The organism is Mucilaginibacter sp. UR6-11, from assembly GCF_020880695.1.
Taxonomy (GTDB): Bacteria; Bacteroidota; Bacteroidia; order Sphingobacteriales; family Sphingobacteriaceae; genus Mucilaginibacter.
The window spans coordinates 1-57,671 of record NZ_JAJIWO010000010.1 but is presented as its reverse complement, the minus strand read 5'-3'; the positions used below and the strand labels follow the sequence as shown (position 1 = coordinate 57,671).

Sequence of the window (57,671 nt, the reverse complement as noted above, 5' to 3'; positions counted from 1 at the left end):
TTTGATATCGCGCAAAACAATCTTCGCCGCGATTCGCGCAAGATGGACGACCTGCTGCAGGAAACCTTAAAAGAAATTGAAGCGCTAAAAGATAAAAAAGACGGCCTTACCGGTGTAGCGTCTGGGTTTACAGATCTGGACCGGATGACCTCGGGCTGGCAAAAATCAGACCTGGTAATTATAGCGGCCCGCCCCGCCATGGGTAAAACAGCGTTTGTATTGACCTGCGCCCGCAACGCCGCCGTTGATTTTGCGAAGCCGGTTGTGGTATTTTCGCTCGAGATGTCGTCTGTTCAGCTGGTTAATCGTCTGATATCCGGCGAGACCGAGATCGAACAGGAAAAAATACGTAAAGGGACGCTGGAAGAATGGGAATGGCAACAGATCCACTCAAAAATAGGCAGGCTTGAACAGGCCCCGTTGATTATTGATGATACCCCGGCATTAAATATATTTGAGTTCCGCGCCAAATGCCGCCGTTTAAAATCTCAGTATGATATCCAGTTAATCATTATTGATTACCTGCAATTAATGCAGGGTAAATCAGCCGATGGCAAAGGCGGCGGCAACCGCGAGCAGGAAATCGGCAGTATATCAAGGGCCTTAAAGTCGGTAGCCAAAGAATTAAACGTACCGGTAATAGCCCTGTCGCAGTTAAGCCGCGCGGTTGAAAGCCGGCCAGGCGCCGCAAAACGCCCGATGCTTTCGGATTTACGGGAGTCGGGCTCTATTGAGCAGGATGCCGATATGGTATTGTTCCTTTACCGCCCTGAATACTACGGACTGGATGTTGATGAAGACAACAACCCGACAAAAGGCGTCGGCGAGGTTATCATAGCCAAGCACCGTAATGGCGAAACAGGTATTGTCAGGCTGAAATTTGTAGGTAAATATGTGAAGTTTGTTGACCTGGATGCCGGCGATGGCTTCCCGGCACCGGGCGGCGCGTTTGCCGGCCTTAACCCGTCGCAGGATTTTGATAAGCCTAGCAATTTTATTATCCGCCCGTCAAGGATGGATGATATTGATGATGAGCCGCCGTTTTAATGTCGGATTTCGGAATATAAAAGTCTGACATAGAGGCCGAATTGTTTAGTTGAAAGAAATCAAATCCGAAATCGAAAATCCGACATTCGGAATCAAAATATCAACCCCAACACCACCCCGATAACGATAACTATCGGGGTTTTTATTTTGGTGAATTGCAGCAGTAAAAAAGTAGCTGCCATTAAACCGTATGCCATCCAGTTATCTGCAAACGGTTGCACCAATAAAATGAAGGCTGTCGCCATAAAACCCACTGCTACTGCATTGATCCCGCTTAACGAGTTTTTTATCCGGGCGATTTTTTTCAGATCGTCCCAAAACGGAACGATAAACAGGATCAGTATCATCCCCGGCAGATTTATACCGATTACTGCAATAACGCTGCCCAGTATCTGCCCTCCTATTCCGTAACCTTTATTGCCCAATGTAATCCCCCCTAAAAAGGAAGTAAAAGAAAAGGTGGGCCCGGGTAAGGCCTGTTGCAGGGCATAGCCCGAAAGAAATTCTGAGCTGCTTAAGTAATGCTTAACCTCCACAAACTCGGTGTACATTAAAGGCACCAGCACCTGCCCGCCGCCAAATATCAGGATGCCGTTACGGTAAAAATTCTCAAACAAACGGATAGGCAAACTAAACGGCGAAGTGCGGTTAATAAGCGCGCCCAGCGCCGCAAACGTTAACAATATCCCTATAAAATAAGCCACTTTATTGGGGTTAACATTGGCAAATAACTTTACGCGTAATTCGGTTTCCTGCGGCGGTGTTTCTAATGCTGATGACATAATACCGCCCAACAAAATAAGGATAGGAAAAGCATAAGGATTTTGCAGAATAAGCGTGGCAATCAATGAGCCTATAGCCAGCATGGTACTCACTTTTGTTTTTAAAAACTTATTGGCAAACGTATACGTAGCATAGGCAACAATACCCACGGCCATGGGTTGTATAAATCTCAGCACATCTGCGACCTTGCCACGGTCGGCAAACATTTTATAGCTGATGGCCGCCAGGCACATGATGGCCGCTGATGGCAGTATCCACAATAAAAACGTTATTATAGCCAGCCAAAGCCCGCCAACCTTCCAGGCTATGCCAATTAATGTTTGCGTTGATGACGGCCCGGGTAAAATCTGAGCCAGGGCATTTAGTTCCATCAGCTCTTCTTCGGTAATATAATTGCGTTTCTGCACAAACTCGCGCAGCATAACGGCAATATGGCCCTGCGGGCCGCCAAATGCGCTTAAGGTGTACAAAAGAGCGTCCGCCAAAAAAAGGAGCTGCCGTTTTCTCATACTATCAACAACTTTTGCGGCAACATCCACCCTGTCCCTGCTTTACCCGGCCGCCATTTCCGTTAGCGGCGGTTGGATGGGGTTTAATAATCATCGTCATCATCATAACCGATAGCCTCCCGGTAAACCGTCTGCAACTCAGAAAAAGCATGATTATCGCGCTTTGCTTTGGTTATTTCCATACCTTTTTCGTAGGTACCTATCGCGTCCTGCTTACGGTCAAGCGCCTCATATAGTTTGCCCAAGTGGTAATAGGTACCCACATATTGCGGGTGGTTATTAACCAGGTCTTCATAATATTCCAACGCCTTATCAACCTGATTTAAACGGAGATACTCTGTTGCCAGCGCATATTTTAAAAACTCATCATTTGGTTCATTTTTTATAAACTCCAGCAACTTATCTAATCTGTTGTTCTCCATTTTTAAACGCTATCTTTTTTAACTAAATTTGTAAAAAACCTATGTTATGAATATTTTGGTATGTATAAGTAATGTTCCGGATACCACCACAAAAATAACTTTTACTGATAACAACACGCAATTTAATACAAACGGGGTTCAATTCATTTTAAACCCTTATGACGAGATTGCTCTTGCGCGCGCCATTGAGTTAACTGATGGTGATAAAGGTACCGTAACCGTTATCAATGTTGGCGAAGCCGGTACTGAGCCGACCATACGCAAAGCCCTGGCTATTGGCGCCGCCGCCGCGGTACGCATAAATGCCAGGCCACATGATGCCTGGTTTGTGGCTTATCAGATAGCGCAATACGTTAAATCAAATCCTTTCGACCTGATATTAACCGGCCGCGAATCTATAGATTATAACGGCTCAAAAGTAGCCGGAATGCTGGGCGAACTGTTAGATCTGCCATCAGTATCTATCATCAAAAAGCTGGAAGTTGAGGGCGATAATGCAACTGTCGAACGTGAGATTGAAGGCGGTAAAGAAATATTGACCATCCCTTTCCCATTCGTGGCCGGTACTGCCGAGGGAGTTGCCGAACCCAAAATACCAAATATGCGCGGCATCATGTCTGCACGTACCAAACCTTTAACGGTAGTTGAAGCGGTTGAAGTGAAAACAAATTCAGAGATCATCAGTTATGAAACACCGGCACCACGCGGACAGGTAAAACTGGTTGCCGCCGATGATGCAGCTAAATTAATTGAGTTATTGCATACCGAGGCCAGGGTTATATAATTATTAATAAGATACTAAACTATGTCAGTTTTAATATATGCGGAAAATGCTGATGGCAAATTCAAAAAGTCGACTTTTGAAGCCGTAAGCTATGCCCGCGCAATTGCAGACCAGCATAACACCACGCTTACCGCTATTTCCATAGGCGGGGTAAGCAGCGACGAATTAAACTCACTGGCTAAATACGGTGCCGAAAAGATATTGAATGTATCAAATGCCCAGCTCAAAAACTTCGTGAACCAGGCTTATGCCTCGGTTATTGCTGAGGCTGCGAAAAAAGAAGGTGCTGATATTGTGGTATTGTCAAACTCGTTTTCGGGCAGGGGGCTTGCACCAAGGCTTGGCGTTAAGCTGGATGCCGGTGTAGTTGATGGCGCAGTAGCGTTACCTGAGCAAAGCGGCGGAAAATTCACCGTTAAAAAAACAGCATTCTCGGGCAAGGCATTTGCAGTGGTTGAGTTAACATCGGCCAATAAAGTAATTGCGCTTACATCTAACGCTTATAAAATAGTTGAAGCTGCAAAACTGGCGCAGGTTGAAGATTTTGCCGCAGAAGCTAAAGCGTCAGATTTTAAAGCGATGCTAAAAGAGATCGTCCGCTCAACAGATAAAATTTCATTGCCTGACGCCGAGATCGTTGTATCAGCCGGCCGTGGTTTAAAAGGGCCTGAAAACTGGGGGATGATAGAAGAACTTGCTGATCTTTTAGGCGCGGCTACGGCCTGTTCAAAACCGGTATCAGATGCCGGCTGGCGGCCGCATAGTGAACATGTTGGACAAACAGGTATTGCTGTCAGTCCAAATTTGTATATTGCAATAGGAATTTCGGGGGCTATCCAGCATTTGGCCGGTATAAGCTCATCCAAAGTAATTGTGGTTATAAACAAGGATGCCGAGGCGCCCTTTTTTAAAGTAGCCGATTACGGCATAGTTGGTGATGCCTTTGAAGTAGTACCAAAATTGATAGCAGCTGTTAAAGAACATAAAATCTTGGCATAAAGAGGATCTGTTGTGATGGGTAATAACATGAAAAAAATAAAGCTTGATATAGTTGGCTTGTCTTACAGCCAAACACAATCGGGCGCGTATGCATTGGTGTTGGGCGAAGTTAGCGGCCGCCGCAGACTGCCTATTATTATAGGGAGTTTTGAAGCGCAGGCCATAGCTATCGAGATCGAGAAGATGACCCCCAGCAGGCCGCTTACACATGATTTGTTTAAAAGTTTTGCCGAAGCATACCATATTATGGTTCAGGAGGTAATTATTTACAACCTGGTTGATGGCATATTTTATTCAAAACTGATATGCAGCGATGGCAAAAAAGTAATGGAGATAGATGCCCGTACATCTGACGCGATCGCGATAGCAGTTAGATTTGATTGCCCTATTTTTACTTACGAGTTTATCCTTTCAAGCGCAGGCATTGTTATAGAAGGCAACGACTTTGTTTACCTGGAAAACATTACAGAAAATCCGGAAGAAATTACGCCGGTATCCCCTACCACTGCAACTGGTTTTAGCGCCTTAAGCATTGATGAGTTAAAAACCAAGCTGCAGGAGGCCCTTACCGAAGAATCCTACGAAAAAGCGGCCAAGATCCGCGATGAACTGAATCGCAGGAAAGAGTCGTAGTAGTGATTATAGGCTGGAGGTTAGAGATTAGAGATCGGGCTTATATTATCCATGCCTAATCTCTAACCTCCAACTAACTAATCTCTCTTTTCCATTTTCCCATAAATTTCATTACTTTCAGTTTTTTAATATTAACTGATCATAATTGATTAAACCCCGCTGTATGAATATTAAGTTCCGCTTGATACTGATGAATTTTATGCAATTTTTTATATGGGGAGCCTGGCTGCTTACCATTGGTGCATATTGGTTTCAAAACAAGCATTGGTCCGGCGCTCAGTTTGGTGTTATTTTCTCAACCATGGGTATCTCGGCGATATTTATGCCTGCCATCACCGGGATTATATCAGACCGGTTTATCAATGCAGAAAAACTTTATGGCACCATGCACATTTTAGGCGCATTGGTACTTTTCAGTTTGCCGCTGGTAACCAATCCCACAACATTTTTTTGGGTAATGTTGCTCAATATGATGTTTTATATGCCAACGCTCTCCTTATCTATCACAGTTGCCTACTCGGCCCTTAAAAATAGCAATATTGATATCGTAAAAGAGTATCCTCCTATCCGGATATGGGGCACCATTGGCTTTATTGTAGCTTTGTGGACCGTTAGTTTAACCCACAATGAAACCTCGGCTAACCAGTTTTATATCGCATCGGCCATTTCCCTGGCCCTAGGCATCTATTCATTCACGCTGCCTAAATGCCCACCGCTTTTAAATAAAGTTAACACCAAAACATTTGCCGGCTCATTGGGCCTTAACGCGTTCGCCTTATTTAAGACACCTAAATTTGCCATATTTTTTGCGTTCTCGCTGCTTTTAGGTGCGGCACTGCAGTTAACCAATGCTTACGGGGATACTTATATCCACGATTTTAAAAATATACCAGCCTACCGGGACACTATCGCGGTAAAATATCCGGCAATTATCATGTCGATATCGCAGATCTCAGAAACGCTTTTTATCCTGGCTATCCCCTTCTTCCTGCGCAAGTTCGGGATAAAGTATGTCATGCTATTCAGCATGCTGGCCTGGGTGCTGCGCTTTGGCCTGTTTGCTTTTGGCAACCCGGCCGACGGCCTGTGGATGATTATCCTGTCGTGCATTGTTTACGGTATGGCGTTCGATTTCTTTAATATATCGGGATCGTTATTTGTTGAAACCCAAACTACGCCCGAGATCCGGGGCAGTGCGCAGGGGTTATTTATGATGATGGTAAACGGCTTTGGTGCTTTACTTGGCAGCTTTGCCAGCGGTGTAATTATCGATAAGTTTTTTACGATGTCAGACCAAAGCAAAGACTGGCATGGCATCTGGCTTAGCTTTGCGGTTTACGCATTGGTTATAGCCACTATTTTTCCGTTTGTTTTTAGATATAAGCACAACGCAGCATTGGCTCATGCTATTAAACACGCTTAATTAATATTTTTTACCTATTACCTTGCTCTGGTAATTTACAGAGTTATTTTAACCGATGAAAAAACATTATCGCCACGAAAACGATTGTGCCAACTGCGGAACTGAGCTGCAGGGTAAATTTTGTCATGCCTGCGGTCAGGAAAATTTAGAGCTGAGAGAAAACTTCGGCCATATGATGAACCATGCCATCAGCGACTATTTTCATTTTGACCACCAGTTTTTTCATACTTTAAGGCCGTTATTATTTAAGCCCGGCAAACTCACCAACGAGTATATGGCCGGCAAAAGGGTACAATATCTTCACCCTGTTAAAATGTACATCTTTATTAGCCTGGTATACTTTTTATTACTTTTTAAAAGCGGATTTGAGCCTGTAAAAATTAATGAGACACATAATGGCAAACCAACTAAAAAAGAACTTGCAAAAAATGCTAAAGAGTTAGATAAAGTACTTAACGACCCTAATGTACCCGGGGTTGCAAAGAAGATGATTGCGAAGGAGAAGGCGAAGCTAGATACTTCCGGAAAAGGGGATATTAAAAATACTGATAAAGATGAAGATATTGACGTTGATGAGTTGGGCGTAAACGGTAAAATTACACGCCTGCCCGGCGCAAGCCGCGATTCTTCGTATAGTGTTTACCTGGCCAAGCAGCAAAAATTACCGGCTGCAGAACGCGACGGCTTTTTTGAAAGGCTCTACAATAAAAAGGCCTTTTATTACCAGGAGAAATACGGCGAGCGCGCCAAGGACGTTTATGTTGAGGAGATAAAACACAATATCCCCAAAATGATGTTTTTATTGCTGCCATTGTGCGCCCTGATTTTCAGAGTTGCTTTTTGGCGCAATAAGAAGTTTTATGTAGAGCATTTGATATTTACGTTTCACCTGCATTGCTTTATGTTCCTTTACCTGGCCATTATTATGATCCTGCAAATGGTAATACCTAAACCCTGGGGGTTGGAGGGCTGGTTAAGCTTTGCAGCCTTTATAGGGATCACCTGGTACATATACCGCGCCCTACGCGTGTTTTATAACCGTAGCCGCTGGCGCACAATAAGTAAAATGTTAGGCGCAAGTTTTATGTACCTGCTAATGTTTACAATCTGTATAACTATCGTTTCTATACTAACCGCACTTGCAATATAGCGCGTTAGCGTTTAAAATAATTTATAAGCTAACGACAGGTTAAACAGATTGATCCTGGTTGATCCGGCACCATAGTTTTGCTTGCTCAATCCGGCTTCATAACGCAGATCAACAGATAAGCTGCGGATATCTGCGCCAGCGCCAATTTGCCAGGCGTAATTTTGATCTTTATAATCCAGTGATGTTGCCTTGCTTGCTGCATCATTGTAATTTTGATCTTTATTAATTGCAAAGGATACTACGGGCCCGGTGTAGAACCGGCCGCCAAAGCCAAACGCGCCAATTTTACCACCAAATAGTAATGGAACATCAACACTGGTAAATTTTGCTTTTATACCATCAACAGTTACATTCTTGCTGGTTATATAAGCTTCGGGCTGGAAATTAAAACCCAATGCGCCAAATCTGGCCCAAACGCCGCCTAAATAGCCCGCCTGGTTACTGGTATTAAAAGTGCCTGATTTTGAAAGACTGGTTAGATTTATGCCTCCCTTCACTCCAAACTGAAAGCTGGGAAGAACCTGTGCGTTAGAAAATGATATAGCTGCCAGGCAGATTGTTAAGGTTAGTAGTAGTTTTTTCATGGTCGGATTGATAAAGGTTAATTTTTTCTATTAACGGGAAAGCGCCGACTATGTTTGTATTATCCCAACATTAAACTGTTTTTCGATAGGCGCATGGTTTGCCGCCTCAATCCCCATTGAGATAACCTTTCGGGTTTCAAGCGGGTCTATAATGCCGTCAACCCATAACCTTGCTGCGGCATAATACGGTGTGGTTTGTGCGTTATAACGATCAGTGGTTAGTTTTAACAACTCGGCTTCTTTTTGTTCATTAACATCTTCACCCCTTGCTTTCATGCCGGCAGCCTGCATTTGTACCAACGTTTTGGCAGCCTGAGACGCGCCCATAACTGCTATTTTAGCTGATGGCCAGGCATAGATCAACCGCGGATCATAAGCCTTGCCACACATGGCATAGTTGCCCGCACCATAAGAATTGCCGATGATAAACGTAAATTTCGGCACTACCGAATTGGCAACGGCATTCACCATTTTAGCGCCGTCTTTAATAATACCGCCCTGTTCAGACCTACTGCCTACCATGAAGCCAGTAACATCCTGCAAAAAAACCAACGGTATCTTTTTTTGATTACAATTCATAATAAACCGGGTGGCCTTATCGGCCGAGTCTGAGTAGATCACGCCGCCAAACTGCATCTCGCCTTTTTTGGATTTGATGACCTTGCGCTGGTTTGCTACAATACCTACCGCCCAGCCATCTACGCGTCCTAATCCGCAAATGATGGACTGCCCGTAACCTTCTTTATACTCCTCCAGTTCTGAATTATCCAGCAAACGTAAGATGATCTCGCGCATATCATAGGCTTTCTCCCGGTTATCGGGCAGGATGCCATATGTATCTTTCATATCCAGTTTTGGAGCTTGCGGTTTGATACGGTCAAACCCGGCCTTCGTAAAATCGCCGGTCATGCTCATTATCTTGCGGATAGAATCAAGCGCGGCCTTATCATCGGGTTGTTTATAATCAGTAACGCCCGATATTTCGCAATGCGTTGTTGCGCCACCCAAAGTTTCATTATCAATATCTTCGCCTATGGCAGATTTTACCAGGAATGATCCCGCCAGGAAAACAGAACCGGTGCCTTCAACAATCATAGCCTCATCACTCATAATGGGCAGATAAGCCCCGCCGGCAACGCACGAACCCATAATTGCAGAGATCTGGACGATCCCCATACTACTCATCAAAGCGTTGTTTCTGAATATACGTCCAAAATGTTCCTTATCCGGAAATATTTCATCCTGCAAGGGTAAATACACCCCGGCCGAATCTACCAGATAAATCACAGGCAGGCGATTTTCCATCGCGATCTCCTGCGCGCGCAGGTTTTTCTTAGCGGTTATCGGGAACCATGCTCCCGCTTTTACCGTAGCATCATTTGCAACAATAACACATTGCCGGCCTGATACATAACCAATGCCTGTAATTACCCCACCCGATGGGCAACCACCATGCTCGGCATACAGGCCATCGCCCACAAAAGCGCCAACTTCCAGCCATTGCGAATCCTTGTCAATCAGGTAAGCCACCCGCTCGCGGGCCAGCATTTTACCTTTTTCTTTTTGTTTGGCGGCGGCTTTTTCACCACCGCCCTGGTATATCTTTTTTAGCCGCGTGTTTACATCAAACACCAGCTGCTTGTTAATATCTTCGTTTTTATTAAAATCGATATCCATATTCGGGTTATAACAGAAAAATACAATTTAGCTAAAAAACCTCACCAAAAGCATTTTTTATGCTAACTCCAGCAAACAAAGCACGTTGTAACTTTTTCATTACAAAAAAGTTTGCTTACGCAACATTTATTCTTTTATTTCGTATAATCTGTAGTGATTAGTTGATTAAACCCTTGATAAATGATTATTTTAACAATAGCCTACTTATTTAAACGCTTCAATTTATTGCCCCGCGTTTACAGCATGGTTCTGGTTACTCAAATACCTCCGGTAACCCTGGCCGCTTATTTTGGGCACAACAGTCAGTCACTAAATTAATCTTATCAGGCTTTCTCAGGAAAGGTTTCTGTCCCTGAACCAAACCTCGTCGGGTTCGATCTTTACATTTTCCATCAGGTTCACTAATTCAACAGCATCTGCCGATGTTATCACTAACTGACGGTTCAGCGGTTTAAGAAAACGCTGCTCAACCATTACATCCATTTGTTTTAACAGGTTATCATAAAAGCCGTTAACGTTTAATACACCAACCGGGTGATGATGTAAACCCAGTTGCAACCACGTTAGTACCTCAAAAAACTCTTCAAGAGTGCCAAAACCACCGGGAAGCATTATAATGCCGTCGCAAAGGTCATTCATCATTTGCTTGCGCTGGTGCATGTTCTCAACGATATGCAGTTCTGTCAAGCCGGTGTGGCCAACTTCCTTATCCATCAAAAAACCGGGAATAACACCAATGGCTTTACCGTCGCGCTGCAAAACCGCGTCGGCCAGCAAGCCCATTACCCCTACTTTGCCTCCGCCAAATACCACGGTGATATTTTTACTCACCATTACCTGGGCCAGTAGTTCAACAGCTTCTTTTAACAGTGGATCGCCATTAAAGTTGGCTCCGCAGAATACGCAGATAGATTTCATGGTGATAAATATAGGATATCTTATGAATTACATATATCATTTGCTAATTATAAAGCTTGTTGGTATATTTAAATTAAACATTTAACCTTTCTCTATCACATGAAAAAAATCTTATTATCGGCTTTGATATCATTAGCCGGACTAACCTCATTTGCACAAACTATAACCAATCCGCTTGTAGGAAATAGCGATGACCCTTATACCACTGTTTCCAGTGTAGAAACCAATAAACAGTTTACAATTGTTACGCTTGAATACACTGCCGCGGGTGAAAATGCATGGGCGCAGCTAAATAAAGAAATTTACCTTCAAACCGACCTGGATAACAGGCATTACAATTACATTAAGTCTGAAGATATCCCCCTGGCACCTGCAAAACATATTTTTAGTAAAGAAGGTGATAAACTTACGTTCAGGATCTATTTTGAAAAGATACCGGCCACGGCAAAATCTATTAATATAATTGAACGAGCGGGTGGCAGCAACAACGGTTCAACCTTTTTCAATTTTTATAATGTAAGCCTTGAAAAATCCCGGGGAGACGTTATGACGGGAAGAGTTATCGTAGATAGTGTAATGGTGCCACCGGTACCAAACGGGGGCGGCAGGCTGAGTTTTTCTGACAACAACATGGCGGGTATGTTGGGCGCTATGGGGCCGGTATTTGGCAACATGGCCAGGTCAATCATGGATGCGCAATTGGATTATTACAAACAACCGGGAAAAATAACCGAAGTAGCCAAATTAACCAAACAGTATTTTGATGCTTTGGTAAAAGAAGGCTTTAGCTATGAGCAGGCAATAAAAATAATTACATCCGATGCTTTATTACCTAAAGCTATCATGGGGGGAAAATAGGTGAGTTTGATTGAGTGAATGACAATTTACTTTAATCATTCACTCAATCACTCATTACTATCGTGTATAATTCGGTGCTTCCTTAGTTATCGTAATGTCATGCGGGTGCGATTCACGGATGCCAGATGCCGTAATACGCACAAATTTAGCTTGCTGCAGGGCTTCAATATCTTTGGCACCGCAATAGCCCATACTGGCACGAAGCCCTCCTACAAACTGGTAGATCACTTCTGAAAGCGTTCCTTTATAAGGTACACGTCCGACAATACCTTCTGGAACCAGTTTTTTGATATCATCCTCCACGTCCTGGAAATATCGGTCCTTTGATCCCTGCTCCATCGCTTCGATAGAGCCCATACCGCGGTATGATTTAAAGCGGCGGCCCTCATAGATAATACTTTCACCCGGCGATTCTTCAACGCCGGCAAATAATGAACCGGCCATGATCGTACCGGCACCTGCTGCAATAGCCTTGGCAATGTCACCAGTGTGTTTAATACCACCATCGGCAATAACCGGAACGCCGGTACCTTTTAATGCCTTAGCGCACTCGTAAACGGCATACAGTTGCGGAACGCCCACACCGGCAATGATACGGGTGGTACAAATAGAACCCGGGCCGATACCAACCTTAACCCCATCAGCACCGGCATTTGCCAGAGCGATGGCTGCGTCGCCGGTTGCTACGTTTCCGGCAATAACCTGCAAGTCGGGATATTTTGCTTTTACTTCCTTTAATTTATCGATAACACCTTTTGAGTGGCCATGAGCTGTATCAATAGCAATAACGTCGACACCGGCTTTAACCAATGCGTCTACCCTATCCATGGTATCGGCAGTAACGCCTACGGCAGCGCCTACACGTAAACGGCCATGCTCATCTTTACAGGCATTGGGGAAGTTTTTAAATTTCTGGATGTCTTTAAAAGTGATCAGGCCGATCAATATGCCATTTGCATCCACAACCGGCAATTTTTCAATTTTATGCTGCTGTAACGTTTCTTCGGCTTGCGATAAGGTGGTACCTGCTGCGGCGGTGATCAGATCTGTTTTGGTCATTACTTCCTGCACCGGCTTGCTCATTTCTTTCTGAAAGCGGAGATCGCGATTGGTAAGAATGCCTTTTAGTTTGTTGTCTTTATCAACAATTGGGATGCCGCCTATTTTAAACTCGCGCATTATTTTAACTGCGTCGCCCACGGTTGATGCTTCGTGCAGGGTAACCGGGTCCTGGATCATACCGCTTTCTGAGCGTTTTACCTTACGTACCTCGTCTGCCTGGCGATCTATGCTCATATTTTTGTGAAGCATACCCAAACCGCCGGCCTGTGCCATGGCAATAGCCAACTGGGCCTCGGTAACGGTGTCCATCGCTGCGGAAACCAACGGAACATTTAGCCTGATCTTACGGGTTAAAAATGTACTTGTGTTAACATCGCGCGGTAAAACTTCTGAATAAGCCGGGAGTAGTAATACGTCATCGTAGGTTAAACCTTCGGCAACAAATTTTGATGGGTCTGACTGCATAGCAAATAATTATTTGGAGGTATTATTTGCCGGGCAAAGCTAATGAAATATTTCGGATTTCGGAAGTGGGATTTCGGAATTGTTTGTCTGAACCATGATTAAGAGGATTTAGCGATTAACTTGATTTAAAAATTACAAAATCGTGGCAATCATAAATCATGGTTCAGCTATTTTAATACTTCCCTACTATGACTTTATAAAACTGATCAAAATCCAAATAACGGTTAGCTAATTTCAATAGCTCATCGGCCGTAACAGTTTTTACGACCTGGGCATACCGGTCATAATACGCATAGTCCATCCCCGAGAAATACAGATTCTTAAATTTATCTGCGTGCGAAAAAACATTTTCTAAACTACCTAATAACGAACCCAGCATATAATTGCGCACTAATGACAGTTCTTCATCAGGTACCAGGTCAGTTTTTAACCGGTTAACTTCTTTCTCTATTTCAATAGTGGCGGCTTTGCAAACATCGGCGCCAACTTCGGTAGCAATAAATAAGGCCCCACCTTGTTTATGAGACGTTATGCCCGATCCTATCCCATAGGTATAGCCTTTATCCTCGCGGATGTTGTTCATCAGCCTCGATCCAAAATAACCGCCTAACACCGTATTTAGCACCTGCACCGCCGGGAAATCAGGATGCTCCCGGTTAATAAGTGGTAGCCCCATGCGTATGGCCGACTGCAGCGCCTCCGGCTTTTCAATAAAATAAAAGTGTTCGGCTGCACGATCTATTACGGGTTGTGTTGTATCAGCGGCGGTGGCCGCGTTTCCCCAGCCACTGCCAAACTCGTCAGCCAGCAGATCAAGCGTATCAGCGTCAACCTTCCCGGCGATAATTATGGAACAGTTTGAAGGCTGGTACATTTGCTTAAAATGGGCCAGCAGATCATCGCGTTGCAAAGTGTTAAAGGTATCCAGCTCGGCAGTCAACCCGTAGATGGTATTACCATATAGGGCTTTGTTAAAGGTGCGGCGCGCAACCACGTCATTTTTTTGCAGGCTAACCTGTAGCTTTTGCTGTTGGTTACGGATAAACGTTTCCAGCTCTTTTTGCGGGAAAACAGAGTTGGTCAAAATATCCTTTACAACCGGCAAGGTCTTACCCAGGTGTTTGGTTAGTGAATATAAGGTAACCAGCGATTGCTCAAAACCATAATCGACCGATAAAAATGCGCCATAAAAATCTACTTTGTCCGCAATCTCCGCAGCAGTTAAGGTAGCGGTACCGTCGGTAAGCATGCTGTTAGTTGCCATGTTTAACAACGGCTTTACCGGATCAAAACGCAGATTGGTAAAGACCCATTCTATGCGCACCAGTTCCTGATCGCCCGAATTGAAGCAGAAAATCTCGCTGCCATTGGCCAAAGTTTTCTTTTCGGGTTTTATTAAATTTATATGTTCTATCGCCTTAAATTCGGGCGCTGTCTTTCTATCTACCATGGTGTTTGTCATTGATCATTAGTCATTGGTCATTTTTCCAATGAATTTTATGTATGCGTTCAGCTTTATATGAACTAATTCAAGCTTACTTAGTAATGCTTTATATTGATCTCCCGTTATTAAACTTCTTGTGTAAGACTTTTTAATCCAGCTTTTTGTCTCGATTAAAGAGCCACGACTGAAATAACAAAAATTTTTGTTTTCTTTATAGTGATATCGTCCAAATCCTTCCGCAATATTTGCGCTAATTGAATCGGCCGACCGTGTTAACTGCTTACCGATTGTATCTTTTGTAAAATAATCCCAGGTAGTCACCAGGAACCATATTTCATCAGCAAATGCTTCTGATAAGGTATATATTTCCAAATCTTCTATTCTATTACTCATTTACCAAATAATAAAAACTAATGACCAGTGGCTGATGACTAATGACTACTCGGCTAAATAAATTAGTGTCGAGGAATTATCTTTTCTGAATAACTTGTTAGCTTCTTCTTTGATTTGCGCGGGGGTTACGGCCAAAAACCTCCGGGTTTCATTATTAAACAGTTCCGCATCGCCTAACAATTCAAAATAAGCCAGGTTCATCGCCTTATCTAATAATGACATTTCTGAAAATATCATGGTCGACTCTGTTTTATTCTGCACTTTGGTTAGCTCGTCAGCCGGGACTTCCTGTGTTTTTAATAACTCAACCTCGCTCCAGATCGCTGCCTCTGCTTCTTCAATCGTCACTCCTGCTGTTGGTTTGCCTTCCAATACAAACATGCCTTTATCAAGGCTGCCAAAAACATAGGCATGTACCTCGCTAAATAACTGCCGGTCTTTTACCAGGTTACGGTACATCCGCGAAGAATTTCCGCGCGAAAGGATATCAGCCATTAGCTCAACAGCATAAAAGGCCTCCTCGCGTCTGCCCGGCATTTGGAGTGCTATATAAACATCATTTACAGGTACTTTCGCGGTCACCGTTTCGCGGCGCACTTCATGCTGTTCGGGTTCCTGCGGCAGGTCGCGGTTATATTTTTCACCGGCCGGGATGGGGCCGAACCATTTTTGCGCCAGTTCCTTAACCTGCTCCAGCTTAACATCGCCGCCAACCACCATGATGGCATTTTGCGGGTTGTAATGTTTTTTAAAGAAAGCTTTTACATCTTCAATTTTGGCGTTTTCAATATGCGCTATATTTTTACCGATAGTATCCCAAAGGTAGGGGTGCTTTTTGTAAACCATTGGCCGCAAACGCAGCCAGACATCGCCGTAAGGCTGATTAAGGTAACGTTGTTTAAACTCTTCGATCACGACGGCACGTTGTACCTCCAAGCTCTTTTCACCGAAAGCGAGGTTGAGCATGCGGTCGCTCTCCAGCCAAAAGGCGGTCTCTAAATTGGCCGATGGCAGGGTAATATAATAGTTGGTAATATCATTGCTGGTAAAGGCATTATTCTCGCCGCCTACCTGTTGCAGCGGTCCGTCGTAGTTAGGGATATTTACCGAACCGCCAAACATCAGGTGTTCAAATAAATGCGCAAAACCAGTTTGTTCGGGGTTTTCATCGCGCGAGCCCACATCATATAAAATGTTTACTACGGCCATGGGGGTGGTGTTATCTTCGTGAACAATAACGCGGAGGCCATTGTCCAATATAAATCGGTTGAATTTAACCATGTATAAGTTATTCGTTATAAAAAACAGTGAACAAATGTATGATTTTAGACAATTTGTATGAACGTGAATAGGGTTAATATTTTTATTTTCGTTTTGCGCAGCAAATTAGGCAGTTATGGACAAAAATCAACATCAAACGAATTTCTGCTGCCATAGACAAGTTAAAAGTGCTGGAGCTGGGCAAGATAATTGGACCTGGCCTACCTGTTAGCAAAAAGGGCCGGCGTTAAAGCCCCAGTCAGTAAGTGGCATTAGCTAAACTGTAATGCATATACCCATCCGAAGGCCCCGCAAATATAAAGACTAAGTAAACACCATTGACTTAACAATGTGATAGAACAGCTTTTCGACTGGATGATAGATCCTAAAATAAGAATAACAATCAAGGTTTTGCCGCCGGGGCTTTATTTAACTTGCGCAGCATTTACATCCCCGCCGGTTTTTGCCAAAAGTAGTCAGGGTTATGGGTAACTATCACCTTAGCGTTTTTTACCGCATTCGATACATGTTTTGTAGTAAAACTGCCCGGATATAAATTGACATACGTACGTGCAAACTTATCCACCTTGTCGGTTTCCATGCCCCACTCGCTATCAGTTGCGCATTGCAGCCAATACAGGTTTTTAGACATATAATGACCCAGGTAGCCCTCTTTAGATTGCTTTTCTTCATTGTTATGATTGGCATCACTATTTAGCACCAGGTCATCACTACCCTTAACCAAACGTTCCCTTACTTCCTCAATGCTAAGCAAATTGCCTTTTGCATCAGTCACATACGCATTAAAGCTGGGATCCATCCAGATCCATTTATTCAATGTCTTTGACCATACAACATTAATCACATGGCAGTCAGAATCTAAACTATCTTTGGGCATACATGACACTACCCGGGCAGGAAAACCTTCTGCCTGATAAACATCTCGTAATATAGTTGCCATCATGCGGCAATTAACGCCATGTTTTTCTTTTTTACAAAACGCAATAATATCCGCCGCATTCTTTGAGTCGGGGCCCGCTTCACTGCCATTGTGCGGAGCAGCATTATGCGCCCATAGTAATAAATTTTTCAATCTGCTGATCTCGTCGCCGTTACCGCTTACCGAATCCAGGTTGAATTTATTTTTTAGGGTGACGAGCGCCGGGTCATTAGCACTTTGATAAGTAAACACCGGAAGATTTTTATCTATTTTATGATTATAAGGGCCTGACACCTGCAGGATGTAATTCAGATCTCCGCGTCCGCGGATAGTTTGCAACGCAGCTTTAAAACGCTTGGTGTTGTGTAAGCTTTCAAGATCGGCATCTGTTTTGGCCAGCGCGTATTCTGCGAAACCAAATTTTACTGATTTTTCCAGGTAAGATAAGGCCTCGTCGCCCCTGCCTTGTAAATTGATACAACATGCCAGATTATAATATATTGACGGTAGTTTATTACTAAAGTTTTTTTGCTGCTCAGGTGTTAATGAATTGTATTTATTAATCCATTCCTTTATTATTTTTTCAGCCGAAGGATAGTTTTTGTTCCTGAAGGCGGCCTGTCGTTGATACTCGATCGAAGTTGTATAATTCTTAAACCCGGTTATTTCGCCGGATGGCTGTTTTTGGGCTTGTGCAGGCCAGGAACTCAGGCAGGCCAGGATGGCAAACAAAAGTCTTCTCATTAATTTCAAGGTTTACTGGTTATTAGACGGCGAAAATATTTAAATATTGCATGACGAATAAACATTTTTTACAAAACCAAACCGCTTCCTTTTGGAGGTTGATAAAAACAAATGCCCTAATCCGATGATCGGATTAGGGCATTTAAAATGTCAATGGATATTGTCTCATTGAGTGGCTTATTACGATTATGCCGACGGCTTATCGCTGCCGTGTAAATTCTGGCTTACCTGGTAATGATGCAGCTTAGCTTCTATAGCAGATGAGCTATCATCCGCATAAGTGCCGTAAGCATTTACAATGATGCCTTTTAAGTTATACTTGGGCGAACTAACCGCGTATACAATTGACATATCAGCCGGGTTGCTTTGGCCTTCAAAACGATAAAATTCGTCTATCGAAAAATCATCCGCAGTCATATGTATATCCTTTGACTTATCATCAATGGTATCGCCTTCCATGCTTAAGTTAGCGGTATATCCCCTTTTCATCAAATCATTAGTGGCGTCCACTAAGGTTTCATAATTTTCCATAGTACTTTGTAGTTTAAGTAACGGCAGTACATACCGCCTCTACCTGCTTAAACTAAAAAACAGCAATGGTTGTTTGGATTGTTTGGAAAGATTTTTTGTCTGATCTACACTTCTTTATCAGCGTCCCAGTTTTCAAGATAATAAGCTATGCGGCTTAAAAACGTGCCACCCAGCGCACCATCAACCACCCGGTGATCATACGATAACGATAAAAACATCATGTGCCTTATGGCTATTACATCACCTTGCGGGGTTTCAATAACGGCAGGCTTCTTCTTTATCGCACCTACGGCCAATATAGCTACCTGTGGCTGGTTAATAATAGGCGTACCCATTACGTTGCCAAACGTGCCCACATTAGTGATGGTAAATGTACCGTCCTTAACATCATCTGGTTGTAGTTTTCCGGTACGGGCCTTATTAGCCAGGCTGTTTACGGCTTTGGTGATACCAAGCAGATTCAGTTCTTCGGCTTTTTTTATTACCGGCACAATCAGGTTACCATTGGGCAAAGCAGTTGCCATACTGATATTTATAGCGGCTTTTTTGATGATCTGGGTACCGTTAACGGATACGTTAACCATGGGGTAATCTTTTATCGCCTTAACTACGGCTTCAATAAATATAGGGGTGAATGTTATTTTTTCGCCTTCGCGTTTTTCAAAGCTGTTCTTTATTTTCTCGCGCCACAATACCAGGCCGGTTACATCGGCCTCTACAAATGAAGTTACATGCGGCGAGGTATGCTTGCTCATAACCATATGGTCGGCTATCAGGCGACGCATCCGGTCCATTTCTATGATCTCGTCAACACCTGTTGCCGAAAAGGCCGGTTTAACGGGTTCTGACCTCGGCGTTCCGGCCTTAGGTGCTTCAGGCGGCGTTGGTTTTGCTTGCGCAGATTGCTGTTGTGCGGGCGCGGTCTGCGGCGCTGCGGCTTGCTGGGCGGCAGCAGGGGCATTACCTTTATTACGAATATAACCTAGCAGATCGTCCTTGGTTAAACGCCCTTCGGCGCCACTTCCGGGGATGTGCTCCAGCTCAGCTATACTTATGTTTTCCTGTTGTGCTATATGTTTAACTAACGGCGAATAAAATCTCGAGCCGCTTTTAAATTCGCCATTGCTTGATTGAGGGGCAGGTGCCTGGGTTCTTTGCGCAAGCTGTTCTGTGCCCGGTATGCTTTGTGGCTGTGGCGATGCCGGTGCTGCGGAAGCCTGCGGGGCAGGTGATGCAACCGGCGTCGGTTGTGAGGCAATAACAGGTTGCGGTGCAGATGCGGCCTGTTCAGGCTCATCGGTTTCAATAACGGCTATAACAGACCCAACCTGTACTACCTCATCTTCTTTGCAACGCTGCTCCACCAGCCTTCCTGCCACCGGCGACGGAACTTCAGAGTCAACTTTATCAGTTGCAATTTCCATCACTGCGTCGTCGGCTTCAATATAATCACCTGGTTTTTTAAGCCATTTAATTACAGTTGCCTCTGCAACACTTTCACCCATCTTCGGCAATAACAGCTGATATTTAGCCATACAATAAAATATAGTTCTTTGGTCAAAATTAGAAAATCCGTTGGTTACTTTTCAACATCCCTGAGTAAAGTATTCAACATAAATAATGCACTTGTTGCGCTCCTTTCGATGTTTTGCTGCCTTTTACTGCCGAATGTGAATTTCTTTCTGACCGTTTTTTGAGCACACGCCACCGCGATCCAAACCGTCCCAACTGGCTTATCAGGCAGGCCGCCATCCGGCCCGGCAATACCGGTAACCGCTATAGCATAATCCGATTTGAAATTTAACAGCGCGCCTTCTGCCATCTCCACAGCTGTTTCTTCGCTTACCGCGCCGTATTGCCATAGCGTCTCATTTTTTACGCCCAGTATGCTCTCCTTCAATTCGTACGAATAAGAAACAGCGCCGCCAAAAAACACTTTGGACGAGCCTGCATGCTGGGTAAACAAATGCGATATATAACCACCGGTGCAGCTTTCGGCAACAGAAAGGGTGAGCCCCTTTTCTGTCATAAAATTTAATATTACCTTCTCAAGTGGTATGTCTTCTTCAGCGGCTACAAAATTACCCACGCGTTCAATAATTGCAGAGGCATATTCAGCTATCTCGCTGGTCAGCAGGGCTTCATCCTCACCTGTACCGCTTAGTCTTAAACGTACCTGGCCGGGTTTTGGCAGATAAGCCAATTTGATATGCGCGGGCAATGAATCTTCAATATCGGCTATTCTTTGGGATAAAAAGGATTCGCCCTCGCCTACCGTTAAAATCGTTTGATGAATAATTACAGGCAACTTAAACGATGCTTTGAGTTTGGGGATCACCTGTTCTTCCATCATGTACATCATCTCAAACGGTACACCCGGCATTGATACGTATATCTTCCCCCTCTCATTAAACCACATACCCGGCGCCGTACCGTTTTTATTAACTATTACCTCGCAATTTTCGGGCACCTGCGCCTGCAGCCGGTTAATTTCAAGCATTGGCCTTTTATATTTTTCAAAAATCTGCAGCACATTATCCCGGGCCGCTTCATTTTCAACCATGCTTACGCCGAAATATTCGGCAAGTGTATTTTTGGTAATATCATCCCTGGTCGGACCTAATCCGCCGGTTATTAAAATAATATCTGCTCTTATAGCGGCCTCTGCTAATGCCGTAAGGATGTGTTGTTTCTCATCAGATACTGATGTGATCTGCTTTACGCGGATACCTGCGCTATTTAACTGCTGTGCCATCCAGGCAGAATTGGTATCAACAACCTGCCCTATTAAGATCTCATCGCCTATGGTTATTATTTCTGCAAGCATTCTTTTTTTACTGATTGAAATTTGCATTATTTGTATAGTCGCTCCGTTTACTCAACTTCAACGCCTGTAAAATTGCTGATTTTACTTTTAAAGTAACATTATAGGATTTATAATACCCAAATGGCACCCAGTTTATAGACAGGTCCCAGCAATGCAGATCGCGGTAAATAGCGAAAGACGTGGCACTGCTTAATTGCCTGGCTGCCAAATCATAATTCGTATTAAATTGTATTTTCCATTTGGGTGTCAGGCTTAAATCGCCGCTTAGCATTATTGTATTGGCCCGCGTGCTGTTTACATAGTTATTTGCATAACTAAAATTATAATTAATAACCAGGTTCCAGGGAATATTAAAATCAACGTAAGCACTCGGATCGCTGTTTAACAGAGCCAAGCTTTGCCGTTGCTCGGGCGTGGCGGTAGCAAGTGTATTTGGATTGTTAGCTCCGTAACCTCCTATTACGTTATTACTGCCATTGGGCGAGGGATGAAATACCGCGGGATTTAAGCTGCCGCTTACGGAGAAACTAAAATTGGTAAGCTTTGGTATTTGACCGTCCTGCCAGGTATAACGGTTAAATCTTCTTAAATAGGCAGCGATTTGCCCGTTGGCTATCGTATCATAAACTTTGCTTATATAAGGATCAAAGCCGGCGCTGAAGGTTACATTTATTTTATCATTAAACAAGCCGGTATGGCCCGAAACAGATATGGGCGTTAGCTTAAATGAATCGGCAGCAAAATTATAAAATGTTGAGAACGACAAACTTTGCAGCAACTGAACCTTCTTGTCTACCTGCGCGGTATCCGTACTTTTGGGCCTGAACTTTGCCTCGATGTTATTGTCTACGCTTAAGCTCATCCCGGCTTGCCGGCCACCGCCTGGGCCACCGTAAACGGAGTTGTTAAATATTGAATACCGCTGATAAACCACTGGATAAGGCACAGTGGCGTTACTTACAATTAAGCGGTTATAGCTTCGGTCAAGGCCGGAATAATCTGGCGAATAGCTAAAGCCAATGTTTGGAGTTATTACGTGGCGGATAGCTTTAAGCTTGCTGTTTTTAAAGTTTATCGTACCATATATTTTGGTTGACAGGCCGGCGCTCATGTTATAATTACCTACCCTTTTAAAACCGGGCACGGTATCAGTAGCCAACGAATCGGCCCTGGCGTAATGTTCACTAATTGACTGGAAGTACCAGCGCTCGGTATAATTAGCGTTAACATTAAACTGGAAATATCTAAGGATGTTAAAATTTAAACCAACCGGAATTTGATGCTGAATACCGTTTTGCATCCGCTTGGTAAGTGTTTCGCTTTTAAACAGCTCAGACTCGGGCACATTATTAATACGGTTGGTGGCGGTCATGTTATAAGCCACCGTTATTTTTTGATACCATTTTTGCTCGTCAACCCGGTCTTTTGAATCGAAAGGGTTTATACTGGACATACTGAAGTTAACGTTGGGCAGCTCGAGCGAAACGGTCTTTAAGGTCAGATCCTGGCTATGCGAAAGGCTGGTAGTTAAGTTAAATGGCGTACCCGCCCACGTTTTTGAATAAGAGATACTTGAACGCAATGCATTTTGGGTAAGCTGCTGTAAATTATATCCGGTTGATGCCGGATTATTTTGGTAAAAACTTGACGTACCCGCATTCACCGATGCGCTAAATGTGCTGCCCGGGCTGGCATTGGGGTTTTGGGCGTGCTGCCACGCGATATGAAAATCGCGGCGCGGCGGATCGCCGGGCAGATTGTAGTTATGCGAGCCATAGCTCAACGTTAAATCGCCGTTGTATTTATATCTTTTTTGATAATTGAGCGAGCTGCTCACCTCGTATGATCCGTTTGAGTAATACGTACCCAGGTTGGTTAAATCAGCGTAATCACTTAAACCCAGATAATAGCCGAAATCACGCAGGAAAAACCCCAAGGTGGCGTCCTCGCCAAAGGTGGGTAACATGATACCTGATGAACGGGTGTTTTGCTTCGGGAAAAAGCCGAAAGGTATACCGATGGGTATAGGGATGCCCTCAATCTCCAGGTAAGCAGGACCTGATATAATTCTTTTTTGTTCGGCAATACCGCGTGTAATTACAATACCGTAATCAGGATCTTCGCCGTGCATAGGTTTATCGCAGGCGCTAAAAATCACGTCAGAGAGTGCAATCTCTTCTTCATTCAATTTTTTTGCCTTCCCGTGCGAGATGTAGTTGCCGTCCTGCTGCGTAAAAATATTCCAGGTATTACCTCTCTTGGTTTCGTAATTAAACAGCAACGAGTCTGAAGTTATCGGCTCATCCTTACCCTGACGTGAGATTGGACGGCCTATATAACGGCCTGTTTTTTTATCTTTAAGACCGCTGGCATAGATTAAATGTCTTTTCCTGTCGATCCTGATATATTCGGCATCCAGCTCAAAATCGCCATAGGTTACCCGGGCATTACCGATACGGTAACTAATGCCTGTTTTAAGATCATTATAGCTTGAGTCCGCAATATCTTTTATTTCCGTATCCAGGTCGGAGTTCTTTTTTGTCGTATCTCTGGCAATAAGTTTTCTGGTCGTATCGTTTTTAACTGCGGAAGTTCCTTTAGATTTTTTATCTTTAGTGAGTTTGGGGAATCTTGCTGAATCAATCTTTATGATTGTGTCGGCAATACCTTTATTAACTATAGCCCTGCCTTTATGAGCATAAGCTATTATGTTTACCATTAAAATAATTGCAAATAGAAAAAATAAGTTGGCGAATTTCAAAATTGATTATGAATAGTATTTTTGCAGATATAGTTAACAGCGTTCAAAAATAATGAAAAATAAGGCATTGAAAAGATTGATTTTTGGATTATTGGCATTACCGGTTTGCTTTTCTCTATTTTCTTTCACATTACCCTCAACAATAAAAAAAGATACCGTTGTAAACAAGGGTTTTAAACTTAAAACCATTATCGTTGATGCCGGGCATGGCGGCGCGCCTTCGGGCACCGGCCATTTTTCGCATGGTGCATCGGGTTCTTTTTCTACCGAAAGAGGTGTAACGCTGGCAATCGCACTAAAATTGCAGAAAGCGATAGAAAAAGAATTAAATTCTGTTAAGGTTGTGCTTACCCGCTCAACCGAAGACGACGTGTCGTGGGAAAGGCGATCAGAAATAGCAAACGAAAACCGCGGCGACCTTTTTATATCACTGCACTGTAATTCGCTTTCAGACAGGGTGGTACGCGAAGCTGTGGGGCACAAACATGGCCGGACTGTTTACAAATCAGTAAGGGTTCCGGATCGGTCCGGAAAGGGCGTTTTACTATTGGTTTATGGTTTACATCGCACCCGGGAGGAAGAAAAAGCGATAAGCAAAAATCAGCTGGCAGAGGGTGAAAGTGAGGGGGCGGAGATGAACGCGGGCCTGGATCCTAATGATCCGGAGTCTATCATCCTGATCAATCAATATAAAAGCAAATTCAGGCAACGAAGCATACATCTGGCAAACCTGCTTAACACCGAGTTTACCGAGACCGATGGCCGCCAAAGCGAAGGCATCCGTGAGCAGGGAGTGTTGGTGTTATGCCATAGTGCAATGCCCGCAGTGCTGGTTGAAACAGGATATATCAACAATCCTGATGATGAAGAGTACCTGAATTCAGAAAAAGGTCAGAACGAAATTGTAAGTTCAATAGTGCGGGCTTTAAAAAATTATAAAGACGAAGTAGAACAAGTAGTAAAATAATTGGTTGTAGAGGTGTGATATTTTGAGCGTGGGAAGTGAGAAGGTAATAAAACATCAACACGGTTGCAACCACGGCTCATCCAAAAGCCATTATCACGATTTATTATATGAAAATATCAAACGAGACCAAAATAGGCGCTTTAACCACCATCGCTATAGCCGTACTTATCCTGGGTTACAGCTTTCTGAAAGGAAATGATGTATTTGGCGGCTCCAATAAGTTTTATGCTGTTTATAAAAGTGTTGATGGGCTTACCGTATCAAAACCGATATTGGTAAACGGCTTCCAGATTGGACACGTATCGAAAATGGAACTAAAACCCGATGGGCGCACCACCGTTGAGTTTAAAATTAAAGACGAATATAATGTACCGGTTAATACATTGGCCAAGCTGGTAAGTACCGATCTTTTGGGTAGCAAAGCCATTGTATTTTTATTGGGAGACAGCAAGCAATATGCCGAAAACAAGGATACGTTAAAAGCCGATATCCAGGGTAGCCTGGCAGAAAGCCTTCAGCCTATTCAAACCAAGGCCGAAAATTTAATGACAAAATTAGATTCGTCGCTTGCGTCAATCAATAAAATAATGAATCCAAATTTTCAAAAAAATGTTGATCGCAGTTTCGCCAGTATTGCCAACTCACTACAAACCTTAGAGGGAACCACAAAAAAAATTGATGACCTTGTTGGTGCACAAAGCGGCCATATAAATGGCATCCTGACAAATGCTGAAACAGTATCCGGTAATTTAAAGGTCAGTACCGCCAACTTGAATAATGTTACCTCTAATTTTCAGCGCTTTAGCGGCGACCTGGCTAACGGAAACATTAAACAAACACTTGCTAATGCCAACAAAGCTGTCTCTGACCTGCAGAGTGTTATGGCCAATATCAACAGCAATAAAGGCTCGCTGGGCTTAATGTTAAATGACGACAAGCTTTATAAAAATCTGCAGGCCGCGTCTGATAATTTGAATTTATTGTTTTTAGACCTGAAAGCAAACCCTAAGCGTTATGTACACTTCTCTGTATTCGGCGGCGGTAATAAAAAAGATTAATATTTGTAGTCATCGGGCCATGCCGGATTTATTGCCGGCATGATATGGTTAGTCCGTTAAATAACGAACGTCTTGCCCTCAATTGCCAATGCGGTGTTGGGGAAAACACTTTGCGCTTCTTCCAGTAATTCGTCCAGGCTTTTATAACGTGCCGAGAAATGGCCGATCAACAATTTTTTTGCATGAACTTTTACAGCTATTTCGGCAGCTTGTAAGGCTGTGGTATGATGGGTTTCATTGGCCCTGTCCAGCATATTATGCAAAAAAGTAGCTTCGTGATATAACAGATCAACATTATTGATCTGATCAAAGTACGACTCGCTGTACAGGGTATCAGAACAATAAACATACGTTTTCGGGGTTTCCGAGTCAATTGTTAAGGTATCATTTTTATAGACCTTACCTTCCGGGTTGACATAATTAGCGCCTTTTTTCAGGGCGGTATAATGTTCAACCGGCACGCCTATCCGTTCCAGCTCGTCCTTAATCAGTTTGCGCAACCTTTTCTTTTCCCTGAATAAAAATCCGGTACACTCTATGCGGTGATTAAGCGGGATGGTTTCAATAGTTACATCATCATTGGTAACTATTGTTTGTGCTTTATTTGGATCAGTGGCTATAAACTCAATATCATATTGCAGTGTTGTTTCAGAATACTTAAACTGCAGATCTATGATTTCTTTTAAGTGTATGGGGCCAAATAATTTAAGCGTTTTTTTGCGGCCGTTTAAGTGTAATGAAGATAGCAAGCCTATCAGGCCAAGATAGTGATCGCCGTGTAAATGGCTGATAAAGATATGATCTATGCGGCTGGCCCTTACATCAAAGCGAAGCATTTGTTGCTGTGTACCTTCGCCACAGTCAATTAAATACAGGCGCTCATTGATATTAAGTACTTGCGAGGTAGGATTTCGATTATAAATGGGGGTTGCAGAGCTGCTGCCTAGAATTGTTACCTCAAATTTCATGTCAGGTAAACAATTTAAGTACTATCTTGCTTCTTTTTTTAATTCTTTTTCTATTTCTTCCATAAAGATAAGGTCAATGCCTTCTTCAACCGTAGGAACAATAGTTAAAACACTTTCTAACTGAGAGATGGTAACCAAGCGCGAAACGGCGTCATTTAGGCCCGTAAGAATGAAAGATCCTGTGGCGTTTTTACACAACCGATGGCCAACCAATAAACTGCTTAAACCGGAAGAGTCAGCAAATTTTATCTGCGACAGATCAAGAATAATATTTCTTTGACCTTCGGTATTAATCAATATTAACTCTGACTTTAGTTGCGGCGTGATCAACGAGTTCAATTTTGATTCATTGAGCTTCAGCAAAATATATTTCTCGTGTTTATCGACTGTGAACTTCATTTTATTATTTCAGTAATTTTAGTGCTAATATAGGTATTATTCACAAATAAAAATCACATTGATGCCAGTGCGCTTTTAATTGCCCCTTCTACCCTATCCAATACGTTTGCTCCCGCCGGCTTTACAAACCTCTCGCCGGTTATTTGCTCGTACAGTTCAATATAACGTTCTGATATTGATTCTACCTTCTCAGGGGTCATAGCCGGCACTACCTGCCCGTCCTTTCCCTGGAAGTTATTTTCAATTAACCATTTGCGCACAAACTCTTTTGACAGCTGCTTTTGCGGTTCATTAGCGGCCTGTCTTTTTTCGTAGCCTTCGCTATAAAAATAGCGCGACGAATCAGGTGTATGGATCTCGTCTATTAAAAAAATCCGGCCATCTGCTTTGCCAAACTCGTATTTGGTATCAACCAAAATCAAGCCCTGTTTGGCGGCAATTTCTGTACCGCGGGCAAACAGCGCACGGGTATATTTTTCTAATTGCTCATAATCTTCAACAGCTACAATACCCAGTTTCAGGATATCTTCGCGTGATATATCTTCGTCGTGCCCTACTGCTGCTTTGGTTGTCGGGGTGATGATGGGCTCGGGCAGTTTATCATTCTCTTTTAAACCTTCGGGCAGCATTACTCCGCAAACCTGGCGCTTGCCGGCAGCATATTCGCGCGCGGCATGGCCGGCCAAATAGCCACGGATAACCATCTCCACTTTAAACGGCTCGCAGATACGGCCTATCGTAACACTCGGGTCGGGTACGCTCAACACCCAGTTGGGCACAATATCAGCAGTAGCCTTTAAAAACTTGGCTGCTATTTGGTTTAAAACCTGTCCTTTATACGGGATTGGCTCAGGCAACACCACATCAAAGGCTGATATTCTGTCGCTCACTACCATCACCAGGTATTTATTAGCTATCGTATAAACATCCCTAACCTTACCTTTATAAAAATTGGTTTGGTTGGGAAAATTAAAATGGGTTTCTTTTAATGCGTTCATTTGTTATTAAAGATTGGAGATTGAGGATTAAAGATTGGTTGAATAGCAAACGCGCTAATCACTAATCTCTAATAACTATTACTGTATATCTCCGTAAGCTGCTAATATTTTTCTTACCAGTTTATGCCTTACAACGTCTTCGCCGCTCAGGTACACGATATCTATTCCTTTGATATCGGTTAATATGCGCAATGCAGTATGCAGGCCTGATTGTTGCTTTTTGGGCAGGTCTATCTGTGTAACATCGCCGGTAACAATAAATTTAGCCGACGGGCCCATCCGTGTTAAAAACATTTTTAACTGCATATCGGTGGCATTTTGCGCCTCATCCAATATTACAAAGCAATTATCAAGCGTACGGCCGCGCATAAATGCCAGCGGGGCAATCTCTATAGTACGGTTCTCTAAATATAATTTAAGCTTTTCTGCCGGTATCATATCATCCAGCGCGTCATACAACGGGCGCAGGTACGGGTCGATTTTTTCTTTCAAATCGCCTGGCAAAAAACCAAGGTTTTCCCCGGCTTCAACAGCGGGGCGGGTTAATATGATGCGTTTGATCTCTTTATTTTTAAGCGCCCTTACCGCTAAAGCAACAGCTGTATAGGTTTTGCCGGTGCCCGCCGGGCCTATAGCAAAAAGGATATCGCTTTGGTTTATACAATCAACCATTTTACGCTGGTTGGCGGTACGTGCCTTAACCATTACACCGTTAGGGCCAAATACAATAACCTCGCCGCTGGCAAATTTATCAGCAGTAGGGTCAGCAGCAGCCGAAGTATCCAGTTTTGAACCTAACACCCGCTCAAGGTCGGTTATGTTCAAATTCTCAAACTTCTCTATATGCTGTATCAGATGGTTAAATTTCTCCTCGAAGACTATTAACTCGCGCTCATCACCCAAAACTTTCACTTCACTGCCCCGTGCAACTATTTTCAGTTTTGGATATTGTTTTTTTATGATCTCGAAGTGATCATTGTTTGGGCCCCATAAAACAGCCGGGTTGATATTTTCAATTGATATTTTGAGCTCGTTCAATAGTAAATTTGATTATTTTGTTACCGATTTTTATGAATTAAAAATTGAATATTTGCAGCGTCTAACGCTTGTACAAGATTAGTAATAAATATTTAAAAAATTAATGGCAATAATAACTTTAACTACTGATTTGGGCGATAAAGACATCTATCAGGCCGCCCTTAAAGGAAGCATATTAAAATTGTTGCCCACCGTTAATATTGTTGACATTACCAACAGCGTAGCCGCTTACAATGTACAACAAGCTGCTTTCATTTTAAAAAATAGTTTCCATTATTTTCCGGACGATACGGTACACCTTATTGGTATTGACACGGTTTACAGCGACAATACCAAATACCTTGCCCTCCGTTATAAAAATCATTACTTTGTCGGATCTGACAATGGTATCTTCTCGCTGATGTTTGACCACGAGCCCGACGAGATAGTTGAAATAAATATTATGCAGGACTTGAAATTTCTTCATTTTCCGCTGGCTGATATTTTTGTAAAGGCTGCCTGCCATTTGGCAAGTGGCGGCAAATTAACAGAAATAGGTTTACCGGTAACCGGTATTGAAAATAAAATGAACCTGCAACCGGTAATTGAAAAAAGTTTGATTAAAGGCGCGGTGATTTATATTGACTCTTTCCAGAATGTTATTACTAATATTACAAAAGAGTTTTTTAACAAAGTGCAGCAAGGCAGGCAGTTTACACTGTACTTTAAACGCAATGAAACCATTAACCACCTGAGCTGGCATTACAGCGAAGTGCCCGAAGGCGAAAAGCTTTGCCTGTTTGGGATAAGCGACCACCTGGAAATAGCCATTAACAAAGGCAACGCCAGCGGTTTACTGGGGTTAAATTTAGGTGACAGCGTAATTATTGACTTTGATTATACCGCATGAAAAAAATAATATTGGTTTGTTTATCCTGTTTTTTATTTGCCGGTGCATTTGCCCAGGTAAATTCTGATTCGGCAGCCTACCAGCAGCAACGCACAAAAATTAACAGCATGCTTGCCATCCGCAGCCAAAAATTTGGACAGTATGATAAAAGCCTGTCTGAACATACCGGCATCTTTGGGTTTCAGACAAAAAAAGATATTCGCCGCAGTAATGATATATTGATGGATATTGTTAAAACTGATAACGAGATCTATAAACAACTAAAAATACTGCTTGAATACCGTGCATTTCAGCAAAATCAGGTACTTGATAAATCCAAAGAAATAGAAACTACCGCCTTACAGTCAAGGTATACTATTAACCGGTTACAGAACCAGTTAGAAAAGATAAAGAAAGAACAAGAAGAGAACATCAGGCTGCAGGATAAAGCATCACTTAACTTTAAGATCATTGTTTTTATACTGGTTGGAATAATTCTGTTCCTGCTTAAAAACCAGGTACGCCGCAAAGAAAAATCTTAATGAAATTAACTATACACGGTGCTGCCCGCCAGGTTACCGGCAGCATGCATTTGCTTGAAGTTGGCCTATATAAAATATTAATAGACTGCGGACTCGATTACGAAAAGGACCGCAGTATCCAATCAAACGAAGATTTCCCGTTTGATCCGGCTGATATAGACGTAGTGGTATTAACCCACGCGCATATTGATCACTCTGGCAACCTCCCTACACTGGTGCGTTTGGGCTTTAACGGACAAATACTGTCCACCCCACCCACTGCTGACCTGACGGAGTTATTGCTGCTCGACTCGGTAAACATTTTCATGAACAAAGCTCATAAGGGCCGTAAACATAACAAAGGCAAGTTTGGCACCAACGCGCAGCCATTATATCTGCAAAAGCATGTTATGGATACCATGGAAAGGTTTGTAACGATTGGTTTTAATAAGCCATTCCGGATCACCGGCGATATTGAATTAACTTTTATTCCTGTGGGTCACCTATTGGGCGCGGCAGCGGCTGTGTTTAAAATAAACGATAACGGCACCGAAAAATCAATTGCATTTACCGGTGACATCGGCCGGAAGAATTACCCGGTACTTGATGACCCGCAACCGTTGCCGCCGGTTGATTTTATTGTAACAGAATCTACCTACGGCGGCAGGATGCACAGCACGGGCAAAAGCGTTGAGGAAACTTTAGTTGAATATATAGATAAATGTTGCGTTAAAGAACAGGGACGGATGATCATTCCGGCGTTTAGTATCGGACGCACGCAATCATTGGTATACTCCTTAAACAAAATTTTTAGCAGCGGTTTGTTGCCGCCGGTTAAGGTTTTTGTGGACAGCCCAATGGCCAGCATGGCTACCGGTATCTTCCGTAAATACCATAACCTGGTAAATAAAGAAGCACAGGAGTTCTATAAGGCGCAGGGCGATGAGTTTGAGTTTGATAATTTAGAGTACATCGAGTCATTAAAGGACAGCCGCCAGATCTCCAATTATTTCGAGCCTTGTATCATTATCTCATCAGCAGGCATGCTGGAAGGTGGGCGGATCCAAGACCACCTGTTTTATAATATTCAAAATTATTATTGTACTATCCTGTTCATTGGCTATTGCGCTAAAGGTACATTGGGCCACCGGTTATTGCGTGGCGATTCGATAGTTCACATCAAGGACCGCGATCTGGCCGTATATGCCGCCATCAAACAAACAGATGTACTTAGCGCTCATGGCGACCATGCTGATCTTGTAAACAACATTAAAACGCAGGATAAGGCCAACCTTAAAGGTGTTTACCTGGTGCACGGCGAAGAAAGCAGCATGCAGTTGTTAGCGGATAGTTTGGCTAATGACGGGTACCCGGTTACTATTCCGGAAAAGGGAGTGAGTTATATCTTATAATGTGTTAAATATGCACCCTCGTAGAGACGCAATGCATTGCGTCTCTACAGCGATATAAAAAAAGCCTGTCTGATTACTCAGGCAGGCTTTCTCAATTGTTGCAATTTTAATTATTTCTTAAAGTGACCAATAATTAAACTGGCCAGTTCTACCCCTATTCGTTCCTGTGCTTCGTTAGTTGCAGCGCCGATGTGCGGAGTTAATGATATTTTAGGATGTGTTAATATTTCAAGACGCGGAGTTGGTTCGTTATCAAACACGTCTAATGCCGCGTAAGCTACCTGGCCACTGTTCAGCGCGTCAATCAGGGCTAACTCGTCGATCAATCCACCACGTGAGATATTGATCAGTTGCACGCCTTTTTTCATTTTCGCCAATTCTTCAGCACCAATTAAGGCTTTGTCGATGAATGGTGTATGCAGAGTAATGAAATCAGCAGTTTTAATGATCTCGTCTAACGTTGCTTTTTTTACAGCTACGTTAACTTTTGTACCACCGGTTCCTAAAACGATCTCAACCTCGGGGTTAAAATCAAACAGGTCATAAGCGATCACATCCATACCAATACCGATAGCGATCTTGGCAACCTCGCGGCCAATACGGCCAAAGCCCACAATACCTAAAGTTTTGCCACGCAGCTCTATACCTTTAGCATAAGCTTTTTTCAGATCGTTAAATTTGGTACCGCCTTCAACCGGCATTTTGCGGTTACTGTCATGCAGGAAACGGACACCGGTAAACAATTGCGCAATCACAAGTTCGGCAACTGATAATGATGATGACGCTGGCGTATTGTAAACGCCTACGCCTTTTTCTTTGGCGTATTCTACATCAATATTATCAACACCAACGCCACCGCGGCCAATAAGCTTAAGATTAGGGCAGGCATCAATTAACGCTTTGCGTACCTTGGTAGCACTGCGTACGGTAATAGCATCGTAATTCTGTAATTTAACAGGTAGTTCATCCTGTGGGATATTGTTGGTATCAACCTCAAATCCGGCATCCTCTAACATCTTTTTTCCGATAGGGTCTATCCCATCGTTAGCTAATATTTTGATCATTGTTTTTATTGAAGATTAAAATTGGAGATTAAAGATTAGTTATGAACGAGCGGCTAATACCAATCTTCAATAACTAATCTTCAATCTTTAACTACTTATTTTTTTCTGCAAACTCCTGCATGGCATCAATCAGTACATAAATACTGGTAATTGGCAATGCGTTATATATTGAAGCACGGAAACCGCCTACACTCCGGTGGCCCTTTATGCCAACTATACCTTTTTCGTCGCATAATTTAAGGAATGGTTTTTCCAGTTCTGGGTTTTCCATTACGAAACAAACATTCATATCCGAACGGTCTTCAACCGCGCAAACTGCTTTAAACAGTAGGTTGCGGTCGATTTCCTCGTACAATACTTTTGATTTTGCTTTGTTCTCTTTGGCAATTGCTTCAACACCGCCTTTTGATTTTAACCAGTTTAGCGTAAGCATAGAAACATAGATAGCAAATACCGGCGGCGTGTTATACATTGATCCACCTTCAATTTGTACCTGGTAGTTAAACATAGCCGGGATCTTCCGATCAACTTTGCCTAATATTTCGTCCTTAACAATTACTAAAGTAGTACCTGCGGGGCCCATATTTTTTTGTGCACCGGCGTAAATAATGCCAAAATCAGCAACATTAATTTTACGGCTGAAAATATCCGAAGACATATCGCAAACAACAGGTATCGGCGATGCCGGGAACTCATGCAGCTGTGTACCGTAGATGGTATTGTTTGATGTTAAATGCAAATAAGCCGCATCAGACGGTACGGTATAATCTTTAGGGATGTACGTAAAGTTGCTCTCTTTTGAAGAAGCGATAACATCAACCTCACCAAAAAACTTAGCTTCTTTTAAAGCTTTGTTGGCCCAAACGCCCGACTCGACATAAGCCGCTTTGCCGGTTGATGGCAGCAAGTTATAAGGCACCATTGCAAATTGTGTGCTTGCACCGCCCTGTAAAAACAATACCGAGTAACCTTCCGGAACTTCTAATAGCTCTTTAACTAATTTTACGGCTTCTGCTAAAACTGCCTCAAACTCGGCCGAACGGTGCGAGATCTCCAAAAGAGATAAACCGATACCGTTAAAATCAACAACCGCGGCTGCTGCTTGCTTTAAAACTTCATGAGGTAAGATGCCCGGACCGGCACCAAAATTATGTTTCATATGTTTAAAAATTGGTTTTTTGCGCCATATCGAATTAAGAACTTCGTATTTTGCTGGGGCAAAGGTAATTAATTTGACAAAGTTTATAGGCTTTGTTTACATTTATTTTAAAAAATGTAAATATTTAATAAAAATGCCTTTTATAGTACCCTTATTAAATAAATTTAAAATTACCCTACTAGTTGGATTACAATAGTAATAACTTTTAAGCGTGTTTAAGGGTCGAGATCATGGCCGACGGGCTGGCCGCCGAAAACACCGAGCTACCTGCAACTAACACGTTGGCCCCGGCCGAAAACAACTTCCCGGCATTGGTTTGGTCAACGCCCCCGTCCACTTCAATCAAAAGGCCCGGATTATATTTTTCGGTCAGCTTTTTAAGGTCCGCTATTTTTTTGTAGGTATTTTCTATAAAACGCTGCCCGCCAAAACCAGGATTAACAGACATAATTAAGACCAGGTCAAGATCCCCAACGATATCTTCCAACAGAGTAACCGGGCTATGCGGATTTATAGCTACCCCTGCCCTGCAGCCCAATTCTTTAATAACCTGTATGGTACGGTGTAAATTGGGGCAGGCTTCCAACTGCACAGTCATACCGGCCGCTCCGGCTTCCGCAAAACGCTTTAAATAACGGTCAGGCTCCACGATCATTAAATGAACATCAAGCGGTTTTACAGCATGTTTATAAGCAACCTCGGCTACCGGGAAACCAAATGATATGTTAGGCACAAATAATCCGTCCATAATATCAACATGGATCCAGTCGGCCTCGCTTTGGTTAAGCATTTCAATATCGCGTTGCAGGTTACCAAAATCGGCAGATAAAATTGACGGAGCTATTAAAGGGACATTGGTCATTGGGTCATTTGTCATTAGTGATTGCAAATATAGCTTATTGGTAATGCTATACAAATTAAAGCCAATGACTAATGACTTAATGCTACAACCGCCAATTATTCATTCTTTAAACTTTTCACAGGGTTACTCAACGCAGCTTTTATAGCCTGCCAGCTTACCGTTACCAAACAAACTATAATACTGATAACAATTGTTGCAACAAATACCCATAAGCCGATGCCGGTACGATAGGTATAATGGGCAAGCCATTGGTTCATATAGTACCAACTGAGTGCCGAACCTATTATAAAGGATATAAACACCAATTGAAGAAATTCTTTAGACAAGTTGAACCACAAGCTGCTGATACTGGCGCCAAGTACTTTACGAATGCTGATCTCTTTTTTGCGCTGCTCGGCCGAGAATGATGCGAGGCCAAATAATCCTAAACAAGATATGATGATGGCTAACACCGTGAACGAACCGGAAAGCGTACCCAATAACCGTTCGGTTTGAAATTTGCCATTAAAACCTTCGTCAACAAACTTATATTCGAAAGGATACTCAGGATTATATTTTTTGTAGCTGGTCTGAATGCCGGCAAGGCTTTTTGATACTGACGCTTTCGGATTAAGCCGGATACCGATGTTGCCGATCCAATATTTATTAAAACCGATAATGGCTGGCTTCACCGGCTCATAGGGCGAACCCCATACAAAATCCTTCACTATACCTACAACTGTACGTGGTGCACCCTGCCATTTTACTATCTGGCCCAAAGGATTTTTTAAACGCATCATTTTCATCGCAGCCTCATTCAACATAACCGATGTGCTATCCCCTGAGTAGGCAGTCGAAAAGTCGCGCCCCTGGATTACTTTCAAACCATAAGTAGATGTAAAATGGTATGAGGTTGCTATCTGGTCAATCACAATTTTATCTTCACCGGGTAACTGTCCCGGCCAGGTGACACCCCAGGTACTTGCGTTATTATAAGCGATAGTTCCTGAGGTTAAAGCAGCGTCGGTTGCCGCCCCGGAGTTAACGATATCATTGCGAAAGTTGTCGAATTCTTTCTGAAGATTTCCCTCCGGAGCTATTTCTATTAAACCGTTTTGCGAATAACCAACCGGACGGTTTTTGATATAATTGATCTGCTTATAGATAATAATGCTGGATATGATCAGGCAAGTGGCAAAGACAAACTGCACAACAACTAATATCTGTCGTGAATGCAGTACCGTTTTACCGGCTTTATTAGCGCCCTTTAAAACCTTTACGGGTTTAAAGGACGATAAGAACAAGGCAGGGTAACTGCCGGCCAAAACACCAGTTATCAGCGTTACCATTAAAGCGGTTACCCAAATCCAAACGTTATGGTATGGTATGACCAACGATTTATTGATGATCTGATTAAAATATGGCAGCAATGAAATCACCAGGATCGCAGCAAATAAAAACGCCAGAAATGCCGTTAATATAGATTCGCTTAAAAACTGCTGAATGATAGCTATTCTGCGCGCTCCTACTACCTTACGGATGCCTACTTCGCGCGAGCGGCGTTCAGAACGGGCGGTTGATAAATTCATGAAATTTATACAGGCAATCAACAAAATGCCAATAGCCAGCAACAGGAACAAACGTACATACTCTATGCTGCCGCCCACGTTTTTGCCATTTTTAAACTGGCTTTTTAAATGGCTGTCGGCAAATGGGTACAGAAATAGTTGAGTGCCTTTATCCCCGGCATTATACCGTGCAATGAAGTTGGTTAGTTTGCCATTGAGTTTATCTGCATTAACACCTGGTTTTAAAAGCACATAAGTCATGAAATTATTATTTCCCCAACCTGATTCCTTGATCCACGGTTCTACCGCCTCCAACTGTTTCCATGATATGAGGGCTTTAAAATGAAAGGTTGAATTTCCTGGCCAATCTTTGATCACGGCCGTTACCTTAACCAACTGCTTACTGTTCATTTTAACGGTTTGTCCTAGGGGGTCATGATTTCCAAATAGCGCCTTAGCTGCCGATTCGGTTATTATCACAGATGCCAGATCTTTAAACGCGTCGCGCCTACTGCCTTTGATGAACTGAAGCGAAAATATATCCAGGAACGATGCATCGGCTGCAGCGGTATTTATTTTTAGCGCTGTATTTTTATAGTTAAACAGTTGGTCGTACGGCGAGTTAATGCGCATTGTCTCTGCAATTTCCATATAATCCTTTTGAAGCGCAGCAGCTTCTGGCGCACCTGTTGCATCGCCGGTATAGATCTCGCCATTTGACGACTGATTGTGCATCACCTTGTATATCCTATCCTTATTTTGATGAAAATCATCATAAGAAAACTCATTGTACACATAAAGTAGCAGCATAAAGCTTACGGCCATACCAATGCCAAGGCCGCCAATATTTATGGCAGAATAAAGTTTATTTCTTTCTAAACCTCTCCAGGCTATTTTTAAATAATTTTTAAACATGACAGGATAAATTTTTATCTCTAAATTTTAACTTCAATTACCTCATAACCGACCTATTCATTCTTCAAACTGTTCACCGGGTTAGTTAGCGCCGCTTTAATGGCGCGAAAGCTTACCGTCGCGATGCTAATTATTACTGCTAACACGGCTGCCGCGGCAAATACCCACCAGCTTATGGTTGTGCGGTAAGCAAATCCCTGCAGCCAGTTATTCATAGCGTACCAGGCAATCGGGAATGCCACTATAGCCGCAATGCCTACCAGTTTCAGGAAATCGTTTGAAAGCATATTTACAATATTGATAACGCTGGCACCCAACACCTTCCGTATCCCGATCTCTTTAGTACGTTGCGCGGCCGCGTAAGTAACCAGGCCAAACAAACCCAGGCAGGCAATAAATATGGCGAAGAAAGCAAAACACATAAAGATCTTTCCGGTATTTTGTTCCGATTGATAAACGTGATTAAAATCATCATCCATAAATGAATAAGAAAAAGGTTGACCGGCCATATTAGCGTCGGCATTATGGTACAGGTTCCCGATCCGGGCAATCAGCGGTTGAAGATTTGTTGTCTTTACCCTAAATAACATTGCGCCCCTGTTAACACCCAGGCGCAAAACAAGCGGCTTGATCTTATTCCGCAGCGAGCCAAAATTAAAATCTTTTACCACGCCAATAATATTGAAGGCCATTTGATCTTTATCAGCACCCAGGTAAAGCTTTTTATCAAGTGGTTTGTTAAATCCTAATAAAGCCGCAGCGGTTTCATTTACTACGACGGCTGCCGAATCGCCGGGATTATCTTTTGAAAAATTACGACCATCGGCCATTTTCATACCAAGCGTAGGAATGTAGTCCTCATCTACTGTCCAGGTATTAATCCCCATTGACTGGCCCGGGCTTTTAGCCGCATCTTTTGCGTAAACTTCGGTTACCTCCGGAGCTTCTGTCGGCAAAAAACTAGTCATGGTGCCCGATTGCACCCCGCTTAACTTTAATACATCCTGCTTAAATGTGCCGGCATGCAGGTAAAGCGAGTAAGTGTTTTTTACCACTAAAACCTGCTGGCGGTTATACCCCAGCTTTTTATTACGGATATAGTTAAGCTGGTTATAAATTACAAGTGTGCCTATCACTAAGGTAATCACCGTGGCAAACTGGAAAATCACCAGGCTATTACGTAGCCAGCTGCCTTTAAACCCGGCAGCCAGCTTTCCCTTTAAAACCTCGGCAGGCAAAAATGCCGACATAAAGAATGCGGGGTATAGCCCGGCCAGTAAGCCTATAATTACCGTAACTGCCAGCAAGCCGGGTGCAAGCCATACCGTAGCAATAAAATCGATGGCAATTTGTTTACCGGCAAGCATATTGAAATAAGGTAATAGTAACACGGCGAATAACAAGGCTATAACAAGCGCTATAAAACTGGTAAGGGTTGATTCAATCAAAAACTGATAAATTAACGTATTCCTGTTTGACCCTAAAACCTTACGTACACCTACTTCGCGCGCGCGGCCTGCCGACCGTGCGGTAGAAAGGTTCATGAAATTTATGCAGGCAATGAGTAATATAAAAACCGCGATCACTATAAATATATAAACGTATTGGACGTTTCCTGAAGGTTCAACCTCGCTACTGGAGTTTGAGTACAAATGTATTTTTGTAAGCGGTATGGTAGCATACCGAAAGTGATCGTTTTTACCTTCAAGATCAGCTATGGAAGTATGTAAATATTCCAACAACTCGGGTTCGGCGTATTTTTTTGCAGCCTGTTTTAAATAGCCGTCCAGATCATGTTGCGTAATGCCGGGCTTTAGCATTATATAGGTTAAAAAATCAACAGCGCCCCATTGTGTACCGCGGCTTTGGGCTAAGCCTGACATTGCTTTAATTATATTAAAATGCAGGTGCGATTGGCGGGGTGTATTTTTTATCAACCCGGTAATTTTATAATCTTCGGTATTATTAAGATGCAGTGTTTTGCCTATAACATCAGTACTGTTAAAATACTTCTTGGCAACATCTTCAGATATTACCATTGAGTTTGGCTGGCTCAATGCTGTATTTGGATCGCCTGAAATAAAAGGCAGCGTAAAAACCTTAAACATATTAGCATCGCCATAGAAGGTATTATCTTCTGTAATTGTCTGGCTACCTTCCTTAACCAGCGTTTTGCCAATATATTTTAACCGGGTCGCCTGTTCAATTCCGGGATAATCCTTCATCATGACGGCCGCCATCGGCGCCGGCGACTCGCGGTCATTAAATAGGCTGCCGTTAACTTTGAAATCAGAACTTACGCGATAGATCCGGTCGGCATTAACATTATACTTATCATAACTTAATTCGTCAATTACGAACAGCGTGATCAGCAGGCAAACGGCCAGGCCTAGCGCAAGCCCCAGGATATTGATGGCAGAAAAGCTTTTGTTCTTCCAAAGATTTCTGAAGGCTATTTTGAAATAGCTTTTAAACATAACCGGTTCTATTTTTACAATTGTGAACCAAGATGATACCATCTAGTTAAATAATTGATTTATAAAGTTTTAAATAAATCAGCTGGCTAAAAACTGTCCGCTTTTGATGCAATAACTGTTCATCTCCGAACATTATAAAATTACCGGCAGGGGATTTTAACTAAATATAACTAATGTATTACGTACGGGATTGCGGCCAAAACCTCAGTCACAATTTTGCAGCAAATCATAGTATTTTTTCATCAGCACAACATCATAGTTAACTAATGAGTTATAAGCTTCGGTAACTAGTTCTGTTAAAATAGAAGAACCAAGCTGTCCACCTCCATTGGGAATGGAGTCATAATAAGCGATTAATTCCTTTACCCTTATAATTTCATACAACAACAACTGCACCAGGTCTGCATCGGGGCCTGCGGGTTTTCCTGAATTATTATTGTTGTTGAGAAAATCTAAAGGATCATTGGTAGTAGAGGTCATTTTTCAATATAGATCGGCCTTTTAGCTTTAATCAACTATGTATAAAAGAGTATAAAGTTCAAAAAACAGCATTTTGTTTTAAAAAGGTGAAAATAGGTAAAACAAAATACTAATTAAACAACAAAAGCCTCATTGCTAAGGCTTTTGTTGTTTATAGTTTACATAGTCATATTATTTGGCAGCTTCCGGCTTAGGTAATAAAACCTTACGCGAAAGCTTCAGTTTACCTTGTTTATCAACATCAAGCAATTTAACACGTACTTCGTCTCCTACTTCAAAAATACCATCCATAGTTTCAATACGTTTATGGTCGATCTCTGAAATATGCAGCAAGCCGTCTTTACCCGGCATAATTTCAACAAATGCACCAAATGGCATAATTGATTTTACTTTACCTTCATAAATTTCACCAACTTCTGGTTTAGAAGCGATGTTTTTAATACGCGTAACCGCTTTATCAATTGCATCTTTATTGTCTGCAAATATTTGAACTACACCCTGGTTGCCAACTTCCTCGATAGAGATAGTAGCACCGGTTTCGCGTTGCATTTCCTGAATGATCTTGCCACCAGGTCCGATAACGGCACCAATAAACTCTTTGTCGATACGGATAGTAACGATACGCGGAGCATGTGGTTTGTAATCTTCACGAGGCGCAGTCATGGTTTTAGCCATTTCGTCCAGTATATGTAAACGACCATCTTTAGCCTGGTTTAAAGCGTTGGTTAACACTTCCCATGAAAGGCCGTTTATTTTAAGATCCATTTGTACAGCAACAATACCGTTTTTGGTACCTGTTACTTTAAAGTCCATATCACCTAAGTGATCTTCATCGCCAAGGATATCAGAAAGGATAGCATATTTAGTACCCATTTCGTTAGTGATCAATCCCATCGCGATACCAGATACCGGGTTGGTGATTTTGATACCTGCATCCATCAAAGCTAATGTACCGGCGCAAACCGTAGCCATTGATGATGAACCGTTTGATTCCAGGATATCAGAAACTACACGGATCGTATAAGGATTTGCATCCTCGGCAGGTAATACACGTTTTAAAGAACGCATAGCTAAGTTACCGTGACCAATCTCGCGACGGCCTGCACCCCTGTTAGGACGAACCTCGCCAGTTGAGAAACCAGGGAAATTGTAGTGCAACAGGAATTTTTGGTAACCATTGATAAACGCACCGTCAATCATTTGCTCATCATCCTTAGCACCTAAGGTAACTGAGGTTAATGACTGGGTTTCGCCACGGGTAAACACCGCCGAACCGTGAGCAGCCGGTAAATAACCAACCTCGCTCCATATCGGGCGTATTTGTGTAGTTGTGCGGCCGTCTAAACGTTTGCCTTCGTCTAATACAAGGTTACGGATAGCGTCATACTCAACGTCGTGATAATATTTTTTAGCTAAGAATTTGGTGATATCATCTATCTCGCCTAAAGTTTCGATATACTCGTCGCGTACGGCTTTAAATTTAGCGCTGCGCTCGTCTTTACCTGAAGCTTCGGCTGCAATAGCATAAACTTTATCGTAAGTAGCAGCGTAGATCGCTTTCTCCAACTCGTCGTTGCTGTGCTCGTGGCTGTAAACGCGTTTTTCGGTTTTACCAACTTCAATAGTTAATTCTTTTTGAATTAAACATTGTACTTTAATAGCAGCGTGTGCAAATTTAATAGCCTCAACTAATTCAGGCTCCTGTATTTCGGCGCCTTCGCCTTCAACCATGTTAATGTCATGCTCGTTACCGGCAACAATAAACTCTAAAGTTGCAGTTGCCAATTGGCTTAAAGTTGGATTGATAACTAATTTGCCATCAATCTTAGCCACGCGCACTTCTGATATCGGGCCGTTGAAAGGGATATCAGATACAGATAAAGCGGCTGAGGCAGCTAAACCAGCTAATGCATCAGGCATGATATCTTTATCGGCAGATATCAGGGTGATCATTACTTGTGTGTCGGCATGGTAATCACTCGGGAACATTGGACGTAATGCACGGTCAACCAAACGCGAGATCAAAACCTCGTAATCTGATAAACGCGCCTCGCGGCGTAAAAATCCACCGGGAATACGACCGGTAGCAGCGTATTTTTCCTGGTAATCAACAGAAAGAGGTAAGAAATCAACTCCTTCTTTTGCTTCTTTTGATGAAACTACAGTAGCTAATAACATGGTATCACCCATTTTTATTACTACTGATCCATCAGCTTGTTTGGCCAGTTTTCCTGTTTCGATCTCTATAGTGCGGCCGTCACCTAAATCGATTACTTTCTTAATTATGTTCATCTTTTTTGCGTTATGATGCACTTTTCATCTTTTAGAGCGCACCGGGTTTTTATTGTGTGTATATTGTATTCAGAAAGTAAAAAAGCCATCTCCTGATAGAGACGGCTTTTTATAAAAAATAAGTTTAAGTTACTTAATGATATCCCTAAGCGCTAACGCTTTGATGATGGCACGGTACCTTGAAATATCCTTTTTGTAAAGGTAAGCCAGCAATCCGCGGCGTTTACCTACTAATTTTTGCAGTGATAATTGGGTTGAAAAATCATGTTTGTTTTTTTTCAAATGCCCCGTTAAATGTGCGATACGGTAAGTGAATAATGCTACCTGACCTTCGGTTGAACCGGTGTCAGTTGCACCCTTACCATGTTTTGCGAAAATTTCTTGTTTTTCCTCTGTACTTAAATACATTACGTAAATAATATTAAAGCGTTAATTATTTTGTTATTTGTGGGTGCAAAGGTAAGTGTAATATTATTACCATGCAAGTTTGTTTTAACGCGAATAAAGGTCAAATCTGTTTTTCTTATACAAAACTTTAACTTATCAACTAATAAGTAACCATCCGATAAAAACAACCTACAAATATCCATATTTGTATTAATGACAACAACACCCGTTTACAACACCTTCCAAACCGAATACCGCGTTAGGCCCGACGATATTGATATGTACCGCCATGTGCATAACAGTAAATATTTTGATTATGTGCTGGCGGCACGGTATGACCAGATGGAATGCTGCTATGGCATGGCGATGGAAGCATTTTTAAACCAGGGGCTTGGCTGGGTGGTACGCACTGTTTATATGGATTATAAACGTCCTTTAATATTAGGCGACTATTTTATAGTTACTACAAGTATTGAAAGCATTGACGAAAAATTATGCCGCATAAAATTTGGTGTCAAAAACAAGGCATCAAATAAATTATGTTGCGATGGCTGGTTTGATTTTGTGCTGATAACTATGGCTGATGGCAGAGCAACTAAAATACCTGCCGACGTGATAGCGCATTATGCATCGTTTAAAAAATAGTTCATAGGCCCGGTGATTTTTCACCTGCCAAAAATCGGCACATATACAACCAGTTGGCATTCTACATATTACTTTCTATCAATTCGCTATAAAAATCAGGCAATTTCATGCCTGCTGCCGTTACCTGTTGCGGTATTAAACTGGCCGATGACTGGCCGGGTGTAGTATTGATCTCGATGAAGTAAAAATCCAGCGTACCCTCTAATAATATAAAGTCGATACGTACCATACCCTTGCAGTTTAACCGCAGGTAAACTTCAGTAAGTATCTCGGCTATCTCAGCATCTTTCCGGGAGTCTAGGTCGGCCGGTGTGATCTCTTCGGATACCCCGGAAGTGTATTTAGCTTCGTAATCAAAAAAGTCTTTAGAGCTTTTGATCTCTGTAGTAGGCAGTACAGTTACTTTTCCATGCAAGCGGGCAACTCCCCTGCTAAATTCGCGGCCCTTTATAAACTCTTCAACCAGGATCTGGTCATCTTCCTTAAATGCCTTGTTTATGGCGTCGGGCAGTTCGGCAGCGCTGTAAACTTTGCTCATGCCTACACTGCTTCCGCCGTTATTTGGTTTAATAAACAACGGAAACTTCAGTGTTGATGCTATGGTGCCTATATCATGACCGTCCTTTTTAAACAAGCGGATTGATTTGGCGGTGTTAAGGCCATGTATACCCTGCACAATGGTCTTGGTGTAGGCCTTATTCATACTGATAGCCGAGGTAGTGGCGTCGCAAGTATTATACGGAATATTTAAAAGATCAAGATAGCCCTGCATCTTACCATCCTCGCCGGGGGTGCCATGAATAGTGATAAAGGCGAAGTCGAATTTAACTTTATCGCCGTTAACAATAATGCTGAAATCATTTTTATCAACATCTATCCTATCGCTGCCTTCTTCATAAAACCACCTGTCTTTATTAATCAGTATAGTATAAACCTTATACTTATCAGCAGCTAAATTGGCAGCAATATTTTGGGCACTGTTTAAAGACACCTCATATTCGCCGGTAAAGCCGCCGGCTAAAAGCGCAATGTTTTTGATTGTCATACGGCCAAATATAATATTTTTTGAAGCACTGTAGCCGATAAATACATTAGTTTTTCAAACCCGATAAATCCGAAATTATCCTTATGTTTGATGCATAATTAAGTATAATATTACCTAACTGCTGATGAATAAATTTGGGGCTTATATAAAAACTAAATCTTTTCGTAATACCCTTTTAATGGCGATAGGCGCTGTAATTGCCGTGGTTTTAATAGCTTTTTTCAGCCTGAGCTTTTATACCAATCATGGGTCTGGCATACCCGTTCCCAAATTAAAGGGGCTACCTATTGACCGGGCCATCAGCATATTAAAAGAACAGGGATTTGATTACCAGGTTGATTCTGTGTATGTTGGCGATGCACCGCCGGGGACCGTTATAGAGCAGGATCCTGACCCGGAAACAAACGTTAAAGAGAACCGCAAAATATATTTAACCATGGTAACGCTTAAAGCGCCGCCGGTGGCTTTACCTGATATTGACCAAATGCCCTACATACAAGCCGTAGCGACGCTGTCAAACAATGGCTTAAAGGTGGGCGATACTACCTACCGGTCAGACATAGCTTTAAATGTGGTGCTGGAAGCGCGGATGGCAGGCCAAACAATTAAAGCAGGCACCAAAATACCCAAGGGCTCTAGGATTGACCTTGTATTGGGCGATGGCGTTGGCGCAAGCGAGGTTGAAGTGCCTGATTTAATTAACCAGGATCTGGATGCTGTTAGGTTTGTTCTGAAAAATTCTAACCTGGGTTTAGGCACCATAACTTACGAAGGCCCTATTACCGATTCAAGCAATGTGGTTGTGGTAAGCCAGTTCCCGATGAAGACCGATTCTGTAACTAAAGTGAGCATCGGCACTAAAATTAACCTTACAGTTAGCCAGGCTAAAAAGTAATGCAGCAAATGGATGCGCAAAGTTTCAAAAGCAGGTTAATGAGCGGCGAAACCCTTAATTTGCTGGATGTGCGTGAAGAAATTGAATTTCATACCTACAATATAGGCGGCAAAAATATACCGTTATCTAAACTAATTGAAAAACCCGGTTTAATTCCTTATAACAAAACCGATGAAATTATTGTTATATGCAAAGCCGGTATCCGCAGCGAAACGGCGCAATCATTTTTGATACAAAACGGTTATCAAAACATTAAAAACTTAACCGGAGGATTATTGGCGCTGCAAAAACTGCAGGCATAAATATTTAATAGTATGGCTAAACAAAAAGCATCATCAGGCGGCACATTCGGGAAATTTATTATTACCCTTATAATTTTAATTTTTATTGCATTAGGGGGTACTTTATTATTTTATTACCTGAGATATTTTGGGCCAAATGTAACGGGCAACGAAGAATACCTATATATCCACACCGGCGAAAACTTTAACGACGTTTATAAAACAATCCGTGATAAAGGAATAGTAAAGGATACCGCGATATTTTCATGGGCCGCCCATAATATGAAATATACAGATCATGTAAAGCCTGGTAAATACCGTTTGCATGAAGGCATGAGCAATCGCAAATTTATACGTATGCTTCAATTGGGCGAGCAGGAACAGGTTGAACTATCGTTCCATGTTTTCAGGACAAAAGAGCAATTTGCCGGATTTGTCAGCAAAAAATTAGAGGCCGATTCGTTAACGTTATTACATTACCTTGATTCTGCTGATTTTGTAAAACAATATGGTTTTAATACAGACAACGCGTTTGTAATGATAATGCCTGATACCTATAAGCTGTATTGGAACATCTCTCCGGAGAAGTTTTATAAACGCATGTATTCCCATTATGAAAAATTTTGGACCCCCGAGCGCAAGCAACAAGCCGCTGCTATAAATTTAAGCGAGCCACAGGTATCTATCCTGGCCTCAATTGTTGATGCGGAAGCTGTTTATGATGACGAGATGCCAACTATTGCCGGCTTATATTTAAACAGGTTGCGCAAGGGCATGAAGCTGGAATCAGACCCAACGGTAATCTTCGCAATGAATGATTTTACTATCCACCGGGTACTGAACAGATATCTTACGGTTAACTCGCCATATAATACTTACCTGCACACGGGTTTGCCGCCGGGCCCGGTTATGTTGCCTTCAGTAAACGCGGTGAAGGCAGTACTTAACTATCAAAAAAATGATTATCTGTATATGGTAGCTAAGGAGGATTTTTCAAACCGCCATAATTTTGCTACTAATGTGGCCCAGCATAACATAAACGCGCAAAAGTTCAGGAAAGCATTAGATGAACGTAACATTAAAAAATAAATGTTTGAGTTTTCAACCAAAATAAGGGTACGGTATGGCGAAACCGACCAAATGGGTTATATGTATTACGGTAACTATGCCGAGTTTTATGAGGTTGGCCGCGTTGAGATGCTGCGCAGCCTGGGTTTAACCTACAGTGGCATGGAAGCATCAGGAATCATGATGCCTGTGTTGGAAATGAAGAGCAAGTACCTGAAACCCGCCCTGTATGACGAGGAAATAACGGTAAAAGTTATTATGGATAAAATGCCCGGCGTTAAGATCCATTTCAGGTATGAACTTTTTAACGAAAAAGAAGAGCTGATCCATCAGGCAGAGACTTTGCTGGTGTTTATCAATATGGCAACCAATCGCCCCTGCCTGCCTTCAGCAGAATTTATGGAAAAATTAAAGCCTTTTTTTGAATAAATTAGCTTATAATGAGATGGCTTCATCGTGCGCTCCACCGCGTAAAAATTTACCGGGATTTTATTAAATGGACCAAATCTGTGGTACTTCCGGGATTTGGTAATCTATCAATATACGCCGTAACAATTTCACTGATCAATGAGTTTCTGGAGGATTCACTATCAAACAAAGCATCATCGCTTGCTTATAATTTTATGCTGGCGCTGTTTCCCGGCACACTGTTTTTATTTACACTGATAGCCTATGTGCCGGTTGATAATTTTCAGGATAAGTTGCTTGAACTATTACGTACAATTATGCCAACCTACGCCTACCTGGCGCTCGAAAACACAATTGAGGATATTATTAAACATCAAAATGCGGGGCTATTATCATTAGGCTTTATTACGGCTTTATATTTCGCTACCAACGGCGTAGGCACGCTGATGCAGGCATTTAACAACTCATCGCTGATACTGGAGAAACGCACCTGGTTAAAACGCCGCAGCATCGCCACCTTACTTACAGTGGTTATCAGTGTAGCACTTATTATAGCTATCGCAATAATGATAGCCGGCGAAAGCGCGATAACCTATTTACAAAGCCATATAGCCAGTAAAAGCCATTTTTGGATTTACCTGCTTACACTTTCCCGCTGGTTAATTATAGTGGTGATATTTTTTGTAACTATTTCCATATTATACAGGTACGGCCCGTCGCATAAATTAAAATGGCCGTTTTTAAGTCCTGGTTCAATATTGGCAACAGGTTTGGCCATCCTAACATCATTGGGGTTTACCTATTACATTAATCATTTTGCATCCTACAACAAAGTTTACGGGTCTATAGGCACCATCATCGTGGTGATGTTATGGCTTTATTTAAACTCGCTAATTTTGTTAATCGGCTTCGAATTAAACGCCAGTATTGACCTTTCAAAACGTAATTTGAAGATCGTAAAGCCCCGTTTAAACACTTTCAAGGCAGAGAAGCTGTAAAATAAATATTCCAAGCAACTGTACACCAACTACTTATAAACTTTTTAACAGAATGTTAAAAAAAGTGCAATTCAAGTTTGTCAATCCGGCCCGGATTTGTACTTTTGTCCCCGGAGAGCTGGCAGAGTGGTCGATTGCGGCAGTCTTGAAAACTGTTGACTGTAACAGGTCCTGGGGTTCGAATCCCTAGCTCTCCGCTTAATAAATTTAAAAAGCGCCCCTAAGTCAATTTAGAGGCGCTTTTTTTATACTTTCCTAATTTAGGGGGCAAAAAGGGGTGCAATTTTATCTTTTTATAGCACCTTACTTGTCATATACCCCTTTTCCTTTAATTCAACATTATCATGGCCGGTACATTCGACGAGTTTTAATTTAAAGGGGGAATTTACCGAAACCGGCGAATTGGTATTCCCGGAAGGTGCCAGCCCGGCAAAAATAGAAGAGGAGACAAGGTTTTTTAACGGCGTAGCCAAATTGTACGACAACGACCCATACATAAAAAAATCAGGCGTTTAATATATGGGCGGAGGCGAGCGGCGACAAAACACAGTGAAAAATAAGATTGAGCGTGCATTAGCTGATGCACGAAATTCAGGGCTATGGTTTTACGATCGGGGATTAAAGAAATGGGTACACCGAAGAGTTTGGAATAGTTGCGTAGCGGCTGGCTATGACACGCATTACACCCGACCACGTGCTGTCCGGCTATGTGCTGCGGGATCCGCGCGATGGGATTATAGAAAGCGTACAATACATGGAAAAAATTATTGCCGAATTTACAGGGTTTGCCGAGAAAGTTAAAGCCTGCCATTCTCCCGTGGGTAATTAACGCACTGTTAAGCTGTAATGCTGTTACAGCGCATAAGGCCCTTACTATTGTAAACCACCTTATCGGCATTTGTCCAGAACACAGCGCCCAAATTAAGGGACCAAGGCTCACTTTTTGAACGATTGGATGCATTTATACAGACGACCCAATTCGAGGTCGCACACAAGCTTAAAAGCGTAGTCTATGAAATGAACCAAATCAATAAATAACTTATTCGGAAACCGTATTTGAAGTACCTTTATTGGGTTCACTACCTTTGACGAAGTTTACAGGCTGGAGCATTATTGGGTTTATGGCTGCCTTCATTGAGAGGGAAGCAAGATGTTCTCTTAAAAAGGGGAATATAATTGCAGGGGCGTTCACGTTGGTGAATGTTTCAACCGGCAATTCCGATTGTTCTGGCACAGTGAAAACACCTACCATTTTAATATCTGCTTTCATTTCCGTTTTACCACCTTCTAAGCCTGCTGAATATGATAAATCTATGATAACGCTTAAGTGCTCTTCATTACGTTGGCTATTAACCTTAATATCAACGTTGTTTTTAAATTTAGGGTTATCCAAATTCAGAATCCAATCTCTAACGAAGTTGCTTTCGAGCAATATTATATTAACTAGTGAAAAAGTTTGAGGTGCCATATTAAGCCGCTAAAGCGTAATTATTATCTCCAGCATTCATTGCCTCTCCCCAAGTCTTATTGTGTACGGATGCCCCCCCGGAAACCCCAATCGTTTGTAAATAGAGGTTAATATCAAATTGATGCAGTTCAACCCATGAACCCGGTTTTTCAGAATCGATATTATTGTCTAATATTTCCACGTCTGGAGACTGATAATTGGTAGGCCTAAATCCAGCAAAGAGTTCTATTTGGACATTTGTCATTAAGGTACTCGCTGTATATTTAAGAATTGATTCAGTAATCTTATCAGTGCGCATCGTCACATCAGGCATACAGTAATTTGCACCCGCCTTTTCAAAGTCAACGTGATTCAACCCGACAAATGAATTATCGGTAATGAATGAAATATTTTGGCTTGGAAATTTCTCAATGAATTCAAAAACCAATTCTTCCTCTAATTTTAAATATAATTGGTTGTTAAAGTAAGAAGAGTTCGGCAAAACTAAAACCCTATGCATAATACTTACAGTATCTGATTCATACTGAACCTTTATCTCGGGGCAGTGTGATACTAGTACATGTAGCTTTGATATTATAAAATCCTTTGGACTCATAGATTAAAAACTGACTTTAATATTTGATTGTTTTTTGTTGCTAATTGTAGTGAATCGTCGGAATCTTTATCGAGTATTTCTTCGTCTTTATAATCAGACTTAACCCTTAAAATTTTTGCATCACCTATATCTGCTTGAAAGGTTCGCCAATCTCCACCTTTGTTTCTTAATTGTATGAGAACTTTATTAATTAAAAATTCATGCGTACCCGACTCCGTTTGCTTTTTTTCTGCTCTTATTTGGTTTTCCGACATACCTATTACAGTTAGTACAATATGCTTCATTAATTGAACAGAACTATAATAAGAACAATGCACCGATGAACAATAAATTTTACTCTGGTTAAGTGATTGAGCTGATAAAAAATTTGTGTTCGATTTATCAATTAGATGACTCATCCAAGTTTAAGTTATGACACAATAATAGTACAATTGTTTATAATTACAACAAAATAAATTATTTTGTTACATAAGGATTGTAATACAACTCATCATAATACCTGTTAAACGTGTGGCTTTCCTCTTTGTTACAGATACACTCTAATTTTAAATGCTGTGGAACTCGTTTATATATAATTATAATCCGGCTGTACCCGGTATTAAGGTGACGACAAGCCATGTTAAAATACTATTACGCACTATTTTCAGGCAGGATCAGCTTCTGCCTAAGTATAGATTAAAAGAACTTATTTGTAGGGTGAGATTCAACAAAAAATTGAGGGTGGATATTTCATTCTTAATTGCCGCCATTAGGTTTTGATGGGTTCCACTACTCCAAGTACGTTTGTGGTTGCCATCCTGAATTAAATCGAATCGTCAAGTTCCGCCCAAACCAACTCCCCCTTAAGTGGTATACTTCAGATTGTGAATTGTGTTTAATCTCATATACATGATAGGGTATAAGTGAGCCACCTAGTTTAGTGCCAGCCGCTAGTAAAAGGACAACGTAAAATGTCTCGTCCCCTACTGTGTAGTTTTTATTAATTATCCTATCCGCACATTTTTCACAAGACTCGTCGTATTGCCTTTGATATATTTCACCGTTGCTATTTTATTTAGAATTTATTAAAGATGTTAAACTTGTAAGTTTGTATTGTCACCTTTAGTTATTCGGTGTCGCAAACGGATAAAACTTTAAAAGCGTTCCTTGTATTAAGGGCGCGATTTTTTATTTGCACTATTCCCCTTTATCTTTTTGTTGTGGTCTGCTATAAATGATCTTCTTAATTCAGCCATGAATACAGGGTCTTTGTACATAGCAACCCGCTTGGGGGCTTTGGCTGTCTTATGGCTGAATAAATTACTTTCATCGCGCCTTATTTTTTATTTGATTTGGCTTTTAGCTTTTCTATCCGTTGGTTGTTTTTTAGAATAATATCCCGAACTGCAGCCTCAATAGCCGCTGGGTCTTTATGTAACGGCAAACGCTTCTTTAGCATTTTTGCAGGTTTCTCCAGTAATTCAATATTTGCAGGTAACTTCGAATTTATCTCCTTTAACAAGGCGATTATCTCGTCCAGTTTGTCCATAAGTTACAAACTATTTAACTCAGGTCGGAAATTCGGTTCATCTATTTGGATAGCTTTAATTCTATCCGCATACTTTACTACCACTTTATCAAATTGCCTTTGGTATTGTACACCTATCCATTTATCAACCCTTTGTGATTGTGCACGCTCCCTCTTGCCTGGAATTTGGGTAATGTTAATCGGCAGGTCTGAACAATGTATCAATTTCATAGTATATTAGTTTTAATAAAACTACACAATTGTAAGAACAAATTGTATATCTATGAGAAGAATAGATCGGGATAAGAGTTATGTATATACCACAGGGGCAGCTGACCTCCTTTATGCCTTGCAGGATGAAAAACAATTTTTGAAATTGTTAGCTGACAATGGTAAAAGTTATAAGCCATTATTGAAATATTTGTCTGTTCATGAATGGGACCACAATGTTAAAGGGTCTTTGAAGTTAAAAACGATGGCCGCTGATCTCAATATTACACAAGCAAAGCTAAATAAACAGCTTTTAGAGGTCTATACAGATATATGGGAATTGAATGACAAGCATTCAGAACTTTTTAATTTCTGCAATGGGGATGAATTTTGCTTTCTTTTTTCTCATAGTTATAAAGGCTATTATGCATTCACACTTTGGCTTCGTCAGCCTATTCAGGCCGGTGGTAGATTTTCTTTCCCCTTTTTAGCAGGTAAGTTTGGCATACATAACATGTTTATCATTGAAAATATGTCCTATGAATACTTGAACGGCAGACTTGTTACGGAAGTCTTTTGTAAAGAAAACTACAATACATCTGTCTAATCTATCATTTTTATCTTTGACAGTCCGGGGGGGCCGTCTATTGCGGCCTTTAATAATCTATGATTATTATTTGTTTAACAATCCCCCGGGCTTTTTATTTCTTATTAAGCCATTCAGCTAATTCGGGCTATCCTGCATAATTGTTAGTAAGTGTTTTGTACTATTGGGTCGTAAAACTTAATGTAAATTTTTTCTAACTGCCACATGGCCGTTTCTTTTATTGTTTTTAGGTTACTGTTGGGCTTGGATAGTAATGTGCAAAAATCTTCAACAACCCGCAACGCAACATTTGAAAATGTCCCACTTTCAAATATGTCATTTGATCGCTTGGTGTCTTGCTCAAACTTTTGGATATAACCCGCCCTATTGAACGAATGCGGCCCCTCGCCACTTGAAACAATAACATGGTCAATTAACTCAATACCCAAAACCTGACAGTTGCGATATATAAATTCCGTTGTTTTTAGATCCGCAGGCGATGGGCTTGTTTTACCGCCCGGATGATTGTGAGCAAGAATTAATTTCTTTGCATCCAACGCTACGGCGGTACGCATCATTTTTGGCACGTCTATATCGCAGCTATTGTGATCGCCTGTATTGAACAACTGCCATTTAATTAAGCGCCGGCTACCATCAAGATAACCAACATAGGCGCTTTCAAAATCGTTTACAGTTCCTTGCGCCCAATTCTCACAGGCGTACTTAATTAGCGCTTCTTGGCTATCAAGTATTGGCATGGTGTTTTTCATGGCTTAACTGAAAATAAGGTTTAACACTTTAGCACATCTCCAATCCTGTTGTTGAAGATCAAAGTAGGTTAGTATGCTATGATTAACTTTACGCATACCACCTTTAGGCATTGGCGGGTTTTGTAATGAGCCTACCGCCTCCCTAATTGAACCGTCAACCTTGCGGTAAGAAAAGTTAACTAATGCTTGTGTACATAGCGCGAATTGAAGTTTTGCAATTTTCCACGCATGGGCTAACGCTTCTGAAAAGCTGCCGAACTGGCCAACTATTGACCATGCGATGTTGAATAATCTGCTTTTCATTATTTAGCCCCCCTTAATAAAGACGCTTGTAATGCGTTGATTCCTGCCTGTGTTCCGTTTTGACGTACTATGACAGTCGCTAGTGTTTGTGTGTACGATTGTACTTTACTTCTTGATTTTTTCATTGTATTAAATTTTAATTGCACTTCAAAGATACAACCAAAAATCATAAATGCAAATTTATATAACATTAATTATCATTTAATTTCATTTAGAGTTATTATTAATAAAATTCATACATTTGTAAAATGAAAACAGCTTTTAAAACATTACTCACAGAGCAGCAATTAAGGCAACTTATAAGAGAGGAATTAAAATCGGTAATAAGTGGTGAGGATGTAAATATTGGTGGCGATAATGAAAGCGGTTTTATTACTATAGACCAAGCGGTAGAATATCTAAAAATGTCTAAGTCTGCCATTTATAAACTTACTATGAGCGGGGATATACCCAAACATAAAAAAGGAAGAAGATTGTTGTTTGTAAAATCCGAACTCGCGGAATGGGTTAAGTCGGGAATGGACGATAGTAAAGAATAAAAACCGGGGGCTGCAATTAAAATTTAACAATTTATTGCGTTTCCAAAACGCTCCCCCGGCAGGACAAATATAAACAAAAAGGCCCTTGTGTAATAGCAAGGGCCTTGCTAATAAATATAGCTTAAGCCAGCCCTGGCACTTAATGCAAGATTGTTTTTTTTATAATATATATTTGTTTTTCTTCTTAAACCCCAAACACACAATTATGAAACAACTGTTAATAGGATTGCTGTTTATTGCAATCGGCGCGAAGGCGCAAAATAAAGATACTTTAGGCTTAAATATCCCCATTAAGGATGGCCACGTTGTCTATGAGGGTATTGTTGAAATGCCAGGCAAACCAAAAATGGATTTATATAACAACGCCAAACAGTGGTTTGTTGATTGTTTCAAAAGCGCAAAAGATGTCATTCAAAACGAGGATAAGGACCAGGGGCGGATAATCGGGAAGGGTGTAATTTTTTGGTGTGGAAAACTTTGTTGCTTCTGGTACTTATAATGATAAAATAACAATACAGATTGATTGTAAGGATGGAAAATATAGATATAGAATTTATGACGCTGTAGGTACAATACCTTCTGCTTATACATCCTTGACCGGCACAATTCCTTCACGAGATTTTACCCCCGAAGCCTTGATAGATAAATTATTGGGCAATAAAAACAACTCACCTTTTACAAAAGGGCAGTCAAGAAAAACATTGGAATCTCTAAATATAGAAACCTTGTCAACAATTTCTTCTTTAAATAAAGCTATGGCAGCAAAAACAGACACCTTTTAAACAAACACCAGTTAGAGCAGTTTAACTACATGACTGGCTGCATGTTCTCTATATATACCTGTTTGCGCTGCTCATTTTAACCTATTACTAAAAAATGCATACTGATTGCTCGATTTTAATAAATGGCTTAAATCGCTTACAATGCTTTATATAATGTTTTGTTATGAGCACAATTAAAATCTAATTATTCTAAAGTGGTTTAAGTCTTATACGCGTATGATGGGTATATTGCAATCATTAATATTTCAACCTTAAAATACGTATTACGATTATGGCTATTTTTGTTTTATGGAATTAACGATAGATCAGGTACTTTTTGAATTAGCACAAAATAAGCAAGTTCCAACCTTGCCAATTGGAACCGTAGTTTATTACGACGATATAAGAACCCCGAAAACAACTCAGGTAAAGTCATTAGAACAATTTAAAAATGTTTTAAGTGTCTGGTATAACTTTAAGCAAACGTTTGGAGAAGAAGACCAGTCATTAAATTATTTTGAGATTACCGGCATTAAGATTCCAACAGTTTGACAATCAATCTTCTTATTTAAACCATTTTGGAGTTGGTTACTTAGTCCTCCATAAGTGTAAGCAGATCGGCGAGGCTGGTGATACTGGATTTATTGGTGTTACTCAAGCATCAGATTTTTTAAATTAAAACCGAATACTATTTATAATTTGATAAATAAAAATGGCATCCCATACCACAAAAAACCTGGTAGCAATCGAGTGTTATTTATAAAAAGCGAACTATTGGAATGGCTTAAAAAGGAAGATAAATAAAACACCGGGGGGGGCTACGAAAACAATAAGATAGCTCAAATTTAATTACCGGCCCAAACCGCTCCGGGTAATGTAGGGTTGACTTATGCAGATTAATTAGTTTTGCCGGATAACCAATCAAATAATGAAAAAACTATAAAGCGAACAATCCTATAAACAGGAAAATAATATTGTACTTGATTATATTGCTGCTCTAAAACACCACCTTTAAATAGCAACCCGCAATAAAAGATCATAGTATGCCGAAATGGCGTAGCTGTGTCTTTTTGCGGGTAGGGATGTGGTGTCCCTTGAGTAGCAAAAGATGAAGGTTACGCCATATTTTTTTACTTAAACACCACAAAATGAAAAAAATCATTTTTATTACCTCGGCCCTGCTTTTAACGAATGCTATCTATTCTCAAGATTTACCTAAAAAGCGAATCAAAATCGACACCGCCAATAGCCACGGTTACGAAATCATGTATTGCGGTGATTATATTTCCAAGAATGTGAATTTATACGAAAACGGAGCATTGAAACATTTAACAAAACAGTTTCTTAGAGAACACCAATATTCCTGGGAAGGCGCTAAAACACTCATTGATAGCGTCAATAATTTACGTGAAGGATGGACTATCCCTACTACGAATCAATTGAGAACTATTTTCGTTTTAACCCAAACTATATTAGATAAAAAACGAATTCGGATTGGAAGCCTAGACTGGCAGGGTATTTATCTTTCGTATTGGTGCTATAATGGGGATGATAAAGAAAAGATAAATACAGATTCCATTTACAATGCAGGAAGTAGGAACGAGCGTGATTTTGAAATTAGCGATAGCAATTTCAAAACGGGCGGGAATTTGGTTAATGGAGATGATCCGAAGTTTTTAGGAGCACATGTGAACGGAAAAATTGCTAATAAAGTTCTGTTTATTAGAAAGTATTAAGCTCCCAAACAAAGAAAAGAACGCTAAGAGCAAAAGCAAGGACCCGAAAGAACCGAAAAAAGCGATCTATTATTGAGGGAACGTTTTTATATCTTATGTCTCAACTGATATGAGATAGTCACAATTTAATCTGACAGTTACGATAATTTAAAACACGTAACAGAGATTAGTATTATGACAACCCAAGCAAAGATCATCAAAAACAAGATGGGCATATTGGAGCTTGCCCA

59 protein-coding genes and 1 tRNA gene (1 of these 60 running past the window's edge) are annotated in these 57,671 nt (G+C 41.6%); 27 read left to right on the top strand and 33 right to left on the bottom strand.

Annotation, left to right across the window (positions count from 1 at the left end; all coding sequences use genetic code 11):
- Positions 1-1,047 carry the 3' portion of a replicative DNA helicase gene (dnaB, locus tag LJ658_RS18685; RefSeq protein WP_230548072.1) on the top strand. It extends 513 nt beyond the left edge of the window, so the window shows 1,047 of its 1,560 coding nt (coding positions 514-1,560); the start codon falls outside the window, past its left edge; its stop codon occupies positions 1,045-1,047.
- A gap of 92 nt (positions 1,048-1,139) precedes the next feature.
- Here dnaB and chrA read toward each other — a convergent pair whose 3' ends face one another.
- Positions 1,140-2,339: a chromate efflux transporter gene (gene chrA / locus LJ658_RS18680; RefSeq protein WP_230548071.1), complete on the bottom strand. Its 1,200-nt coding sequence runs from the start codon at positions 2,337-2,339 to the stop codon at positions 1,140-1,142.
- A gap of 83 nt (positions 2,340-2,422) precedes the next feature.
- Entirely contained in the window at positions 2,423-2,761 is a 339-nt protein-coding gene (locus tag LJ658_RS18675) for a tetratricopeptide repeat protein (RefSeq protein WP_230548070.1), read from the bottom strand.
- A 46-nt stretch (positions 2,762-2,807) separates the two neighbouring features.
- On the opposite strand from LJ658_RS18675, the gene LJ658_RS18670 reads away from it, so the two are divergent.
- The 5 genes from LJ658_RS18670 to LJ658_RS18650 all read left to right on the top strand — a co-directional run bounded on the left by LJ658_RS18670 (position 2,808) and on the right by LJ658_RS18650 (position 7,750).
- Positions 2,808-3,545 (top strand): electron transfer flavoprotein subunit beta/FixA family protein, encoded by a 738-nt coding sequence (locus LJ658_RS18670; protein WP_230548069.1) that lies wholly within the window; start codon positions 2,808-2,810, stop codon positions 3,543-3,545.
- A 21-nt stretch (positions 3,546-3,566) separates the two neighbouring features.
- Positions 3,567-4,544, top strand: a complete 978-nt coding sequence (locus LJ658_RS18665; protein ID WP_230548068.1) for an electron transfer flavoprotein subunit alpha/FixB family protein — start codon at positions 3,567-3,569, stop codon at positions 4,542-4,544.
- A gap of 27 nt (positions 4,545-4,571) precedes the next feature.
- Positions 4,572-5,177 carry a bifunctional nuclease family protein gene (locus tag LJ658_RS18660; protein ID WP_230548067.1) on the top strand — a complete coding sequence of 202 codons (606 nt, stop codon included), beginning with the start codon at positions 4,572-4,574 and terminating at the stop codon, positions 5,175-5,177.
- A 163-nt stretch (positions 5,178-5,340) separates the two neighbouring features.
- Positions 5,341-6,600: a nucleoside permease gene (locus tag LJ658_RS18655; RefSeq protein ID WP_230548066.1), complete on the top strand. Its 1,260-nt coding sequence runs from the start codon at positions 5,341-5,343 to the stop codon at positions 6,598-6,600.
- Positions 6,601-6,655: 55 nt separating this feature from the next.
- Positions 6,656-7,750 carry a DUF3667 domain-containing protein gene (locus tag LJ658_RS18650; RefSeq protein ID WP_230548065.1) on the top strand — a complete coding sequence of 365 codons (1,095 nt, stop codon included), beginning with the start codon at positions 6,656-6,658 and terminating at the stop codon, positions 7,748-7,750.
- A gap of 11 nt (positions 7,751-7,761) precedes the next feature.
- Here LJ658_RS18650 and LJ658_RS18645 read toward each other — a convergent pair whose 3' ends face one another.
- From LJ658_RS18645 to LJ658_RS18635, 3 genes are all read right to left on the bottom strand, one after another.
- Positions 7,762-8,334, bottom strand: a complete 573-nt coding sequence (locus LJ658_RS18645; protein WP_230548064.1) for a porin family protein — start codon at positions 8,332-8,334, stop codon at positions 7,762-7,764.
- A 48-nt stretch (positions 8,335-8,382) separates the two neighbouring features.
- Positions 8,383-10,011, bottom strand: coding sequence for an acyl-CoA carboxylase subunit beta (locus tag LJ658_RS18640; RefSeq protein ID WP_230548063.1), 1,629 nt, complete (start codon positions 10,009-10,011; stop codon positions 8,383-8,385).
- Between the two features lie 333 nt (positions 10,012-10,344).
- Entirely contained in the window at positions 10,345-10,929 is a 585-nt protein-coding gene (locus LJ658_RS18635) for a TIGR00730 family Rossman fold protein (RefSeq protein WP_230548062.1), read from the bottom strand.
- Between the two features lie 99 nt (positions 10,930-11,028).
- Here LJ658_RS18635 and LJ658_RS18630 point away from each other — a divergent pair, with 99 nt between their 5' ends.
- On the top strand, positions 11,029-11,787 hold the full coding sequence (locus LJ658_RS18630) for a hypothetical protein (protein WP_230548061.1): 759 nt from the start codon (positions 11,029-11,031) through the stop codon (positions 11,785-11,787).
- A 57-nt stretch (positions 11,788-11,844) separates the two neighbouring features.
- On the opposite strand, the gene guaB is transcribed toward LJ658_RS18630, so the two are convergent.
- The 9 genes from guaB to LJ658_RS18585 all read right to left on the bottom strand — a co-directional run bounded on the left by guaB (position 11,845) and on the right by LJ658_RS18585 (position 24,172).
- Positions 11,845-13,314, bottom strand: coding sequence for an IMP dehydrogenase (gene guaB, locus LJ658_RS18625; RefSeq protein WP_230548060.1), 1,470 nt, complete (start codon positions 13,312-13,314; stop codon positions 11,845-11,847).
- 172 nt (positions 13,315-13,486) lie between these two features.
- Positions 13,487-14,764, bottom strand: a complete 1,278-nt coding sequence (locus tag LJ658_RS18620) for a pitrilysin family protein (RefSeq protein ID WP_230548059.1) — start codon at positions 14,762-14,764, stop codon at positions 13,487-13,489.
- An 18-nt stretch (positions 14,765-14,782) separates the two neighbouring features.
- Positions 14,783-15,151: a four helix bundle protein gene (locus tag LJ658_RS18615; RefSeq protein WP_230548058.1), complete on the bottom strand. Its 369-nt coding sequence runs from the start codon at positions 15,149-15,151 to the stop codon at positions 14,783-14,785.
- Positions 15,152-15,196: 45 nt separating this feature from the next.
- A complete protein-coding gene (locus LJ658_RS18610) occupies positions 15,197-16,432 on the bottom strand; it encodes a pitrilysin family protein (RefSeq protein WP_230548057.1) in 1,236 nt (411 codons plus the stop codon).
- Positions 16,433-16,856: 424 nt separating this feature from the next.
- Positions 16,857-18,095 (bottom strand): transglutaminase-like domain-containing protein, encoded by a 1,239-nt coding sequence (locus LJ658_RS18605; RefSeq protein ID WP_230548056.1) that lies wholly within the window; start codon positions 18,093-18,095, stop codon positions 16,857-16,859.
- Positions 18,096-18,281: 186 nt separating this feature from the next.
- Entirely contained in the window at positions 18,282-18,626 is a 345-nt protein-coding gene (locus LJ658_RS18600) for a phosphoribosylpyrophosphate synthetase (RefSeq protein WP_230548055.1), read from the bottom strand.
- Positions 18,627-18,730: 104 nt separating this feature from the next.
- Positions 18,731-20,161: a dihydrolipoamide acetyltransferase family protein gene (locus LJ658_RS18595; protein WP_230548054.1), complete on the bottom strand. Its 1,431-nt coding sequence runs from the start codon at positions 20,159-20,161 to the stop codon at positions 18,731-18,733.
- Between the two features lie 44 nt (positions 20,162-20,205).
- Positions 20,206-21,453: a competence/damage-inducible protein A gene (locus LJ658_RS18590; RefSeq protein ID WP_230548053.1), complete on the bottom strand. Its 1,248-nt coding sequence runs from the start codon at positions 21,451-21,453 to the stop codon at positions 20,206-20,208.
- A gap of 7 nt (positions 21,454-21,460) precedes the next feature.
- A complete protein-coding gene (locus tag LJ658_RS18585) occupies positions 21,461-24,172 on the bottom strand; it encodes a putative LPS assembly protein LptD (RefSeq protein ID WP_230548052.1) in 2,712 nt (903 codons plus the stop codon).
- A 94-nt stretch (positions 24,173-24,266) separates the two neighbouring features.
- Between LJ658_RS18585 and LJ658_RS18580 the strand changes: the two genes are divergently transcribed.
- Both LJ658_RS18580 and LJ658_RS18575 read left to right on the top strand, forming a co-directional pair.
- Positions 24,267-25,181, top strand: a complete 915-nt coding sequence (locus tag LJ658_RS18580; RefSeq protein WP_230548051.1) for an N-acetylmuramoyl-L-alanine amidase — start codon at positions 24,267-24,269, stop codon at positions 25,179-25,181.
- Between the two features lie 107 nt (positions 25,182-25,288).
- Positions 25,289-26,239, top strand: a complete 951-nt coding sequence (locus tag LJ658_RS18575; RefSeq protein WP_230548050.1) for an MlaD family protein — start codon at positions 25,289-25,291, stop codon at positions 26,237-26,239.
- A gap of 56 nt (positions 26,240-26,295) precedes the next feature.
- Here the strand turns inward: LJ658_RS18575 and LJ658_RS18570 are convergent, their stop codons facing one another.
- From LJ658_RS18570 to LJ658_RS18555, 4 genes are all read right to left on the bottom strand, one after another.
- Entirely contained in the window at positions 26,296-27,207 is a 912-nt protein-coding gene (locus LJ658_RS18570) for a ribonuclease Z (protein WP_230548049.1), read from the bottom strand.
- A 21-nt stretch (positions 27,208-27,228) separates the two neighbouring features.
- Complete coding sequence (locus LJ658_RS18565) at positions 27,229-27,606, bottom strand: STAS domain-containing protein (protein WP_230548048.1); 378 nt, start codon at positions 27,604-27,606, stop codon at positions 27,229-27,231.
- A 53-nt stretch (positions 27,607-27,659) separates the two neighbouring features.
- The gene (locus LJ658_RS18560; RefSeq protein ID WP_230548047.1) at positions 27,660-28,604 is read right to left on the bottom strand and encodes a phosphoribosylaminoimidazolesuccinocarboxamide synthase; all 945 of its coding nucleotides are present in this window, start codon (positions 28,602-28,604) and stop codon (positions 27,660-27,662) included.
- Between the two features lie 78 nt (positions 28,605-28,682).
- Positions 28,683-29,642 (bottom strand): PhoH family protein, encoded by a 960-nt coding sequence (locus LJ658_RS18555; RefSeq protein WP_230548046.1) that lies wholly within the window; start codon positions 29,640-29,642, stop codon positions 28,683-28,685.
- A gap of 103 nt (positions 29,643-29,745) precedes the next feature.
- On the opposite strand from LJ658_RS18555, the gene LJ658_RS18550 reads away from it, so the two are divergent.
- The 3 genes from LJ658_RS18550 to LJ658_RS18540 are packed head-to-tail and all read left to right on the top strand — an operon-like array spanning position 29,746 to position 32,443.
- Positions 29,746-30,531, top strand: a complete 786-nt coding sequence (locus LJ658_RS18550; RefSeq protein WP_230548045.1) for an S-adenosyl-l-methionine hydroxide adenosyltransferase family protein — start codon at positions 29,746-29,748, stop codon at positions 30,529-30,531.
- A complete protein-coding gene (locus LJ658_RS18545; protein WP_230548044.1) occupies positions 30,528-31,052 on the top strand; it encodes a hypothetical protein in 525 nt (174 codons plus the stop codon). Before LJ658_RS18550 ends, LJ658_RS18545 begins: the two co-directional genes overlap by 4 nt.
- Positions 31,052-32,443 (top strand): MBL fold metallo-hydrolase, encoded by a 1,392-nt coding sequence (locus tag LJ658_RS18540; RefSeq protein WP_230548043.1) that lies wholly within the window; start codon positions 31,052-31,054, stop codon positions 32,441-32,443. The genes LJ658_RS18545 and LJ658_RS18540 overlap by 1 nt, the downstream gene beginning before the upstream one ends.
- A gap of 110 nt (positions 32,444-32,553) precedes the next feature.
- On the opposite strand, the gene LJ658_RS18535 is transcribed toward LJ658_RS18540, so the two are convergent.
- The 8 genes from LJ658_RS18535 to rpsO all read right to left on the bottom strand — a co-directional run bounded on the left by LJ658_RS18535 (position 32,554) and on the right by rpsO (position 43,647).
- The gene (locus tag LJ658_RS18535) at positions 32,554-33,507 is read right to left on the bottom strand and encodes a D-2-hydroxyacid dehydrogenase (RefSeq protein WP_230548042.1); all 954 of its coding nucleotides are present in this window, start codon (positions 33,505-33,507) and stop codon (positions 32,554-32,556) included.
- 91 nt (positions 33,508-33,598) lie between these two features.
- Complete coding sequence (serC, locus tag LJ658_RS18530; RefSeq protein WP_230548041.1) at positions 33,599-34,666, bottom strand: 3-phosphoserine/phosphohydroxythreonine transaminase; 1,068 nt, start codon at positions 34,664-34,666, stop codon at positions 33,599-33,601.
- Positions 34,667-34,871: 205 nt separating this feature from the next.
- On the bottom strand, positions 34,872-35,543 hold the full coding sequence (gene rpe, locus LJ658_RS18525; protein WP_230548040.1) for a ribulose-phosphate 3-epimerase: 672 nt from the start codon (positions 35,541-35,543) through the stop codon (positions 34,872-34,874).
- Positions 35,544-35,623: 80 nt separating this feature from the next.
- Positions 35,624-37,990: an ABC transporter permease gene (locus tag LJ658_RS18520; protein ID WP_230548039.1), complete on the bottom strand. Its 2,367-nt coding sequence runs from the start codon at positions 37,988-37,990 to the stop codon at positions 35,624-35,626.
- Between the two features lie 53 nt (positions 37,991-38,043).
- A complete protein-coding gene (locus LJ658_RS18515; protein WP_230548038.1) occupies positions 38,044-40,467 on the bottom strand; it encodes an ABC transporter permease in 2,424 nt (807 codons plus the stop codon).
- 204 nt (positions 40,468-40,671) lie between these two features.
- Positions 40,672-40,947, bottom strand: a complete 276-nt coding sequence (locus tag LJ658_RS18510) for a hypothetical protein (protein WP_230548037.1) — start codon at positions 40,945-40,947, stop codon at positions 40,672-40,674.
- A gap of 171 nt (positions 40,948-41,118) precedes the next feature.
- A complete protein-coding gene (gene pnp, locus LJ658_RS18505) occupies positions 41,119-43,239 on the bottom strand; it encodes a polyribonucleotide nucleotidyltransferase (RefSeq protein WP_230548036.1) in 2,121 nt (706 codons plus the stop codon).
- Between the two features lie 129 nt (positions 43,240-43,368).
- Positions 43,369-43,647 (bottom strand): 30S ribosomal protein S15, encoded by a 279-nt coding sequence (rpsO, locus tag LJ658_RS18500; RefSeq protein ID WP_230548035.1) that lies wholly within the window; start codon positions 43,645-43,647, stop codon positions 43,369-43,371.
- A 192-nt stretch (positions 43,648-43,839) separates the two neighbouring features.
- On the opposite strand from rpsO, the gene LJ658_RS18495 reads away from it, so the two are divergent.
- Positions 43,840-44,271, top strand: coding sequence for a thioesterase family protein (locus LJ658_RS18495; RefSeq protein WP_230548034.1), 432 nt, complete (start codon positions 43,840-43,842; stop codon positions 44,269-44,271).
- A 61-nt stretch (positions 44,272-44,332) separates the two neighbouring features.
- Here LJ658_RS18495 and LJ658_RS18490 read toward each other — a convergent pair whose 3' ends face one another.
- Positions 44,333-45,316 carry a D-alanine--D-alanine ligase gene (locus LJ658_RS18490; RefSeq protein ID WP_230548033.1) on the bottom strand — a complete coding sequence of 328 codons (984 nt, stop codon included), beginning with the start codon at positions 45,314-45,316 and terminating at the stop codon, positions 44,333-44,335.
- Between the two features lie 124 nt (positions 45,317-45,440).
- On the opposite strand from LJ658_RS18490, the gene LJ658_RS18485 reads away from it, so the two are divergent.
- The 7 genes from LJ658_RS18485 (at position 45,441) to LJ658_RS18455 (ending at position 49,795) form a co-directional block, all read left to right on the top strand.
- Entirely contained in the window at positions 45,441-46,211 is a 771-nt protein-coding gene (locus LJ658_RS18485; protein ID WP_230548032.1) for a PASTA domain-containing protein, read from the top strand.
- An 8-nt stretch (positions 46,212-46,219) separates the two neighbouring features.
- A complete protein-coding gene (locus LJ658_RS18480) occupies positions 46,220-46,513 on the top strand; it encodes a rhodanese-like domain-containing protein (RefSeq protein ID WP_230548031.1) in 294 nt (97 codons plus the stop codon).
- Between the two features lie 12 nt (positions 46,514-46,525).
- Positions 46,526-47,581, top strand: a complete 1,056-nt coding sequence (gene mltG, locus LJ658_RS18475; RefSeq protein ID WP_230548030.1) for an endolytic transglycosylase MltG — start codon at positions 46,526-46,528, stop codon at positions 47,579-47,581.
- A complete protein-coding gene (locus tag LJ658_RS18470; RefSeq protein ID WP_230548029.1) occupies positions 47,582-47,989 on the top strand; it encodes a thioesterase family protein in 408 nt (135 codons plus the stop codon).
- Positions 47,990-48,000: 11 nt separating this feature from the next.
- Positions 48,001-48,966 carry a YihY/virulence factor BrkB family protein gene (locus tag LJ658_RS18465; RefSeq protein WP_230548028.1) on the top strand — a complete coding sequence of 322 codons (966 nt, stop codon included), beginning with the start codon at positions 48,001-48,003 and terminating at the stop codon, positions 48,964-48,966.
- 112 nt (positions 48,967-49,078) lie between these two features.
- Positions 49,079-49,163 (top strand) — tRNA-Ser (locus LJ658_RS18460).
- A gap of 473 nt (positions 49,164-49,636) precedes the next feature.
- Positions 49,637-49,795 carry a hypothetical protein gene (locus tag LJ658_RS18455; RefSeq protein ID WP_230548027.1) on the top strand — a complete coding sequence of 53 codons (159 nt, stop codon included), beginning with the start codon at positions 49,637-49,639 and terminating at the stop codon, positions 49,793-49,795.
- A gap of 210 nt (positions 49,796-50,005) precedes the next feature.
- Here LJ658_RS18455 and LJ658_RS18450 read toward each other — a convergent pair whose 3' ends face one another.
- From LJ658_RS18450 to LJ658_RS18435, 4 genes are all read right to left on the bottom strand, one after another.
- Positions 50,006-50,434, bottom strand: a complete 429-nt coding sequence (locus LJ658_RS18450) for a protein-export chaperone SecB (RefSeq protein WP_230548026.1) — start codon at positions 50,432-50,434, stop codon at positions 50,006-50,008.
- A 1-nt stretch (position 50,435) separates the two neighbouring features.
- Positions 50,436-50,933: a hypothetical protein gene (locus tag LJ658_RS18445; RefSeq protein ID WP_230548025.1), complete on the bottom strand. Its 498-nt coding sequence runs from the start codon at positions 50,931-50,933 to the stop codon at positions 50,436-50,438.
- A gap of 92 nt (positions 50,934-51,025) precedes the next feature.
- Positions 51,026-51,313: a hypothetical protein gene (locus tag LJ658_RS18440; protein WP_230548024.1), complete on the bottom strand. Its 288-nt coding sequence runs from the start codon at positions 51,311-51,313 to the stop codon at positions 51,026-51,028.
- Positions 51,314-52,344: 1,031 nt separating this feature from the next.
- A complete protein-coding gene (locus LJ658_RS18435) occupies positions 52,345-52,557 on the bottom strand; it encodes a hypothetical protein (protein WP_230548023.1) in 213 nt (70 codons plus the stop codon).
- Positions 52,558-52,819: 262 nt separating this feature from the next.
- Here LJ658_RS18435 and LJ658_RS18430 point away from each other — a divergent pair, with 262 nt between their 5' ends.
- Entirely contained in the window at positions 52,820-53,353 is a 534-nt protein-coding gene (locus LJ658_RS18430; RefSeq protein ID WP_230548022.1) for a hypothetical protein, read from the top strand.
- Between the two features lie 143 nt (positions 53,354-53,496).
- Here the strand turns inward: LJ658_RS18430 and LJ658_RS18425 are convergent, their stop codons facing one another.
- Positions 53,497-54,102: a JAB domain-containing protein gene (locus tag LJ658_RS18425; protein ID WP_230548021.1), complete on the bottom strand. Its 606-nt coding sequence runs from the start codon at positions 54,100-54,102 to the stop codon at positions 53,497-53,499.
- 3 nt (positions 54,103-54,105) lie between these two features.
- Positions 54,106-54,405, bottom strand: a complete 300-nt coding sequence (locus LJ658_RS18420; protein ID WP_230548020.1) for an SH3 beta-barrel fold-containing protein — start codon at positions 54,403-54,405, stop codon at positions 54,106-54,108.
- 248 nt (positions 54,406-54,653) lie between these two features.
- Here LJ658_RS18420 and LJ658_RS18415 point away from each other — a divergent pair, with 248 nt between their 5' ends.
- From LJ658_RS18415 to LJ658_RS18395, 6 genes are all read left to right on the top strand, one after another.
- On the top strand, positions 54,654-54,944 hold the full coding sequence (locus tag LJ658_RS18415; RefSeq protein WP_230548019.1) for a helix-turn-helix domain-containing protein: 291 nt from the start codon (positions 54,654-54,656) through the stop codon (positions 54,942-54,944).
- Positions 54,945-55,149: 205 nt separating this feature from the next.
- On the top strand, positions 55,150-55,443 hold the full coding sequence (locus tag LJ658_RS18410; RefSeq protein ID WP_230548018.1) for a DUF4468 domain-containing protein: 294 nt from the start codon (positions 55,150-55,152) through the stop codon (positions 55,441-55,443).
- Positions 55,412-55,726, top strand: a complete 315-nt coding sequence (locus tag LJ658_RS18405; protein WP_230548017.1) for a hypothetical protein — start codon at positions 55,412-55,414, stop codon at positions 55,724-55,726. The genes LJ658_RS18410 and LJ658_RS18405 overlap by 32 nt, the downstream gene beginning before the upstream one ends.
- A 288-nt stretch (positions 55,727-56,014) precedes the next feature.
- The gene (locus LJ658_RS18400) at positions 56,015-56,257 is read left to right on the top strand and encodes a hypothetical protein (protein ID WP_230548016.1); all 243 of its coding nucleotides are present in this window, start codon (positions 56,015-56,017) and stop codon (positions 56,255-56,257) included.
- Between the two features lie 87 nt (positions 56,258-56,344).
- On the top strand, positions 56,345-56,509 hold the full coding sequence (locus tag LJ658_RS20595) for a helix-turn-helix transcriptional regulator (protein WP_370633097.1): 165 nt from the start codon (positions 56,345-56,347) through the stop codon (positions 56,507-56,509).
- Positions 56,510-56,853: 344 nt separating this feature from the next.
- Complete coding sequence (locus LJ658_RS18395; RefSeq protein WP_230548015.1) at positions 56,854-57,441, top strand: hypothetical protein; 588 nt, start codon at positions 56,854-56,856, stop codon at positions 57,439-57,441.
- Positions 57,442-57,671 lie beyond the last annotated feature (230 nt).

Excerpts from the sequence above, each read along its gene's own strand:
- rpe (WP_230548040.1), bottom strand. The coding sequence starts at position 35,543 with ATGACAAATGACCCAATGACCAATGTCCCTTTAATAGCTCCGTCAATT.
- LJ658_RS18515 (WP_230548038.1), bottom strand. The coding sequence starts at position 40,467 with ATGTTTAAAAGCTATTTCAAAATAGCCTTCAGAAATCTTTGGAAGAAC.
- LJ658_RS18610 (WP_230548057.1), bottom strand. The coding sequence starts at position 16,432 with ATGGTTAAATTCAACCGATTTATATTGGACAATGGCCTCCGCGTTATT.
- LJ658_RS18485 (WP_230548032.1), top strand. The coding sequence starts at position 45,441 with ATGAATAAATTTGGGGCTTATATAAAAACTAAATCTTTTCGTAATACC.
- LJ658_RS18675 (WP_230548070.1), bottom strand. The coding sequence starts at position 2,761 with ATGGAGAACAACAGATTAGATAAGTTGCTGGAGTTTATAAAAAATGAA.
- LJ658_RS18450 (WP_230548026.1), bottom strand. The coding sequence starts at position 50,434 with ATGGCACCTCAAACTTTTTCACTAGTTAATATAATATTGCTCGAAAGC.
- LJ658_RS18480 (WP_230548031.1), top strand. The coding sequence starts at position 46,220 with ATGGATGCGCAAAGTTTCAAAAGCAGGTTAATGAGCGGCGAAACCCTT.
- LJ658_RS18520 (WP_230548039.1), bottom strand. The coding sequence starts at position 37,990 with ATGTTTAAAAATTATTTAAAAATAGCCTGGAGAGGTTTAGAAAGAAAT.
- LJ658_RS18420 (WP_230548020.1), bottom strand. The coding sequence starts at position 54,405 with ATGAAAAGCAGATTATTCAACATCGCATGGTCAATAGTTGGCCAGTTC.
- LJ658_RS18595 (WP_230548054.1), bottom strand. The coding sequence starts at position 20,161 with ATGGCTAAATATCAGCTGTTATTGCCGAAGATGGGTGAAAGTGTTGCA.
- LJ658_RS18580 (WP_230548051.1), top strand. The coding sequence starts at position 24,267 with ATGAAAAATAAGGCATTGAAAAGATTGATTTTTGGATTATTGGCATTA.
- LJ658_RS18640 (WP_230548063.1), bottom strand. The coding sequence starts at position 10,011 with ATGGATATCGATTTTAATAAAAACGAAGATATTAACAAGCAGCTGGTG.
- LJ658_RS18415 (WP_230548019.1), top strand. The coding sequence starts at position 54,654 with ATGAAAACAGCTTTTAAAACATTACTCACAGAGCAGCAATTAAGGCAA.
- LJ658_RS18565 (WP_230548048.1), bottom strand. The coding sequence starts at position 27,606 with ATGAAGTTCACAGTCGATAAACACGAGAAATATATTTTGCTGAAGCTC.
- LJ658_RS18545 (WP_230548044.1), top strand. The coding sequence starts at position 30,528 with ATGAAAAAAATAATATTGGTTTGTTTATCCTGTTTTTTATTTGCCGGT.
- LJ658_RS18470 (WP_230548029.1), top strand. The coding sequence starts at position 47,582 with ATGTTTGAGTTTTCAACCAAAATAAGGGTACGGTATGGCGAAACCGAC.
- LJ658_RS18465 (WP_230548028.1), top strand. The coding sequence starts at position 48,001 with ATGAGATGGCTTCATCGTGCGCTCCACCGCGTAAAAATTTACCGGGAT.
- LJ658_RS18590 (WP_230548053.1), bottom strand. The coding sequence starts at position 21,453 with ATGCTTGCAGAAATAATAACCATAGGCGATGAGATCTTAATAGGGCAG.
- LJ658_RS18540 (WP_230548043.1), top strand. The coding sequence starts at position 31,052 with ATGAAATTAACTATACACGGTGCTGCCCGCCAGGTTACCGGCAGCATG.
- LJ658_RS18510 (WP_230548037.1), bottom strand. The coding sequence starts at position 40,947 with ATGACCTCTACTACCAATGATCCTTTAGATTTTCTCAACAACAATAAT.
- LJ658_RS18425 (WP_230548021.1), bottom strand. The coding sequence starts at position 54,102 with ATGAAAAACACCATGCCAATACTTGATAGCCAAGAAGCGCTAATTAAG.
- LJ658_RS18445 (WP_230548025.1), bottom strand. The coding sequence starts at position 50,933 with ATGCATAGGGTTTTAGTTTTGCCGAACTCTTCTTACTTTAACAACCAA.
- LJ658_RS18535 (WP_230548042.1), bottom strand. The coding sequence starts at position 33,507 with ATGATCAAAATATTAGCTAACGATGGGATAGACCCTATCGGAAAAAAG.
- LJ658_RS18600 (WP_230548055.1), bottom strand. The coding sequence starts at position 18,626 with ATGGAAAATTATGAAACCTTAGTGGACGCCACTAATGATTTGATGAAA.
- LJ658_RS18585 (WP_230548052.1), bottom strand. The coding sequence starts at position 24,172 with ATGGTAAACATAATAGCTTATGCTCATAAAGGCAGGGCTATAGTTAAT.
- LJ658_RS18495 (WP_230548034.1), top strand. The coding sequence starts at position 43,840 with ATGACAACAACACCCGTTTACAACACCTTCCAAACCGAATACCGCGTT.
- rpsO (WP_230548035.1), bottom strand. The coding sequence starts at position 43,647 with ATGTATTTAAGTACAGAGGAAAAACAAGAAATTTTCGCAAAACATGGT.
- LJ658_RS18550 (WP_230548045.1), top strand. The coding sequence starts at position 29,746 with ATGGCAATAATAACTTTAACTACTGATTTGGGCGATAAAGACATCTAT.
- LJ658_RS18395 (WP_230548015.1), top strand. The coding sequence starts at position 56,854 with ATGAAAAAAATCATTTTTATTACCTCGGCCCTGCTTTTAACGAATGCT.
- LJ658_RS18650 (WP_230548065.1), top strand. The coding sequence starts at position 6,656 with ATGAAAAAACATTATCGCCACGAAAACGATTGTGCCAACTGCGGAACT.
- LJ658_RS18605 (WP_230548056.1), bottom strand. The coding sequence starts at position 18,095 with ATGAGAAGACTTTTGTTTGCCATCCTGGCCTGCCTGAGTTCCTGGCCT.
- LJ658_RS18455 (WP_230548027.1), top strand. The coding sequence starts at position 49,637 with ATGACACGCATTACACCCGACCACGTGCTGTCCGGCTATGTGCTGCGG.
- LJ658_RS18615 (WP_230548058.1), bottom strand. The coding sequence starts at position 15,151 with ATGAGTAATAGAATAGAAGATTTGGAAATATATACCTTATCAGAAGCA.
- LJ658_RS18630 (WP_230548061.1), top strand. The coding sequence starts at position 11,029 with ATGAAAAAAATCTTATTATCGGCTTTGATATCATTAGCCGGACTAACC.
- LJ658_RS18665 (WP_230548068.1), top strand. The coding sequence starts at position 3,567 with ATGTCAGTTTTAATATATGCGGAAAATGCTGATGGCAAATTCAAAAAG.
- chrA (WP_230548071.1), bottom strand. The coding sequence starts at position 2,339 with ATGAGAAAACGGCAGCTCCTTTTTTTGGCGGACGCTCTTTTGTACACC.
- LJ658_RS18620 (WP_230548059.1), bottom strand. The coding sequence starts at position 14,764 with ATGGTAGATAGAAAGACAGCGCCCGAATTTAAGGCGATAGAACATATA.
- guaB (WP_230548060.1), bottom strand. The coding sequence starts at position 13,314 with ATGCAGTCAGACCCATCAAAATTTGTTGCCGAAGGTTTAACCTACGAT.
- serC (WP_230548041.1), bottom strand. The coding sequence starts at position 34,666 with ATGAAACATAATTTTGGTGCCGGTCCGGGCATCTTACCTCATGAAGTT.
- LJ658_RS18635 (WP_230548062.1), bottom strand. The coding sequence starts at position 10,929 with ATGAAATCTATCTGCGTATTCTGCGGAGCCAACTTTAATGGCGATCCA.
- LJ658_RS18430 (WP_230548022.1), top strand. The coding sequence starts at position 52,820 with ATGAGAAGAATAGATCGGGATAAGAGTTATGTATATACCACAGGGGCA.
- LJ658_RS18655 (WP_230548066.1), top strand. The coding sequence starts at position 5,341 with ATGAATATTAAGTTCCGCTTGATACTGATGAATTTTATGCAATTTTTT.
- LJ658_RS18570 (WP_230548049.1), bottom strand. The coding sequence starts at position 27,207 with ATGAAATTTGAGGTAACAATTCTAGGCAGCAGCTCTGCAACCCCCATT.
- pnp (WP_230548036.1), bottom strand. The coding sequence starts at position 43,239 with ATGAACATAATTAAGAAAGTAATCGATTTAGGTGACGGCCGCACTATA.
- LJ658_RS18660 (WP_230548067.1), top strand. The coding sequence starts at position 4,572 with ATGAAAAAAATAAAGCTTGATATAGTTGGCTTGTCTTACAGCCAAACA.
- LJ658_RS18670 (WP_230548069.1), top strand. The coding sequence starts at position 2,808 with ATGAATATTTTGGTATGTATAAGTAATGTTCCGGATACCACCACAAAA.
- LJ658_RS18575 (WP_230548050.1), top strand. The coding sequence starts at position 25,289 with ATGAAAATATCAAACGAGACCAAAATAGGCGCTTTAACCACCATCGCT.
- LJ658_RS18490 (WP_230548033.1), bottom strand. The coding sequence starts at position 45,316 with ATGACAATCAAAAACATTGCGCTTTTAGCCGGCGGCTTTACCGGCGAA.
- LJ658_RS18410 (WP_230548018.1), top strand. The coding sequence starts at position 55,150 with ATGAAACAACTGTTAATAGGATTGCTGTTTATTGCAATCGGCGCGAAG.
- LJ658_RS18645 (WP_230548064.1), bottom strand. The coding sequence starts at position 8,334 with ATGAAAAAACTACTACTAACCTTAACAATCTGCCTGGCAGCTATATCA.
- LJ658_RS18440 (WP_230548024.1), bottom strand. The coding sequence starts at position 51,313 with ATGAAGCATATTGTACTAACTGTAATAGGTATGTCGGAAAACCAAATA.
- mltG (WP_230548030.1), top strand. The coding sequence starts at position 46,526 with ATGGCTAAACAAAAAGCATCATCAGGCGGCACATTCGGGAAATTTATT.
- LJ658_RS18400 (WP_230548016.1), top strand. The coding sequence starts at position 56,015 with ATGGAATTAACGATAGATCAGGTACTTTTTGAATTAGCACAAAATAAG.
- LJ658_RS18435 (WP_230548023.1), bottom strand. The coding sequence starts at position 52,557 with ATGGACAAACTGGACGAGATAATCGCCTTGTTAAAGGAGATAAATTCG.
- LJ658_RS18560 (WP_230548047.1), bottom strand. The coding sequence starts at position 28,604 with ATGAACGCATTAAAAGAAACCCATTTTAATTTTCCCAACCAAACCAAT.